Genomic DNA, 57,671 nt, shown 5'->3' with positions numbered 1-57,671 from the left:
AGGTTCCGCCCGTCATGTTCTCAATCAATCGCAATATTTTCATCCGTGTTTCCGCAGGCACACCTTCCACGCCTGCCAGATATTTCCGGACATGCTTTCCGGTTTCCGCGCTTCTCAGGTCCTGATCAAAAGGAAGCGTCGCCATGATCCCGCCCGCGATATCATGGGCCAGACGCGATATTTCATAGATGTTCCGGGTAATGTTGTGCTTGGTGCAATTGGCGAGCAGCGGATCGGGATAGAAGGAGCCGCTTGCTGTTTTGGAGCCCATGGCAGAGCAGGCGACGGAACCGGCATAAACCGTTTCGGTCAGATGCATCATCTCGATGAGCTTGTCCTTGATGTGGGAAGCGCCCGCCGTTCCCTGGTACTGGGCGGCCAGCGCCGTGGCGCCGATAATGATATCGGACACGCCGCCTTTGCATCCCCCGTAATTCTGGCGGTGCAGCGTGGCAAACCTCTCGACCAGCATCCCGCTGAAATCGATCTCGCCGCACATGAAAACCCTTTCCCAGGGAACAAACACATCCTCGAAGATAATGAGGGCCTCTCCGCCGACGACTCCGAATTCCGTGTTGCCGGCATCAATGCCGTCTTCGAGCTTTCTTTCTTCATTGGACTGACGCCCGAAGATCAGGGTAATGCCGGGTGAATTGAGAGGAATGGCCGCAGCGATGGCATAGGCTTCATCTCCCTTCGCCATGTTCTGAGTAGGCATGATGAGGATTTCATGGCTGTTGACTGATCCTGTCATGTGGGCCTTCGCTCCCCGAATCACGATGCCGTCGTCCCTTTTTTCTACGACATGCGTGAACAGATCCGGATCGGACTGTTCACCGGGACGTTTGGACCGGTCGCCCTTGGGGTCTGTCATCCCACCGACGACCATCCGGTTCTCCGATTGAATGTACTTTAAGAACTCAACAAATCGTTTGAAGTATGACGTCCCTTTGGCCTCATCGATCTCATAAGTGGTTGAGTACATGGCATTCATGGCATCAAATCCGACGCATCGCTGGTAACAGCTTCCCGTTTCATGAGAGATGAGCCGGAGCATTAAAACTTTTTTGATCAGATCATCCACGGATTGGTGAATGTGCGTAAAACGGTTGATTTTGTTTCCCGTGAGATGGCTGGTGGCCGTCATCAGATCTTCATTTTCCGGCCGGAGCGCCAGTTCATAAGTCTTTGCCGCCGCGTTGATATGGGGAATCAGCGCCGGATGGGTGGTGACATCCTCCACGCGTTTCCCCTTGTAATAGACATTCAAATTTTGCTTCTTTAGACTTTCAATATAATCCTGCTTTGTTTTGATCATGTTCTTCCCCCATTGTTTCATGATTGTGTATAAAGTGCTTCCGTCATCTGCAGCAAAGAGCGGTCATTCTTCCGGATGGCCAGAATCTTTCCGTAAACCGCGGGCAATAGCGAACTGATATAAAATTTTGCCGTCAGGGTTTTTGCCGTATAAAATGTTTCATCGCCGTTGCCGTTCCCGGCTTTTCGGGAGGCAATGGCAGCCTGCCAGATCAGCATCCACCCCATCACGACATCCCCCACAATTTCCAGATAAGGCGACGCCCAGGAATAGGCGAGAAATGAATCATCCGTTTCCGTTGCGGACAGGAGCTCCGTCGTCAGGTATTCCAGGGCCGTAATGCTTTTTTCAAGTTCGGCGGCATAATGAGACAAATCAGCAATCCCCTTCGCTTCTTCAATGGCCGTTTTCATGTTATCCAGCAGAGCGGCAAGAGCCGCGCCTTTTTTCATTCTGATTTTGCGGCCGAAAAGATCCAGGGCCTGAATGGCGTTTGTCCCTTCGTAAATGGACGTAATCTTGCTGTCCCTGGCGCACTGTTCAACCTTGTATTCATGACAATAACCATAACCGCCGTGGACCTGGATGGCTTTCACGCAGGTTTCAAAACCCTTGTCCGAACAGTAGGCCTTGCAGATGGGCGTCAGGATCTCGACCAGATTCTGCCATTTGAGTTTTTCCTCTTTGTTGAGCGTCACGGCCTCCCAGTCCATGCAATGCATGGTATATAAAATAAGAGCCCGCATGCCTTCCGTATAGGCTTTCATCCAAAACAGGCTTCTCCTCACATCGGGATGGGCGATGATGGCGGTCTGTTCGGAGCCTGCCGCGCCGAAAGCCGTTCCCTGTTTTCTCTCCGTTGCAAAATGAAGGGCGTGAAGATAGGCCGTTCCGGCCTGCGCCATGCCCTGCATGCCGACGAGAATCCGCTGCTCGTTCATCATGTGAAACATGACCTGGATGCCTTTTCGTTCGGGGCCCAGAAGTTCGGCCAGGCAGTTGCCGTTGTCGCCAAAGTTCAACACCGCCGTGGCGGAACCTTTCATGCCCATCTTGTGCTCGATTCCCGAACAGGTAATATCGTTGAATTCTCCCGGCGCGCCGTCCTGGGCCACCCTGATCTTCGGCAAGACGAAGCAGGAAAGGCCTTTGGTGCCTTCGGGGTCCCCCTCAATCCGGGCCAGCAGAATATGAATGATGTTTTGAGTCAGGTTCTGCTCGCCCCCGGTGATGAAGATTTTGCTGCCCGTAATAGAATAAGTGCCGTCCGTGTTCCTGACGGCTCTGGTTCTCACGGCGCCCACGTCTGACCCGGCCTGCGCCTCCGTCAGGTCCATGACACCGGCATACCGGCCTTCATAAAGAGGGATCATGTATTTTCTTTTCTGTTCATCCGTACCGTAGAGTTCAATGACCTTGGCTGCGCTGTGGGTCAGCCCCGTGTATCCGGTCAGGGAATGATTGGCGGCAAAGAACATTGTGCTGCACGCATAGTGGATAGAAAGAGGAACATGCTGCCCGCCGACATTGTAATTCTCCGGCAGGCTCATCCATCCGCCTTCACAAAATTTCTGAAAGGGCGCCCGATAAGCTTCGGGAACCGTGACCCGGTTGTCCTGCCACTGGCAGCCGATCTTGTCGCCGATGCTGTTGGCGGGCGCAAAATCATTTACGGCCAGCTTCTCCGCAGCCGATATGATCATTTCAAACGTTTCTCTGGAATGATCCTGAAACCGTTTTGCCTCGCATAAGTCCTCGACGTTTAATTGTTCATACAGAACAAAGCGGGTATCCCGCAGGTCCATTAATTTATTTCCCATTTTTAAAATCCTTTTCCCTTGTGGCCGGTATGTCCCGGCCTTGATCTTTTTGATTGGATATTGCTAATCTAGTCAACTCGGATAACCGCTGCATCACCCTGGGCCAGGCCTCCGCAGATACCGCAGGCGCCGATGCCGCCGCCGCGCCTTTTCAGTTCATACATCATGGTCAGCAATATCCGCGCGCCGCTGGCGCCAACGGGATGTCCCATGGCAATGGCGCCGCCGTTGGGGTTCGTCTTGTCCATGATTTTCGTCCACTGATTTTTATTGCCGTTGGCCATGATTTTCGCCGACACCAGCGGCATGGCGGCAAATGCCTCATTGATTTCGAAAACATCGACGCCTTCCATGGCGAGACCGGCCCGCGCTAAGGCCTGTTGAATCGCATAACCCGGCACTTCCGCCATCCGCCTGGGTTCGCGGGCCATACTGGCCATGGACAAAATGGTGGCCAGCGGCTTTACGCCCATTTCGTCGGCGCGGGATCTTTTCATGATGATCACCGCTGATGCCCCCGCATCAAGCCCCGGTGCGTTGCCGGCCGTGACGGTCGGGCTTCCGTATACGGGTTTCAGTTTGGCGAGGCCCTCGATCGTGGAATCGGCCCGGGGAAAATCATCCTCGGCAAACATTTTGGCCGGCCCTTTTTTCTGCGGTATTTCGACAGGCACGACTTCATCGGCGAACTTGCCGGCTTTCTTTGCGGCCTGATATTTCTGCTGAGACCCCAATGCCCACTGATCCTGCATTTCCCGGGTAATGCCATGCTCCAGGGCCACTTCACCGGCATCCCGAGCGAGGATGCCAAATCCATTGTATTGAATCGGATTGAGATGGTCGACCATGGTTACAGGCGCCAAGCCCCGTCCCCAGCGGTGGCCGTTTAAGACAACCGGCGTGTTGCTCATGTTTTCAGCCCCGACTGCCATGCAGACTTCGGACTCACCGAGGCGGATCGACTTTTGGCCCAGCTGGACGCAAACCAGAGAGGAACAGCAGGCCCTGTCTACCGTAAGGGAGGGAAGGTCGTCCGGTAACCCGGCTTTCAGCAGGGCCTGCCGCCCGATCACATTATAATTCAAAGCCGCCTCCGACTGGATGCACATCCCGTAGTACAATTCGTCCAGATCGCCGCCCGTGAGTCCTGAGCGCTCCAGACACGCCTTGATGGCAATAATTCCGAGATCCATGCTGTGTATATCGCGAAGCATGGAACCAAACCTGGAAAACGGCGTTCTCACGCCACTGACAATTACGACTTCATCTTTTTTATCCATGGGTACAACAGACTCCTTATTTGTTTAATTGTTATGTTTCTCCGGGATCTTTGCTGTGATTGATTTACAATGTTCCCGGGGGCTGTCTTCTCGCAAACCCGGCATCACCAGATCGTATATCCGCCATCGATCACCAGAGTGGACCCGGTCATGTAGTCGGAGGCTTCCGAAGCCAGAAAAATTGCAGCCCCTACAATCTCCTCGGGCTTGCCCAGGCGTTTGAAGGGGATTTTAAAGTTCAGGAATTTCCGATGCGATTTATTCTGCTGCTGATATTGGGTCATTTCCGTTTCGAAAAAACCCGGGGCAATACAGTTGACATTAATGCCGGATGACGCCCATTCCAGCGCCAGCGCTCTTGTCATATGGGCGATGCCCGCTTTGGAAACGCAGTAGGGCATGGCAATACTGGCGGCCATGTTTCCCAGAATGGATCCGACGTTGATGATTTTGCCTTTTTTCTGCTTCAGCATGATTTTGCCGACGCCCCGGGAAAGTAAAAAAGCTGATTTCAGATTGGTGTCCATGACATGCTCCCAATCCTCAAGGGTCGTATCAACGGCTTTTTTCATGGGCGCGATCCCCGCATTATTGATGAGAACATCCACACGACCCTAGTAGTCCCGGGTAAGAGCGACCAGCCGCTCGATGCTTTGGGGATTGCTGACATCCACCGGCATGGCAATCGCCTGGCCGCCTTTTTTGATGATTTCATTGGCGGTGAGTTCGATCAGATCAAGCGATCTGCTCGCCACAACAACCCTGGCCCCGGCCTGGGCCAGCCCCAAAGCCATTGCCCGGCCCAGCCCTTTGCTGCCACCCGTTATAATGGCCACTTTGCCCTCAATCCTGAATTTTTCCATGCAGTCCATAAAATTTGAGATCATTTCCTTTCCCTGTTGCGGGCAAATGCCGCGCCGATTTACTGATGAATTTGCATGCCTTGTGCCATAGATGCTTCACCGTTAAAACATTTGTATATCATTGTTATTGTTATTAATTAAAAATTTACTTGCTTGTTGCCTGATTCTATGGTTAAAAATCCATCCCATTATGAGACAACTAGTTGTCTCATAATGGGATATGCAATGCTAATTTGTGTCAATATGGAATAGTGATCTTCAGGCCGGGGGAAAACATGGAAAAACCAAAAAATTCGCCAAAGAAGCGTAATTTACCTGTCGCGGATCAGAGAATCGTCAATTATGATGAAGAGCATCAGCGCACGCGGAAAGAATGGGAAAAATTCATCAGTGGCGGCACTGAACTGGACGAAGCCGTTATCCCGAATGAAATTCTGGAGTCGTGGATCCGCTGTAAAAATTATGGTGTCAATCCGAAAAAAGCGGTCATCAACAACGTCCTGACCGGAAACCGTTTGCAGGACCTGCAAAACAGAAACAAAGACTTAATCAAGATCAGCTGGCCGTTTATGCGGCATCTTTATAAGTTTGTGGAAGGCTCGGGGATCATCGTTGTCCTGTTCAACCATGAAGGTTATCTGCTGGAAATTATCGGCGACGAGCACGTTATCACGCATGCCAGAACCGGTAATTTCGTGCCGGGGGCCTACTGGGGTGAAGAGTCGGCCGGGACAAACGGCGTCGGGACCCTGTTAAAAGTACAAAGGCCCATTCAGATCTTCGGCTGTCAGCATTATTGCCGGAATTTTCACCGGGAGACGGGTTCCAGTGCGCCGATTTTCAATCCGGAAGGCGAATTCATCGGAGGGCTTGTCATGACGGGCCTCTACTATAAAGTCAACCCTCACACGCTGGGGATGACGGTTGCGGCGGCCATGGCCATCGAGAACGAACTCCGTATCAATAAAGCTCTGATCGAGGCTCATGTCGCCAACAGCTATCAGAAGACCGTTATCTCATCCATTCCGGAAGCGCTGATCGCGATAGATAATGACGGCCTCATCTCACTCATGAATGACAATGCCAAGAACATGTTTTTTTCGCAGAACAAATGGGTGGAGCATAAAAATATCCACGAGGTTTTCGGTGATAAAAACGGCGAATTCTTTCGGATGATCGAAAAGAATCAATCCCTGATCGATGTTGAAGTGCGGATTTTCTCCGATGATGTGGCAAAAGACTATACGCTGACCAGCAATCCCATTTTATCCAACAACGGGGAGCTGATGGGAAAGATCATCATCCTCAATGAAATCAAACGCGCGAAGATGCTGGTGACCAAAATGATCGGCGCCAAGGCCAATTTGCGATTCGAAGATATCTGCGGGATGAATCAGGGCTTTCTGGAAACCATCCGGCAGGCCCGCATGGTCTCGCAAAGCAATTCCAACGTTCTGCTGCTGGGTGAAAGCGGTACGGGCAAAGATATTTTCGCACAGGCGATTCATAATGCCAGCAAACGCAGAAACGGTCCTTACGTGGCCATCAACTGCGGCGCCATACCGAGGGATCTGATTTCCAGTGAACTGTTCGGCTACACGGAGGGTTCGTTTACCGGGTCAAAGCGCGGCGGCAACCAGGGAAAGTTTGAACTGGCGGACGGAGGAACGATATTTCTGGATGAAATCGCGGAAACCCCCCTGGAATTGCAGGCTGCTCTCTTAAGGGTCATTGAGGACAAATCCATTGTGCGAATTGGCGGATCCAGTGTGCGGCCGGTGGATGTGCGCATCATTGTGGCGACCAACAGGCATCTCAAAGAAGAGGTACGGAAGGGAAATTTCCGCGAGGATTTGTATTATCGCGCCAACGTCTTTTCCATCAATATGGTTCCCCTGCGGGAACGTCTGGACGATATCCCCCTGCTGATCGATTATTTCATCAATAAACACAGCAAAATAATGGAAAAAGGCATTGACCGGGTTGACGAAAAAGTCACGAATATTTTCATGAACTATCCATGGCCGGGTAATGTCCGGGAGCTTCAAAATGTCATTGAACGCATGATGAACTATTCTCAAACCAATGAACTGACCGCCGATCTCATCCCGGAAGAAATCTTTCATTTTCAGAAACAAACGCCGCTGATCAGTGAAGAGTTTGAGGCGACAAAGGACATTGAACGCCAGATGATTGTCAAGATGCTGCAGTTGAACATGTCCAAAAGCGAAATCATCAAGAAGTTAAAAATATCCCGCAGCACCCTTTACCGCAAGCTGGAACGCTATAATCTTGAATAAGCCTTTACACGAGGCGTCGTCGTCGATTTCTTGGCCATAACAGTCAACGGCATCTGAGGGTTAAAAGCATTTTTTAAGCAATGACTCCGGCGGAAGGAAAACCGGTGATGCCGGATCCTGCCATCAATATAAGCGTCCGTAAGCCATTCATGATTTATTTTTTTGCCGTTCTTTGATTATTTTCAGCGATAGTATCCGCTGCCGACAACCCAGCCGAACGGTTCAAACGCCAGTACGTAGGATCGCTTGGGCTGCGCTATGGTTTGTCCCTTTCTGGTAAACTGGTATTCGACATATCCGCCGCCGGCTTTCGCGCTGGCCAGAAATTCTTTCACATAATAAACGCCTTTGGCGTCCTTATCCCCGATCCGGTTTCTTCCCTCCACATCCTGGCGGCCATATAATACAACATTGACGCCTTCCTTTGTATCGGCCCAGAAATATCCATCTGTTCCGTACCGCAGTTCCCTGAGCAGGCTGGATCCCAGTTGTTTGGCTTTCGCCAGGGTCATTTCTCCCTTTTGATGCCGGGCATAAATAGCCGCGAGCATGCTGACCGCAGTTTCCACCTCGCTTTTAATCAGCAGATCCTGCGCCGCAATATCAACATGCGCTTTTCCCTGTGCCTGCGCCGCGGCAGGCAAACAAAATATACTCATACATACCAAACCAACCAGCATGGTCATCCATATCTTTTTCATACATCCCTCCGTTATCGTAAACCTTTTTTTCTGGACACCCCTGTGGCGTCCGCGGCCAGCATCGCGTTGAAAACTTTTTCAGGCGTGATCTCGCCTGCTTCATGATGGATGCCTTCCTCGGGTGCGCAGGCTTTCCGCGCCACTTTCATCAGGTCTTCCCGACCGGCGTTGGCAAGACCGATGTCGGCAAGCGTGGTCGGCAGGCCGATTTCCTCACAAAAGGAAAACACGGCTGCCGATTCCTGAGGTGAAGCATCGGTAAGCTGCAATCCCGTCAAAACGCCGAAGGCGACTTTTTCACCGTGGTAAAACGAATGGGTTTCCGGAAGCGCAGTCAATCCGTTGTGAATGGAATGGGCTGCCGCAAGTCCCGCACTTTCAAACCCGATGCCGGAGAGCAGGATATTGGTCTCGACGATATGGCTCAATGCTTTTGTCACAATATGTTTCTCGACGGCAATTTTAGCGGCGGCGCCGTATGTGAGCAGCGTATCATAACAGAGCCTGGCCAGATGCAGTCCCGCGAGTGTGCTGTATCCGCCGCAGGCGTTCGGCGACTGCGTGCGGTCGCAGGACCTGGCTTCAAACCAGGTGGCCAGCGCGTCGCCCATTCCGGAAACCAGAAAGCGCGCCGGAGCATCGGCGATGACGGTTGTGTCCACCAGCACCACCTGCGGGTTGGTTTTCTGGTAATAAACGGAATCGAATGCGCCTGCTTCCGTATAAAGGACGGCGCAGCCGCTGCAGGGTGCATCCGTCGAGGCAATAGTGGGAACGATGATGACCGGGATTTGAGCCCGGTCGGCGGCGATTTTTGCCGTGTCGATGGCTTTGCCGCCGCCCATGCCGATGAGGACGTCCGCCTGCCCGCGATCAATAACCCCGGCCAGCCGGTTCAATTCTTTTTCACAGCACTCCCCATGAAACGAGTCGATAATAATCGCGTCAGCCTTTAACGCATCAGCACAGGGGCCAAGTATTTTTTCTTTTGCCGAGCGCGACGCCAGGATCAATCCTTTTTTGCCGAACCACTGCACCCAATGGGGCAACTGGTTTAAGACTCCTTCGCCCTGGATGTATTTTCCGGGGAAAACCGATTTCAAAAACATCGTTGACCTCCTTCATTGGTCTGATGGTTTGTTACACCAGTCTTTCTTGAAAATCAAATCATCATCCTGCCCGAGTCTGCCACGTTCCGCGGACATCATGGCATTAATATATTTTTTGCAACAGTATCCCGTTGATTTCTCAGGGATGATGCTGTAAATGATTGAAGCTGTCAACAGGCTGTCTCTAATACGGTCAAATGGGGAAGAAGATGAAACTATTCATTACCGGCGGCGCCGGCTACATCGGAAGTCATGTTCTGCAAACATTGGGGAAGGCAGGGCATGAAATATTGACGTACGACAATCTTTCCACGGGAAATGAGTGGGCCGTTCTTTACGGACGTCTGGTCAAAGGTGATCTTGCCGATACACAACTGCTCAGTGAAACTCTTGATGGTTTCAGACCTGACGCCGTCATCCATTTTGCGGCTTCAATCCAGGTGGAAGAATCCGTTCGGGAGCCGCTCAAATACTACCGGAACAATGTCATCAACACATTGAATCTTCTGGCCGTCATGCAGAAATTCAACATCAATAATTTTCTTTATTCCTCCACGGCCGCCGTCTACGGCATTTCTGAGAAAACCCCCGTCGATGAAAATGAACCCCTGCGGCCGATTAATCCTTACGGCGCCTCCAAGGTTATGGTCGAACAGGTCCTGCAAGACCTGACGCAGGCAACCGATTTCCGGTACATCGCCCTGCGGTATTTCAATGTTGCCGGGGCTGATCCGGGATGTCTTATCGGCCAGGCCTATAAGGAACCAACCCACCTGATGACCCGGGCGCTGAAGACGGCCCGCGGCGAATTCCCCGAACTATTAATATTTGGCACTGATTATCCCACTCCTGACGGCACCTGCATCCGGGACTACATTCATGTTAATGATCTGGCTGAAGCTCATGCGCTGTCCCTGAATTATCTGCTGGAAACAGGAAAGGCGGAAGTTATGAATTGTGGATACGGCCACGGATTTTCGGTTCGGGATGTTGTGACAACGGCCAGGAAGGTTACCGGCATCGATTTTGCGGTAGTGGAAACATCAAGACGGGCCGGCGACCCGGCACAGTTGGTTGCCGATAGCACAAAGCTGCGCCGGATGACCGGCTGGAAGCCCCGTTACGACAATCTGGAGTTCATCATCGATACGGCCTGGAAATGGGAATTAAAACTCGCCGATAAACTCAAACAAATACGTTGATCCAAAAACGGTACAAAATGGCCGGTGTCAAAGATTAGCAGTCGCTCCGGCAGCAATGAAGGACAACCCCTTTGTATTCCCTGTTTAATTGGTCAAAACAGCCCGAACTTCGCTTGATCTCTTGCCACCATTAGACGGTCATCCTGTCAGACTCGCCTTATTCATGGCTGGCGTTGGTCTAAAAATTACATAATCATCATTGAATGCCGGGGCGAATTGTGTTTATGAATAGACATGCCATACGGGAAAATATCATGATTCAAAAATCCAAACCGGTCGAGATTGATTTTAACTCCGGATTCCAGCGGGCGATTGCGCTGATGGAGGAGACGCAAAGAAATATCCTGATTACCGGGCGGGCGGGTACGGGAAAGTCGACGCTGCTTGCATATTTCCGCGATCACACCGGAAAGAAAGCGGTTATTCTGGCGCCGACGGGTGTGGCGGCGGTTAATGTTGAAGGTCAAACGATCCATTCCTTTTTTCATTTCAAGCCGAATGTAACGGCGGCGTCGATCAAAAGAAAAAAGAAATCGGAAAAAGACAAATCGACCATCTACAAAAAGTTGGTCACCATTGTGATCGATGAGGTGTCGATGGTGCGCGCGGACCTGCTGGACTGCATCGACAAATTCCTGCGTCTCAACGGTCCGGATGAAAAAGAGCCTTTCGGCGGCGTTCAGATGATTTTTATCGGTGATCTGTATCAACTGCCGCCGGTGGTCACGTCTGCGGAGCGGGACATCTTTAAGAGCCATTACCCGACGCCCTATTTTTTCAGCGCGAAATGTTTTGACCAGTTGGACATTGAATATGTCGAACTGGAAAAGGTCTATCGCCAGAAAGATGATGAATTTGTCCGGCTGCTCAACACCATCCGCAACCGCTCCGTGACGGATGAAGATCTGGCGCAATTTAACAAACGCTGCGATCCGCAGTTTGAAGCGCCACCCGGTTCCTTCTATCTGTCGCTTACCAGCACCAATGCTCTGGCTGATACGATCAACGAAAAACGTCTGGCTGAATTGACGGGGAAGATCTGGAAAGCCGCAGGCCGGATAGAGGGGGATTTCGGCAGGGAATATCTGCCGACGGCCGTGGATTTGAAACTGAAAAAAGGGGCGCAAATCATGCTGCTCAATAATGACTCCTTCGGACAGTGGATCAACGGCACCATCGGCAAGATCAAAAAGTTCGAACCCGATGACGACGGCGAAGATGTGATTGTAGCCGAGCTGGACAACGGCGACACGGTTCGCATTTCCCCCTATACCTGGAAAATCTACCGGTTCTTTCTGAAAAACGAAGAGCTGCGTTCGGAGGAAGTCGGGTCGTTTACGCAGTATCCGGTTCGTCTGGCCTTTGCGGTCACCATTCACAAAAGCCAGGGGAAAACTTTTGAAAACGTGGTGATTGATGTGGGGCGGGGCACGTTTGCCCACGGACAGATGTATGTGGCTCTTTCGCGCTGCACGACGCTTGGTGGCATTGTTCTTAAACAGCCGCTCACGAAAAATCACATTATGATGGACTGGCAGGTGGTGAAATTTCTGACGGGTCTTCAATACGCGCAGGCCGCCAGAACCTTCAGCCGCGAAGATAAGCTGCAAATGATCGAAACAGCGATCATCGAAAAGAAGAACATCGAAATCCTCTACCTCAAGGGACAGGATGAAAAAACGCGCAGGATCGTCCGTCCCTTGTTGATGGGTGAAATGGAATACAAAGGACACCCTTATCTGGGACTCACCGCTTTCTGCCTGGCCCGCAGGGAAAAGCGCATTTTCAACGTGGATAAAATTCTGGAAATTACCGAGCCGGGACAAGAATCGTTATTGCAGGATTAACCGGTGCAGGGTCTGCGAAAATAGCCTGCCGCGGACGTTGGACGCTTTATTTGATCAGACCGCTTCCGTCGTTATGGGCTAATTGACTTTCCCTTCGCTGAGCATCTGTCTTTCAATGGCGAGAATGGCCCTGCCCAGCGCCGTATCCAGTTGCCGGTTGTCATGTTCAAAGTCAATACCGATAAACTGGAGGTTGGTTCTATCCTGAGGGGGCGATGCATTACACACTCTGGCCTCTATGTTAAATTCCGTGGAATCAATGATTAATTTAAATTTTACGATATTCCCGTAAAGGAACAAATTTGATTTGGGATAGGAAAATTTAGCTCCGCCGATGGAGATATCAATTAAATTAATTTTTTCTTCTTTGAAAAAAAGGCTGATATTGCTCTGCGAAGGCGGTTTAACGCGGAAATGCATGCGGAAATCCAGCAGATCCGGTTTTCCGTATGGCTTCAGAACAAGCGCTTCCACATTATTGTTTGCGGAAATCTGATAATTGGCAATCAAATCAATGAACCGCGCCGAAAGGCCGAAGCGCAGAGTGCGTGTTTCGACATTGCCTAAAAAAGTAACCAACATTCTGCGATTAAGGAAGTGACGGGTTAATGCAGGAGATGTTTGCGAAATAATGATATTGCTGTTTTCGTAATCATAAACCAGGGCCTTCATATAATGGGCGCCGCTTGTATTGATTTCATTTTCGAAAACGACATCAATTCGCGTTCCGATTTTCAGTTCCGGTATCTTTAACATTAATGACTCATAAATCGTATTTTAAATGCTGCCTGGTCAGGCATTATATTGCCTTATGATGCAGCATAATAAAATGATCGAATTTAATCAAATAATTTCTGGTCTTAATCGGGTAAAATCGTCTTCGACAATGACGGCGCGATTAATTTTGCAGGTAAAGTGTTTCAGGCCGTCATCAGACCCTTCAGATATTTCGACCGTTCGTCTTCCGGGAACTTTTCTATGGCATAGCGCAGCATCGTGCGGGGCATTTGATGATAATGCGCATTGAGAAAATTTCTTTCCACCATGCAATCCCGCTTGCCCACTTCACGCAGCATCCAGCCTGTGGCTTTGTGCATCAGGTCTTCCCGGTCAGTCAGCAGTAATCCGGCAATTTCCAGGGTGTCGTCAAATTGCCTGTTCTTGATGAAGTGAAAAGTGGCAATGATCGCTATACGCCTTTCCCAGAGGCTTTTAGAGCGTGCGAGGGTATAAAGCGGTTGTCTGTCTTTATCCATAAGCCACGGGCCGACAATCCGATACGCGGACAGATCAACCAGGTCCCAGTTGTTGATGTATCGGGTATTTTTCAAATACAATTCATAGACGGCTTTTTGACTGGCGGGGTTGCCTTGAGAAAATTTTTGCACCAGCAATAACAATGCGCACAGGCGTTCTTCATGGCAGACGGACTTGAGGAGGCTCTGAACCTCGCCCAGCGGCGCATTCTTGAATTTTTTCGCCTGTTCCCGCAGCACCGGCACCCGGATGCCGAGAAAACGATCTCCCTCTCCGTATTGGCCGATGCCCGTCTTAAAAAACCGTTGCGAGTGTCCGGCTATCTGCGGATCGGCGAGTCTTCGTAGAATTTTGCTGATTTCCTGTGCTGTCATAGCTGGTTTGGATGGCGAAGGATTCTATAGCAATAATTCCATTTCTAAATCAATGATGATATCGCGACAACCCCCATGTTTGGGGGCACGCAAGCCAACACAGATAGCGCTTGATTCAGACATGGAAAAGCTTCGATACGAAAATGGAGATGAAGTACAAGGCCGACAAAGACAGAACAACTGCGCCGGCCCTGGAAATCTGTTTGTCGATCTTTACGATCAGCAGGTCCCAGTCTGTTGCTTCCGCTTTGCGCATCATTGCCGTGAGCGATTCCCGATGTGACATTGCGGTTTGATTTTCATTCAACACCATCTGCATGGTAGAAATACCGGTTGAGGTCTGCATGACTTTTACTCCCTGTCTCTTGATCCGGGTTACATCAGATATTTTCTGACGGAGGCGGTGATCACGCCGCCTATTTTCAGTTCTTCTTTGGGATATATTGTTGGATAAGCCGGGTTGGCTGCTTCCAGAACAATTTCCCTGCCCTGCCTTTGGAAATATTTCATGGTCCACTGGCCATCGACTTCGGCCAGAACAATATCGCCTTTTTTAGGGGTTCGGTTCCGCTCGACAATAACCAGATCGCCTTCCATGATGCCGGCGCCGATCATTGAGTCGCCGGTAACGCGCAACAGAAAGGAGGAATCCGGTTTATCCACGAGGTATTCATCCATGGATACGACATCGTGTGCGCTTTCTTCGGCTGAGACGGGAAGGCCTGCGGCAACATTGCCGACCAGGGGAATGCCGAAGGAAATTCCCGATAGTTTGAGAAAGCCCTGCGCGTCTTTCTCCAGAATGCCTTTTTCGATCAGCTTCTCGATCCAGTAGGATACAACGCTTTTCGAACGCACCTCGAAAAGATCCATCATCTCGGTGTAAGTGGGCATGCGTTTCTGGTTGCGGTAAAAAGCAACCAGGCTTTGTTCAATGGATTTTATGTCACGGGTTTTTTTCATGGCCCTTTATATATAGAACGTGCGTTCTATTGTCAAGCACTTTTTTGCGCGGTATAACCTTATCGATCATGCGGGGAGGAAATATAACGAATACAAGGGCATGCCATGCGTATGGGACCTCATGGGATCTTTGGTTATCAGGTTGTCAGATTATCAGGGAGAGATGACGGATGCGTGTATTTGCGGATAGAGCTTATCTGGTCATGGTGTACTTCTGCTCATCTTTGGGGACATACCACTTGATGATGTTGTGGCCGATGCCGATAGGGGCGGGCTCTATACCGCGGATGCTTTTCGATATAATGATTAATTCATCGGGAACATAGAGGAATGTATAAGGTTGATCTTCCGCCAGGATTTCCTGAAAACGATCATAATATTTTTTACGTTCGTCCTGATTGAAGGTGCTACGGCCCTTCACCAGCATATCGTCGGCTTCCGGATTATTATAGGAAACAAAGTTAAGCTCTTCCCGTGCGGTCTTACTGGAATGCCATACATCATAGGCATCAGGGTCAAGCGGAATCGTCCAGCCCAGGATGACCGCGTCAAAGCGCCGTTTATTGATAAAATCCGTCACAAATGCCGACCATTCCAGAATGCGGATTGTTGCAGTGATGCCGACTTCTTTCAGTTGACGCTGAATAATTTCCGCGCATTTCTGCCGGGTTTCATTGCCCTGATTGGTCAGGATTTCAAATACAAAGGGCTTGCCGTCTTTCTCCAGAACGCCATCACCGTTTTGATCCGCAAAGCCCGCCTGTTTGAGCAGGTCGCGTGCTTTGGCCGGATCGTAATTGTAAATTTTTACCTTGTCATTATGCGCCCAAGTCCCCGGTTTGTATGGCCCCGTTGCGGGTTTGCCCAATCCCAGAAGCACGCCGCTGACGATTTCGTCTTTATTAATGGCGTATGATATGGCCTGCCTGACCCGTTTATCCGTAAAGAGCGGATTTTTGAGATTATAACCCACATACGTATAGGCAAAGGCGAGATAGCGATACTTGTTAAAATTCTCTTTGAATAAATTATTGTCCGTCTGCCTTGTATATTGCAGTGGCGTGAGCCCCATCATGCCGATATTCCGGGCGCGCAGTTCCAGAAACATGGTGGCGGTATCGGGAATAATGCGTGTAATCCGTCCGTCAAGGTAAGGACGCCCTTCAAAATAATTCTCATTGGAAACCAGCACAATCTTTTGCCCCGCCACCCATTCCTTAAATTTGTATGGCCCGGTGCCAATGGGATGGCGCGAAAGCGGACTTTTGGTGATGTCTTTTCCTGCCAGCAGGTGTTTGGGCAGAATAGCGGATGACCAGCTGATTAAAGCGGGTGCGAAAGGCTTGTCGTAAGTTACGCGAAACGTGTAATCATCCAGTGCTTCGGCTTTTTTTATCTTTTGAAAATCTCCCGCGTAAGCGGTCGGTGTTTTGGGATCTACCGTTACCTGATAGGTGTAAAGCACGTCGGCTGTGGTAAATGGCTTGCCGTCATGCCATTTGACGCCCTTACGCAAATGGAACGTGATCACCAGACCATTGTTTGTGATTTCCCAGGATTCAGCAAGATCTCCGGTAATATTCATGTTCTTGTCATATTTGACCAGTCCGTTAAAGACCATGCCGCCTACGGCGTGAGACGCCGAATCGGATGCCAGAAGCGGAATCAGGTTGCTGGCATCCCCGATGGTGCCCTGTACCAGAATATCCCCATAGGCGGGAGGCTTGTTGGCCTGTTTGTGGACATTGTTTTGTGAAGGCGTCTTATCACACCCGGCCAGGACAAACACAACCAACAAGATGATGAAGAAATATTTTTTTAGCATACTGGTTTTCATAGCCCAGGAAACCTGTCTTTGCAATATGATTTTATATCTCTCCCGTTGCCATTCCATCCAGGAAGCGGTAGAAACCATTAATAATTTCTATGTAATTGCTGCCATTTGAACATACAACCCCATCAATAAAACTTCTATATTTAATCCTCGCTTTTAAAATGGATTTGTGAATACATTCTAAAGCGGAGATTGAAAATATGTTTATTTTCCGAAGGAGATCGTTATGAAGGTCAAGACACAGGAGCGTTTTAATTTTTATTCACACCTTGCCGGGATGGTCGCCGCCGTTATCGGCACAATCTATCTGGCAATAGCAGCCAGTAAGTCTGCCTCCGGTCTTGTTACCGCGCTTATTTATGGAATTTCCGTTGTTTTCCTTTTTTCGGCAAGCACGCTGTATCATGCCTTTAAAAAAGAAGAGAATGAACTGTCCTTCTGGCGAAAAATGGATCGGCTGGCCATTTTTTTCATGATCGCGGGAACATTCACGCCGATTTGCTATTTTTGTCTGGAGGATCCGTACAAATGGTGGATGATTGCCTTCCAGTGGAGTCTGGTGGGTGTTGGCGTGATTTCCCAGATTTTTTTCCCGCGAGCGCCCAGAAAACTGTATGCGATTATCTATCTATCCATGGGCTGGTCCGCGCTCTTGACCATCAAACAAATGCTGGCCAATATGTCATCATCCCAGGCAGTTCTCCTTGTTTCAGGCGGCCTTGCTTTCACCGCAGGGGCCATTATTTACGCCATAAAAAAGCCCAGGATAATTCCGGGTGTTTTCAGTTTCCATGAAGTCTTTCACATTATGGTGCTGATCGGCGGAGTCCTGCATTATGCGATGATTTACGGAGTTTATTCCCATCTTGGCGCCTGATTAATGGATACGGCACTTCCCCTCACCAAACCAGGCCTCGCAACGGAGAAACTTCTGTCCCGCGAGTCGGCGTTGTTTGTTCAAGAGTATGAAAAGAACTACACGGCGGGAGAAAGCAAACCTCCGGATATCGGGATGCCCTTTTTTCTGCATGCGCCTGATTCGGATACGGGCGTGCTGCTCATTCACGGGCTTATGGCTGCGCCTGCGGAAGTAAGAGAATGGGCGGATTTTCTGCATGCCAAAGGTCTGACCGTTTATGCGCCGAGGCTTTCGGGTCACGGAACATCCTCTGAAGATCTCTCGGTTCGCAACTGCCACGACTGGCTGAATTCAGTTGATCGCGGCCATGCCATTCTGAAAACATGCTGTAAAAAAATTCTGATCGCCGGTTTTTCAACCGGTGCGGGTCTTGCTCTGCAATCGGTTATTCTGAAACCCCGTGACTTTGAGGCCGTCATTGCCATCAGTGCGCCGCTGCAGTTTAAAAGCTTTTCATCCCGATTTGCCGAACTTCTGAACGGGTTCAATCATTTTTGCATTCTTCTGGGACTGCGACATCTGGCCATCGAGTTTATGAAAAACGATGCGGACAATCCTCACATCAATTATCTGCGATGTCCGGTCAGCGCTTTTGTTCAGGTAAAAACCCTCATGAGACAAGTCCGCCGGTTGCTTCCCGGCATTGGCATTCCGGCGCTGGTCATTCAGGCAAAGAATGATCCTAAAGTCGCACCCCAAAGCGGGCCGGCAATATTCCAACGTCTGGGCACGGACCAAAAGCATTTTGTCTGGATTGATTTTAACCGACACGGAATTGTGCGAGGCGGGATCGCCCTCGAAGTTTTCAAACATGTAGAATCATTTCTTGCGATGTATGGTCTGACTAAATCCTCAAAATAAATGCGGGACAGTTTCAAGGCGTCCCCGTCAGCGCCCTGGGGCGGCCGCTCCATCATCACAGGCTGCACGTGTTAAATTCCGGCGGCTCCATGATGGTGATTCTTTTTCGTTTTAAATATTCCCGGAAACCATAAAGACGCTTGCCTCGATACTCCATCACTACCGCATCGGCAGGGCAATTATTCAGACAGCCGAAGCAGGCGAGGCACTTGTCCCGATCAACCGTTTGTCTGGCGGGATTGATGGCATTGACCGGGCATTTTTTAACGCAGGTTTGACAACCGATGCATTTGGCCGCATCAACCGTGTGCTTGTTGATGGCTTTTTTGTTCAGCCAAACCAGAGGCAGTACCTGAAAAGCTTCCCTTAAAGCCAATTCATAACGAATGGAAACTGTTTCACCCCGGGCAATCCGTTCCAGAGTTCCTGCCGTAAAGCGGCGCACCTGCTCAAAAGTTGCCGCGTCGGGTAGATGCTGTCCGGCTGTTTGAAGAGGGGTATTCCAATCAGGTGTTGGATATGAAGCAATATTCCGGAAGGCATCCCTGCCTGTGGGAACGCCGCCTTTCTCCGCCAGGAGTTTGAGGATGTGGCAGGATGCGTTATATTGATTGCCTTCCGGGCCGCCGAAAGAAACGAAGGCGGCAACCGGTGTCCCCGAAATGGCAGGAATGGTTTCCAGCCACCCGATGACATTGGCGGGGGTGTCATAATAAAATACCGGCGTGCCGACAATAATCAGATCGTAACCGGTAAGCGCGCTTTTGTTGAACTCCTGCATATCGCGCACATCTGCTGCAAGTCCTTTTCCTTTGAGGATGCAGCCGATCAGTCTGGCATAGCGGCTGGTTTGACCCGTCTGACTGTGCCACAACACCAATGCCTTTTTCGGGCTGCGCGTTTTTAATTCAGGATAGGCGGCGCGGCCTTCACGCGTCAGAGAAAGGGGAAGACACAGCGCAGCACCCACAACAGCACTTTTCTTGATGAAGTCACGTCTTGTATCCATAGGGCCTCCCTAATTTTCTTTTATCAAATCAAGTTTAGACGGGTTTATTTCCGGTTCATTGCTTTTGGCCATTCCACGTGGTTTCCACCACTCGGAGTTAAATGCCAGATTAGGGACACTCAATGGTTGCCCCGGCCTGGGAAGCATCAAAGCAATGTGCTTACTATTGGCCTCCGCAATAAGTTCCTCTACGGGTGCGGCCCATTCATGAAGCGCTAAAGTAAAAGTTCCCCAGTGCACAGGTAATAATATTTTTCCTTGAAGGTCTATATGCGCCTTTACAGCATTTACCGGGCCCAGATGAATGGCCCCCCAGTTGGGATGGTAAGCGCCTATTTCCAGAATGGTTAAATCAAATGGTCCGTATTTTTCTCCGATATCTTTATAGCCGGGGAAGTAGCCGGAATCGCCGCCGAAATATACTTTATGCTTTGCGCCGGCAATGACCCATGAAGCCCAGAGTGTTTTATCTCTGCCGAATAAACTTCTTCCTGAGAAATGACATGCCGGAGTTGCGGTCAGTTTATGGTTTTCGCCGACCATGATGGAATCCGACCAGTCCAGTTCATGAATCTGTCCGGCAGGTATTCCCCATTCTTCCAGATATTCTCCAACGCCAAGCGGCATGTAAAAATTGATGCCCTGTTTCCCTAGTTTGATGATGGTTGCTTCATCAAGATGATCGTAATGATCGTGCGATATAATAACACCGTCGATTTTGGGAAGTTTATCAAGCGCAAGCGGAGGATCGAAGAAACGACTTGGGCCCGCGAAGGAAAAAGGCGAAGCTCTTTTGCTCCACATCGGATCGGTCAGGAAGCGCTTTCCGTCAATTTCTATCAACACCGTGGAATGGCTGATCCATGTGACACGCAAACCGGAAGCGGGCAAAGAATTTAACTGATCGGCATCTGTTTTAAATGGCTCTATCTTAAATCGGGGCTGCCGGTCTTCATCCCCGCTGATCCATTTCCATAGTGTGCTGGAAAGGGTGCCGGGTTTACTGATGGTTGTAGGGATCGGATTGACAAACTTATCGCCCTGAAAATTTTTTGATTTCATGATGGACTCTTTTCGGGTTTCATTGTCGTTCTCTCCATAAGACGATTCACAATTCATATAGTAAATTACCAGTGCCGCAATTAAGACGCATAAAATAATGGTTATTCTTCTCATAGTTCCAATTTGCCAAGCTTAAAAAAATATCTACTCCGTCTTAATGCCCAACGCCTGCTTGACCTGCTGCATGGTTTCCTGATTAATTCTGGCGATCACGAATTTGCCTCTGCGCTCGGTAACAATGAGATCAGCATTGGTAAGTTCCTTCAGATGATGCGATATGGTCGGCGCGCCGATATTCAGGCAGCTCATAATATCAGAAACGTAGCATTCATCGTTTTCCGCCTGATAACTCGTTTCCTGCTTTTTGGCGATTTCCAGATAGAGCTCCAGCCGGTTAGGGTGGGAAAGCGCTTTCATGACTTTGGCCAGTTGTTTAGTATCCATGGGCACCCTTTTTCTGAATTATTCATTTCGATAACTGTCGAATTGACTATACCGGGCATTTTGCCAGGTGTCAATATATTTATTGAACCCGCCTGTCCTTCAGTGGTATCAAAAGCAAAAGTTGCTCCATAGAGCAGCGGATGAGGAATGCATGAAAATTTATTTTGCCGGATCGATCCGGGCAGGGCGCCGTGACGCCGCGATCTATGACGCCATGATTAAGCGGCTGCAATCTTTCGGGGAAGTATTAACCGAGCATGTGGGTAATGCCTCTCTCTCGGTGGCGGGTGATGATGGCCCAAATGACGGGCATATCCACAACCGGGATATGGCATGGCTTGAAACCTGCGATCTGGTTGTGGCCGAAGTGACGGTGCCATCCCTGGGTGTGGGGTATGAACTGGGATGGGCGACGGCGCAAAAAAAGCCTGTCTTGTGCCTTCATCGGATCATGCCGGGGCGGCCCTTGTCCGCCATGATTGCCGGCAGCCCCGGAATACAGACGACCGTATATTCTTCCATGGACGAAGCTGAAAAAATCATGGAAGAGTTCATCAGAGCGACTGCCGAAGGAATCAGCGGGGATTTGCGTAAAACTTGAATTAGCTCCCTTTTCTAACCGCCTGATCACCTGATCACCTGAAGGTGACGCGAGGTGGCGCGAGGGGGATTTAGGGGGATTTTTGCTTTATTTGTACAATCCACCCCAACCCTCCTTTCTGAAAGGAGGGAGTGTCTCGCTGAAGCAAGAATCTCCCCTGGCCCCTCTTTGGGATAGAAGAGATCACTCAGTGAAGTTTCTCAGGAGCAGGTAAATGCCCATACCACTGGAACTGCTGTCACCGGCAGGCAACGCCGATATCGGGATTGCCGCCATCGATCACGGCGCGGATGCCGTGTACATCGGCGCTCCTAAATTTTCCGCCAGGGCCGAAGCGGGGGTGGGCGTCGCCGATATCGCCCGGCTGATCCGGCATGCGCACCTCTATCATGCCAGGGTCTATGTGGCGCTTAATACGATTCTCACGGATGAGGAAATCGCCGAGTCGCTTGATATCATCCGGGAGGTCTATCAGTTGGGCGCTGACGGCCTGATTATTCAGGATGTGGGCTTACTGGAACTGGATCTGCCTCCGATTCCGCTTATTGCCAGTACCCAGATGCACAACAGCACGGTTGAGAAGGTGCGGTTTTTGGAGGACGTGGGGTTCCAGCGGGTGATCCTGGCCAGGGAGCTCTCCTGTGACGAAATTGCCGGCATTCATCGAAAAACAAAAATAGAATTGGAAGTCTTTGTGCACGGGGCCTTGTGCGTATCCTACAGCGGGCAATGTTACATGAGTCAGGCCGTCGCGGGCCGGAGCGGTAATCGCGGCGTCTGCGCCCAGCCCTGCCGGTCCCACTACACGTTGACGGACGGCGCCGGCAACATGATCCTGCAAAACAAATTTCTTCTGTCCCTCAAAGATATGAACCGGATGAATGCCATACCGGATCTGATTGCAGCCGGGGTTACCTCCTTTAAAATCGAAGGAAGATACAAGGGAATCGAGTATGTAAAGAATGTCACGGCCGCCTACCGGCAGGCTATCGATCGGTTCATCAGCGGCAATCCCGGTTACCGGAAGAGCAGTTCCGGCGTAAGCACGTTCACCTTTTCGCCGGACCCGGACAGGACCTTCAACCGCGGCTATACCCGATACTTTATTGTCGGCGGGAGAGAAAAGGTCGCCTCCCTGGACACGCAGAAAGCCATCGGACAGCATCTGGGGAAAGTTACTGCGTTGGGGAAAGATTTTTTTCGACTGGACCGCCATGATCTTCAAAACGGAGACGGGCTTTGCTTTTTCACCAGGAAGGGCGATCTGGCGGGATTTCGCGTCGACCGCGTGGAAAAAGAAAAAATTTATCCCAGCAACATGAAGGGGCTTTCGATCGGAACCATCCTCTATCGCAACCATGATATGGCCTTTACCAGAATCCTTCAGAAATCCTCGGGCGTTCGCCGCATAGCCGTGGACATGGATTTCCGGCAGGAGGATCAGTTGATTCATCTTGCGGTGAGAGATGAAGATGGTAATGAAGCCGAGACAGTAAAGGAGGTTATATTTGAGCCTCCCCGTGATCCGGATCGCGCCTTAAAGCAGATTGAGACACACCTTTGCAGCACAGGCAATACACCCTATCGGCTGGCAGGGTTGACGATTCAGCCGCGAGAGCCTAGCTTTCTTCCGGCAAGCCTGCTGAACGGCATCCGGCGCGATGTATTGGATGCGCTCACAAAAGTCAGATGTGAAACATTCCCGCGTCCCGACATTCCGCTTACACCCAATGCCGTTCCATACCCGGAAAAGATGCTCGACTTCCGCGCCAATGTGGCAAACGCTCTTGCCCGGCGTTTCTATGAACGCCACGGTGCGGTCGTTACGGAGCCTGCCTTTGAGAATCTTTCCGACACAAACGGAAAAACGGTCATGACCACCCGCCACTGCATCCGGTATCAATTGGACATGTGCCCCCGGGAGCAGAGTCCTTGCTGCCCCGTCCAAGAACCGCTCAGGATCAGGGATGCCCATCATACCTATCGTCTTGAATTTGACTGCCGGCAGTGCAGGATGTTTTTGATTCTGGAAAATTAATAGTGCGTCTTGCCCTGGCCCTCGTTTGGGAAAGCCATGCGCGCTTTTTTAATCGGCGTCCATCGCTTGATGCTTACAGCCTTTCACGCCATCACTTGTCGTCAAAACGGTTCCCCTGTTTCGGGCGCCTCACTTTGACTTAGCCGCGAAGGTCGTGAACAGCTTTGCGTTTTCTTTTACGATGAATGTACCCAGTTCCGTCAGGTTCCGGTGTTCGGCAAAACCATAGTCCAGTTTGGCTGTGCTGAACTGCGGATCGAAAGCGAACTCGCCGCGTCCAAACATGTTTCGTAAAAATCCGGGCTGATTATAGCGCGCTTTGGCGGCAGCTTTATCGAACGCCGCGACCGACTTGAGTTTTACATACAGGATGTCCGGCACTTTATTGTTGCCCGAAACAAGATGCACCGGTTCATTTACCCGGTCGAGTTGTTCAACGACAAAATCGGGTTGCGGGATGTGATTGCGCTGCATGAGCGTGCGCAGGCCTTCAAATTTCTGACGCGCGCCTTTTGTGCCGCCGTGTTCCGGGTCGTGTTCGGCATCAACGGCGATGATGTAGCCGCAACCGCGATTCACCAGCGATTCGATGCCGAGGTTGTTATAGTGGCCGCCGTCGGCGACATCCAGGCGATGCGCCTGCGGCGGATTGGGCATCGGTGTCGGCCGTCCGTCGGCAAAGTTGATGATCTCGCGGCTCAATCCATGCCCGGAAACTTCATCGCCCAGGCCGGGAACGTGAAAGGCGACGGCGGCGCCGGAGATGGCGATGGCATCCCGGATGCGAATGGTCTGATCGTCCGCGAGCATCTCTTTAGTGTCCAGATAACCGAGGGAGCGGGAACCGCAGTACAGCCTTGTCATCTCGAAGCATTCCTGGGTAATGTCGAAGGTATCGGGCCTGCGGAAATTCAGGGTGCCGTTGACGATCAGGAAAGGGCGGTCGTTATCGCGAATCAGCTTTGGATCGTTCAGCGGATTGTAACGTCCGTAGTCTCCGTGTTCGCGAAGAAAAGTCCGCGCCAGAAGCCTGCCGTAGAGATCGCTTACATAATTATTGTCCGGGCGGGTCAGCGCCGCTTCTTCTATCAGCCGCTGGGGATTGACGAGCAGTGACTCAAAGCCTTCCTCAATGAAGTTTGCGCGGTCTTCCGGGATATTGAAAAAGTAGTCAAGATTTTCCGCCATGGCAAACGGGGTGGCGATCCAGGAACCGCCGGATACGGCGGAAATGTAATCCACCTTGGTAAGCAAGCCCAGTTCATAAAGGCCGCGAAGGATGCCGTAGCAGAAGATAGCCGACCGGTAGCCGCCGCCGGAGAGGGCAAGGCCCAGCGTGTCTTTGGACTTCTTGTTGCGGGTTAAGGTCCGGCTCTCCGGCCAAAGCGCGCCGACATCCGCGCCTAATGCGCCGAAGTTGGGATTGAAGCGGGAGGTGTAGCTGCCGCTGGTTTGTAAGTCCGCCTTAGGTGTCATAACTTATTCCTCCTTTTCTTTCCGTAATTTGGTGAAGGGGCTGACAGGTGATGATTTGAGTGGGTAGCTTTGTTTTATACACCGCTAAAAAGCTCAGTTGGAGCGCAATGACGGTGTGTTTGCTTGTTAAACGGTCATATTCGGATATTCACTTTCAATATCCCAAAGGAGAGCAATAGGGTCCCCTAACTTTAAATATCCGGTCCCATCAGCTTGGACAAACAATGGTTCTCCGTGCATTAAAGCAGTCAGTTTTATGCCTCGCCACTCAGCTTCAGTTTTAGGTTCATTTTTGTTAAAATGCCATTTTGTATTGTGGAATATTGCATTGCGACAATGCCGAAGAAATTCCCATTTCTTTTCGTTGCTTCGACAAATATTATGTTTTGTTATTTCATGAGCCATCGCAAGGCATGCAGATGCTGCACGGACTTGGAAGGGCAAAAGATAACCATGATTAAGAGTTATTTTTTGAGCTACATATTCAATGCTCACATCCAACGTTTCTGTGTCTCCGGTAACAGAGAGACTCAATGGAGATAGCAAACTTCTAATACCTGTTTCTATATCATTTCCGGTATCACTACACTGTGGAGGAACAGTAAAGTTTCGCTTACCATTGGCCGCAGCAATCACTCCTATTGCGCAAATCTCCTTTATCCCATGCAATTGGGCTAAGTACGACATGACCAAGGGATAGAAAGGTTTTGATATATCGAAATTGTATTTCATTTCTCTCTAATTCTTTGTTTAACACTTAATCTACGTCACATGTAAAATCTGGCTTTTTGTGCGAAATCTGTTTTGAGGATGATTCCTTCCTACATAAAAACTCATTGAAAATCAATTTATTATTCATTTCTGCCGTGCAAAAGATTCCTCTTACAGAAAATGCGTGGCACGTTTTTTTTACGGGTTTTTGGCAAAAAAGAATAATTTAATCTGATCGTCTTCATAACCTGCAAGGATATGTTTGTCCTGCGGGGTAAGAATTCTTTCTTTAATAATCATTTTGACCTGAACAAAATTACGATGTAAGATGCCGCACTTTTAAAATAATTGCATCGGGTAAACTACCCTCATGGCTGAAGAGAAAACAACCAGAACGGCTCGGCGCAAGATGCGCGAAGAAACTTTGCGGATGAAGGCCGCGGGCTTCTGGGATGTGCTGTCCGACGCCATAAAAAACTTCAGCCATAACAGTGACGCCAATCAGGCGGCGGCCATCGCCCTCTATGCCATTTTGTCCGCTATTCCGCTTTTGATTTTAACCATCATCGCCGCCGGATCTTTCTTTACTTCCAATCCGAATATTCAGGCGGACATCATGGGCGCCGTTCAAAGTATCCATCCCTATTTCTCCGAGAAAATTTTTAACCAGCTGGGGCAGATCGAAGGCAAGAGTGAAGTCCTGGGCTGGATTGGAGTGCTGGGCCTTGTCTGGCTGTCGGCTGCGATTTTTAATGTCGTTGAATCGGCGCTCAACATTATCTTCCGGTCCCGGCGGAAACGCAATTATTTCGTTTCCAAGCTGATGGCCGTCTGCATGATACCGGCAGCCTGGATTATCGGCGGGTTAAGTATTTTGATCGGCTATGCGGCGATGCTGCTGGCAAAAGGTGTTCTGCTCCTGCCCGGAAACGGGGGGAATTTGTTGACTGCTCCGGTGCAAATTGTTCTGCGTTACATTGTTCCGTATTTGATGGTGGTGATTCTGGTTACCGCCATTTACCGGATCATTCCCACGCTGAAAATCCGTTTTTCCGTTGCTCTGGCCGGCAGCATGATTTTTGCCGTTCTTCTCGAAATCGCCAAACAGTTTTTCACCTGGTACATGACCAACTACACCCGCTACAATGTTATTTTCGGATCGCTGGAAACGATTGTGATTCTGGTCCTCTGGGTTTTCTACGTGGCTCTGATATTTTTGTTCTGCGCCGAAATGATGTCCTCTTATGAGCGGCGTGACGTCCTGCTTCTGGAGAGGGCTCTGCTCAAGCCTCATCATTCCAGATTGAAAGTGGATGAACGCCTCTTTAAAAAATTCGGTCAGACCTACACCCGGGACAGCATTATTTTCAACGAGGGTGATCAGGGATTCGAGATGTTTTATATTCTTTCCGGCCGCGTCTGTCTGGAACGCGTCGATTGTCAGGTCAAAAAGACGCTTGCGGAAATGGGGCCGGGGCAATATTTCGGTGAAATGGCGGCGCTCATTGACGTCCGGCGCACGGCGACGGCCCGTGCTCTGGAAGACAGCCATCTGGCGGTGATTGATGCCGCGACGTTCCAGAATCTGATGCGCGAAAGCCGCGAAGTGGCGCTTTCCATGCTGCGGGAATTTTCCACGCGTCTGAAAAATTCCAATGCCGCGCTGGAAGAGTTTACCAATTTCTGGACGCGCCTGGTGATCATCATGCATTTTCTGGATCAGCCCCGGGCGTCTCTGGAGGAGCATATTCCCGGGCTTTCTCAGCTGACCCGAAAGCAACCGGCTGAAATCAGCAAATTAATTGAAGAGCTTTCCGATCAGGGAATCCTGATCATTAAAGATAATCTGAGTCTGGAAGTCTCCCGTGATAAAATGTGGTCCATGCTTGATTCCGGCACGCTGAAAAAATGTTTTCTGGAAGAGGGGAAGCAGGACATTGCCGGGACCGGAGAGGAGCGCCTATGACGACGCGTTCGAAGGCCGGCAGATGGATGTGGCTGATCATCATTTGTCTCATCTTCCTGGGATCGGCATCGACCCGGGTGGCAGCGGGTGCAACTGCCGTGGCGGTAAGCCGTGCCAATTCCGCCGTTGAGATAGCCGCTCATGCCGAATACCTGCTGGATGACTCGGGTACGCTCCGTTATGAAGATATTGTCCGGGGACAACTGCCGTTCCAACGTCACACGAAGAATTCCTTTCAGTTCAGTTTCAAAAATGCCACGCTCTGGATCAAATGCCGCGTTGCCGCCGTTGCTGACGAAAACATTGCCGTCATGAACCACCGACATTCTCTGCTGGCTTTCGACAACGCAGCTCTGGGATCGGTAACGCTTTGGGTGCCGGTTGCCAAAAACGGCAGACCCGATGTCATTGAGCTCAGGGGAGGATGGCAGCAAAACAATCAGAGACAGGAGTTCCCCTTTCTCAATCTGACGTTCGTATTACCCGACAATATTGACGATTCCCGTCCGGTCATTGTCCGCGTCGCCACCCCCTTCCTGCTTCAGTTTCGCGCGACTCTTTATACCATCGAAGCATTCCAGGCAAACAGCTTCATCCTCTTTCTGATCGTCGGAGTCTGCGCGGGTATTTTGATTGCCATGCTGCTGTATAATTTTGGCCTCTATCTGTTCACTCGCGACAAACACTACATCTACTATATCCTCTATATCTTTTTCTTACTGCTCTGGCAGTGTACGCTCTCCGGGCTTTTCCAATATGTCCATCCTGTCGTTGGCACATTTATGATCACCTATATCAATGTGTTCGCCTTATGCATGATGCTTTTTGCCACCATCTTCGCTATTATGTTCCTGGACACGGTCCAAACGGCCCCTCGTCACGATGCCCTGTTGAAAGGCCTGGCCGTCTGCATGGTCATCCTTATCCTGATGTGCTTTCTTACGCATCTCTGGATCATTACCCCGCTGGCCTATCTGATGGGACAACTGATCACGGTGGCGGTTTTCACGGCGGCCATTTCATCGCTGCGGTCCGGATTCAGACCGGCCAAGTACTACCTTATCGCCGTCAGCGTTCTTCTCTGTGCCGCCATTATTTTTCTTCTCAAGTTTTATGGTTTGATCTCCAACAATAAAGTGACCATGCATATTGTTTTTTTTGGCAGCGCGGTTGAGTCTATCCTTCTTTCCTTCGCTCTGGGCTACCGCATCCGCATCATGCGGGAACGGGAAAAGAGCCTGCAGGCGATCAGCGTCACGGATGAACTGACAGGACTTTTCAACCGGCGGTTTCTTAACAGGTCGCTCGCCAAAAAAATGGCCGAGGTGCGTCGCAGCAACACAACGCTGTCCCTGCTGATGGTAGACGTGGACTATTTCAAAAATTTTAACGACACCTATGGCCATTTGGAAGGGGATCAGGTGCTGGTGTTTCTGGGCAAGATGCTCACTCAAACGTTGCGGGAAGAGGATATCGCCTGCCGTTACGGCGGCGAAGAATTTGTGACGATTCTCCATAATGCGGATAAAAACGCCGCGCTGGAAGCGGCCGAACGCATCCGGTCCCGCTTTGAACAAATGGCTTTTACTCCCGGTGCGGGAAAAACAATCCACCTGACGGTGAGCATCGGTGTGGCCCAGTGGCTTCGCGACGAAAGCCCGGAACAGTTTATCTTTCGGGCCGATCAGGCCATGTATCAGGCCAAACAGACTGGACGAAACCGGATTTGCAGCGCGTGATAACAGATAGCAGCGTAGTGTCTCATTCCAATCTTGTCATGTCGCTCAAGCGGGAGATATCCTTGTCCCGAAAGCAGTAAGGGATAGGCAAGACTTCTCCCTGTGGTTTACGTGACAAAAACACCAATGTCGTTCCAATGATATCTTTTATGGCAGACAGGCATTAGACCTTGCGGCGGACCAGCCTTTTGCGCACAACTTTTTTAACACCGCCTGCCGCAGGCGCTGCGGAGGCGGTCAATGCCTGACGATGTTGACAGGTGGCCCGCGGGCATTTCAGGATCATGTTTCCTTCACTGTCCGCAACTTCCACCATAAACGGATTCTTGCAGCGCGGACAGGGGATCTGATGCGGCCTGCCCCAGCTGATGAAGTTGCATTTATCCGACGTGCAGGAATAAAAAAGTTTCCCGCCGGCGGTTTTTTCTTCTTTCAGCGCATTGGTCTTGCAGATCGGGCACGTCAGCGCCAGTTCCTTTTCAAAAGCGGCGATTTTTGCGGCAATCGCGTCATCATCCACCACTTCCGGTTCCTGGGTTTCCTGCTCCGGCGCTTGTTCCTCTGCGGGTGCGGCGGTTGGCGCTGCAATCGGAGCTTTTTCAACTTCCGCTTCGCGATCGGTCGCAATCGCGCCGGCTTCCATGTTCACTTCCGGTTCCCGGGTTTCCGGTTCCGGCGCCCGGGATTCAGACGAAACCTCAACGGGCGGTTCAAACAACAAGTCGTCCGGCATCGGCGGCTTTTCCACCTTTGCCTTGATGGTCGTGCTGGTCACAACGTAGTCCCGGAAAATTTTTGAACTGCTGTGCTTGAGTTCTTCGACCTTCTGGGGCGCGACGGCGGGTTTGGGCGGCGGTGTAATGACGGGTATTTTTGCCTTGGGCAGTGGAACGCCCTGTTTTTGCAGGGTCTGCTCAAAGCGCGACAGCGCGGTTTCCAGATCAACACGTCCGCTTTCCACTTCCTGAATCGTCTGGCCGATATAAGCCAGCATGCTCATTCCCTGCATTTTGGGATAAATCCGGTTGAACATCCGCGCGGTATCACGGGTGGCCTGATAGGAGTAAAAATGGCCGTCCGCCTGAAGATGGAGAAATTTCTTTACAACCATTTCGGAAACGGTTTTCTGCAGATGCTCGTCCATCTCCAGGCCGGCTTCTCTGGTGTCCGCTATGAATGTTTCCATGGAGTAGCGTTCGCTGACATCGCCATAAATATCCTCAATGGCCAGTTCCCTGCCGCCTAAGAGAATAAAACAAACAATATTGTCCAGCGTGAAGGTTAAACCGCCGACAGACTGTTTAGAAGTGGTTAAACGTTCATAATGCTTCACAAATACCTGCTCAAACCGGAGCTTTAAGGCTTCTTCCATCATTTTCCCCGAATCTTTTTGTGTTTGATAATTGGCGTACTTTAATGTTCAACTTCCGTATAGGCATCTCTGCCGAAAAAATCACTGTTTTTTTAATCTATTTTTGATTATTCTGCAAGGGTGTTTGCGGTTGGTAGATATTCTCGATATATTATTAATACCAATTCGCTTTCTTCGGCTAACTTTGTTGGCTTCGTCGTCGGCGTCCTCAACATATTACCAATATGCCTGCGGCGCCTCCTCCTTGCCGCCTCGTTATCCTTTGACCGGGGGCGCAACCCAGAGAAGGGAGCGCAAAGAGAATAGCTTATCACCCTATCGGGAAGTGACGCCGTGTCGGCGGCAGCTTCAAATCGAAATTGTATAACATTTTTGGTGTCCGGAGACTGCGCTGTGCCCATTGTAATCAAGCTTCAGGATATTGACGAAGCCATAGAAAACCTTCGCTACAAAAACGAGACAACCCTCAAATCCAGACTTTTGCGGGCGGTGCGGCAGTATTATTCAGATGACGACTCCGCCGAATCCCTTCAGACGATTGACGCGGAAGAGCTGGTGAAGACCGTCTGGGAAACCGGTGACGACCGCGACCTTCTCAAAACCAAACGCAAAAATTTCAGCAGCCTTAAATCCAGTGTCAACAGCGATTTGAAAAAACTTTACGTTGATGGAAAGAATCCGCAGGGCATCGTGATCGGCCCCGAAAATATCTTTGCCATTTCCAATGAGGCCAAAGACAAAGCGCTTGCCGGCATTATGGATGTCTTTAAGGAAAAGGGCATCGACACCCAGAGCAAAGTCAGCGAAATCCTGTCTGCTCTGAGCGACATTTTGTCCACCACCGCACCCGGCCCTGACGCGGAAAACACCAAAGAGGAAATCGACCGTCTGAAAAACATTCTGGGCGACATATCCGGCAAATTGGGACTTTCTTTGCAGGATATCATCCGCCGCACGGCGGCGGCAGACAGCGGCGAACTTTCCATAATCGACAAGGGTTTGCAGGGGCTGGCTCTGGAAGCGGCCAATGCCGCAGCAGGGATTCAGAGCGCCCGCGTAAAAGAATCCGTGAGCGAGGCTTTCAGCAATATTGTTCAAGTGCTCAAGGATGCGAAAACGGACGCGGCGGGCAAAGCTAAAAAGATTATGGCCGCCGTTGAAGGCATGCTTTCTGAGGCGATTGATGCTTCGGGCGAGGAATTGTCCGGCGATCAGGCGGGTAAAATCAAAGAGATCTTCCATGACATTATCGAAGGCAGGGAAGAAGCGGTCCCGGCAGCGGATAAGGCGGAAACGTCCGCGGCGCGGGTCCACACGCAGTTGTTATCCGATGTTAATGCCATTCTGGCCGACGCGGAAATGAGCGCAAGCGACAAGATCAGCAAAATCATGTCCGCCGTGAATGAAATGATCGGTGAGGCATTGGCTTCAGCAGGCTCCGGACTGGGCGATGAAGATAAAGCGCGTATCCGGGAGATGATGGGCAATATTACCGGCAATCTTGATGCGTTGGGCCGGGAGACACTTGACGGAATGGCGGCAGTCGGCGACAAAATACTGGCCCCTGTTAAAAAATCCATCCATGCGGCTCTTGACGATATTGTTCAGATTCTGAAAGACACTGAAGCAGACGCGGCAGGCAAAGCTAAAAAGATTATGGCCGATGTTGAAGAAATTCTGACCGGCGCCATTGCCGATTCAGGCAGGGAGTTGCCTGATGATCAGGCCGGCCGGCTTAAGGAAATTTTCCATCAGATGGCACAGGGTGCCGGTGAAACGCCGCCCGCTGAAGCAACGTCCGCCCAGATCGCGGGAGGAGAGCTGCTGGCAACGGTTTCTTCCATCCTCGGGGAAGGTGGATTGAGCGCAGGCGACAAGATCAGCAAAATCATGTCTGCCGTGAATGAACTGATCGGTGAGACGCTGACCGGGGAGAGCACGGGATTAAGCGACGAAGACAAAACGCATATCCGGGAGATGATGGCGAACATCACCGGCAACCTTGATACATTGGGGCAGGAGGCTCTCGCCGGATTCGAGGTTGTTGAAGAAGAAATTGAAGCGGGCGGGGAGGAGGCCGTTGAAATCGTCGAAGAAATCGTTGACGAGGCTGTCGTAACGGAAGACGCGGGCGTCCCGCCAACAGATGAAGCAGTGGAAATCGCTGTGCTGCCTGACGAGGGGGACTTGCCGCCCGAAGTGGTGGTCGAAGAAATTACCGTGCCACCCGCAGAGGTGGTCGATGAAGGTTTTGAATCCGCCGATGGGACGGAAGAATTTGCAGAAGAACTGGAACTGGCCGCCGCGGCCAGTGCCGAACTCCTTGAAGAAATTACTGAGGCGGGTCTTGATGAATTTGTCGGAGAGCTGGAAGAAATCGTTGAGACGGATAAGGGGCCTTCAGAAAAAATCGGAGACGGAGAATCGGCGGAAGAGATTGCCGTGCCACCTGACGAGGTGGTCGAAATCGTTGAAGATGTTGCCGTGTCACCCGATGAGGTGACGGAGGAGGACCTGAAAACAGGCACGGAAGAAACGATAGGCGCGAGAGACGTCGGCCTGTCACCCGAAGAAATGGCTGACCTGGAATCTCTTGCTGCTCCCGTTGAGGCTGCCTTGTCACCTGACGAGGTGATTGAAGTCGTCGATGAAGCCGCCATCGCTTCAGATGTCGTGATCGAAGAGACGGAGGCGGCAGCAGGAGATGAAGGGGTTGAATTTGTCGATGCCGGAATTGACGACACCACGGTGGAAGTCGTTGAAGAAATAGTGGATGAAGCCGCAGCCGGGGAATCCGTGGCGGCGGATGCCGCGGATCTCGGAGCGATCGAGCAATCTGCAAGTCAGGATTTTGTCGAAGAAGTTCCCTTGTCACTCGACGTGGCAGACTTGCCACCTGACGAGGTGGTCGAAGAAATTAGCCTGTCATCCGAAGTGGTGGTCGAAGAAACAGACAACGACGCATCGGACATTCAGGTTATTACTGACGGCAAAAAAGTTGATGACGACCTTCGGGAGAAAACGGAGTTATTAACGCGTCTGGCCCAAGCTGCAGGGGCGCTTACGGCCATGGGGCCTGATTTAAGCGGCAATATCTACACGGAAGAGGAAATCCGGGAGAAAGCCAAATTTCTGTCCGAAGAATTCGACCGCTACCTGAGCATCCGCAACAGATTTTACAACGCGCACATCTTAATTAAAGGCGGCGACTATCTGGTGGGCGGCGCGCATCTGGCCAAAAGCGAACTTGCCGAACAAATCGTCACCTTACCGGATTTCTATATCAGCAAGTTCCCCGTCACCAACTCGCTTTTTGAAATATTTGTGGAACAGACAGGCTATATCACAACCGCGGAGAAATATGGCTTCAGCCTGGTTTATTTTCCGCGTATGCAGCGCAGCCGTGATCCGGTTACCGGTGTGGAAAGATTCTCCCTGCACAATCAGGCCTATAGTAAAAAAGTGCCGGGCGCCTGCTGGCACCAGCCGTTCGGGCCGGGCAGTTCTTTGCATCTTAAAAGAACGCATCCCGTTGTGCAGGTCAGTGTGGATGATGCCCGTGCCTTTGCCGCCTGGACCGGCAAGAGACTTCCGACGGAAATCGAATGGGAGGCGGCCGCACGGACGGCGAAAGGTTTGATTTATCCCTGGGGCAGCCAGTGGCAGGATGATGCCTGCAATATTGAAAAGAGTCTGCACGGGGATACGGCGCCGGTGGACAAATATGTAAAATTTGCCAATTCCGCCGAAGTAGCCGATACGCTGGGCAACGTTCTGGAATGGACCAGCGACGTTATCGGTGACCGGGAAGCAGCGGACACATATATTGTCAAAGGCGCCAGCTGGATTTCGCACGGAGAGATCAGCCTGACCGACCGGCACTACATCGAGAGGAACGTATCATCCAATATTCTGGGATTCCGCTGCGTTGCGATTTAAAATGATCCTGTCTTGACAGTCGGCGCAATCTTTGAAATACATTTTATAACTTTTTATCAAGGAGGAAAACCATGAAAGCTGCCGTATTGCATGGCGCAAAAGATATTCGAACCGAAACCGTCCCCGATCCCGTTTGCGAACCGCACGGGGTCATCATTAAAGTTAAAGCCTGCGGTGTATGCGGTTCCGATCTGCACTGGTATAAAGAGGACGGCCATGAAGGAACCATTTTCGGGCACGAATTCAGCGGTGACATTGTGGAAGTGGGTTCCGATGTGAAGGGTATCGAGAAGGGCACGCGCTGCACGGCTGTTGGTTTTTCTCCCTGCGGCAAGTGTTTCTGGTGCAAACAGGGCAAGACGCACCGCTGCCAGGCTATGGCGCTTCTGGGTTATCAGTTCCCCGGCGCAATGGCCGAGTATGTTCATGTTCCCTTCGCGGCGCCCGGCCGCAGTATCTTTCCGCTGCCGGAGGAGCTGACCTATGAAGATGCGGCGTCGGTGGAACCGCTCTCCATTTCCTATTTTTCCGTCAACCGGGGGCAGCCCAAAGAAGGTGAAATTATTGCCGTCATCGGCCTGGGCGTGATTGGTCTTTATGCAATCCAGGTGCTCAAGGCGATGGGCGCGGGAAAAATTCTGGCCGCGGGCCGGAGGCCGGCACGTCTGGCCGCGGCAAAGCTTTGCGGCGCACAACAGGTGATTGACGCGGCCAAAGAAGATACATTGCAGGCTGTTATGGAAGCAACGGGAGAGCTGGGCGTCAATACCGTTGTCGAATGCGCAGGCACGCAGACAACATTTGATCAATCCATCGCCATGGCGCGCGGCGGAGGCAAGATTCTGCTGGTCGGTATTTACGAAGAAGCAATTTCCTGGCAGCCCCTGCCCGCCATCAGTAAAAACCTCACACTGGTCGGCTGTCTGGGCGGTAATTTCCCCGCCGCCATTGAATTACTCAAAAGCGGCAAGGTCAAAACAAAAGACATGATTTCGCACCGGTTTTCGCTGGATCAGGCAGCCGACGCTTTCCGCGCGCAGCTTCAAGACCCGGCTGCCATCAAGGTAATGATTAAACCTTAAAGGGCAGCCATGCACGAAGACTATTTAAAACCAACAGAGTTTATGGACAGCGATTCGCCGGAGATTCAGGCTTTCGCGCAACAAGCAGTCGAAGGCGCGGCCACGCCGCGGGAAAAAGCCGTCAAACTTTATTATGCCGTCCGGGACGGTATCTATTACGATCCCTACCGGATTGAACCCTCGCGCAGCGCTTTTAAAGCCAGCACGATTCTTCGCCAGGGCTATGGCTATTGCGTGGCTAAAGCCGTTGTGCTGGCCGCCGTTTTGCGGGCGCAGGTGATACCCTGCAAACTGCATTTTGCCGATGTCCGCAATCACCTGACCACCAAACGGCTTAAAGCATTGATGCAGACCGATACTTTTTTCTACCACGGCTATAATGATGTTTTTCTTGATGGCGCCTGGATTAAAGTAACGCCGACATTTAATTTGTCGCTGTGTGAAAAATTCAAAGTCAAGCCTCTGGACTGGGACGGCGTGTCCGACGCCGTCTTTCATCCCTTCGATCTCGAAGGCCGGCGGCATATGGAGTATATCACCGATCACGGCTCATTTGCCGATCTGCCTTATGACGCTATTATAAATACATTCCTTACCTGCTACGGAGACATGGCAAAGAATCAGTTGTATCAGACGATACAGGCCGGAGACTTTGAACGCGAAGCGCAGGAAGAGTCTCTCGGTAAGTAAGAATGGTGGTATAAAAAACGCCCCCGCAGAATAATATTTCTGCGGGGGCGTTTTTTTAATTTCCTATAAGGATTCAGTTATTCATCCTTGTGGGCTTTCATCTGGCGGCGGGTGGCGGAGAGTTCCATTTTGCGCAGACGCACGCTTTGCGGCGTGACTTCCACCAGTTCATCTTCGGCGATAAACTCGATGGCCTGATCCAGCGAAAACAGACGCGGCGGCCGCAAGATAATGGTGGCATCGGACGTGGACGCCCGCATGTTGGTCAGTTTCTTTTCCTTGACGATGTTGACGTTGATGTCCTGCGTACGGTTGCGTTCGCCCACGATCATGCCTTCGTAAACATTCGTGCCGACTTCCACGATCATTTCCCCGCGATCATCCATCGCGAAGCTGGCGTAAGAGGTCACGCGTCCGGAGCGGTCGGCCACCAGCACGCCTGAGTTGCGCTGGGGAATCGAACCAAACCACGGCGCATAATCTTCCAGGAGTGAATTCATGACACCGCCGCCTTTGGTGTCGGTTAAGAACTGGCTGCGGAAGCCGATCAGGCCGCGTGAGGGAATCAGAAACTCCATGCTGACCCGGCCGCTGCCTTTATTCACCAGACTTTCCAGCCGGCCTTTGCGAATGGAAAGCTTTTCCGTGATTTTTCCCACATATTCTTCGGGGATGTCTAAAAACAATCTTTCCACCGGCTCGACGGTTACACCATCCTGCTTTTTGGTAATGACCTGGGGCTTGGAGACCATCAGCTCGTAGCCTTCACGGCGCATGGTTTCAATCAGCACCGCCATCTGCAATTCGCCCCGTCCGCAGACTTCAAAGGCATCGGTCCTATCCAGCTTTTTGATCTTGACTGCCACATTACGCAGCGATTCTTTTTCCAGCCGTTCCAGTAAATGACGCGATGTCAGATATTTGCCTTCCGTGCCGGCAAAGGGACCGTTATTGACATAAAACACCATGGATACGGTCGGTTCATCCACGATCAGACGCGGCAGGGGCTGTGGGTTCTCCAGCGAGGAAATCGTATCGCCGATGGTGACATTTTCCACGCCGGCGAGCGACAGAATATCTCCCGACTCCGCAACGGTGACCGGTCTCTTAGCCAGTCCATGAAATTCATAAAGGGCGGACAGCTTCACGCCGCCCACAATTTTTTCCTTCGCGCAAAGGCTGTAGAGCTTGTTCATTTCCAGCTTTCCGGCCTGCAGACGGCCGACGGCAATCTGGCCGACATAAGCATCATAATCCAGGTTGGTGACCAGGAATTGCGTATTGGCCTCATCATCGCCCACAGGGGCAGGGATGGCATCAATAATAGCGTGCATCAGCGGCTGAAGGTCGGTGCTGTCGTCGCCCAGTTTCTTGTGGCTGACGCCGATCTTGGAATTGGTGTATAAAATCGGAAATTCGATCTGATGTTCTTCGGCGCCCAGATCAATAAAGAGATCATACGTCTCGTTGATCACTTCCTCAATGCGGGCGTCCGGGCGGTCAATTTTATTGATGACCAGAATGATCGGCAGATGCAACGCCAATGCTTTTTTCAATACAAAGCGGGTTTGCGGCAGCGGGCCTTCGCTGGCATCGACCAGCAGCATCGCGCCGTCTACCATGTTGAGGCTGCGTTCGACTTCACCGCCGAAATCGGCATGGCCGGGTGTGTCGACAATGTTGATTTTTACACCGTTGTAGTCCACTGCCGTGTTCTTGGCCGCAATCGTTATGCCGCGCTCTTTTTCCAGGGCCATCGAATCCATCACGCGGTCTTCCACCGCCTGGTTGGCGCGGAAGATGCCGGTCTGCTTGAGCATGGCGTTGAGCAGGGTGGTTTTCCCATGGTCAACATGGGCAATAATAGCAACATTTCTCAAATGATCTTTTTTCATTTTTCTCTTTCTTATGGGTCATCGGGATGAAGTAGTATCGGATAGAACAAAACTATTCTTTACTGAAGGGATGTCCATTGCGTAAATTTATTTCATAAAGCGGGCTCTCCATACCAAAATATTATTCATTTAACCAGCTATTTTTTTTGAATAATTGCGTCACTGTGTTCTTTTCGGGTAAATGAGGCGATTTCTTCATGATGTCCTGATGTTGAAGGCAGCCTTTACAAATCGTCATCGAATCGTTATAATTTTGCCAGTATAAAAAACTAATCCAAGAGGCGGCGGAAATGACTTACGTAAAAATTAATTTCGGCAGTAATTTTGAAGATGAATTTCAAAAAGCAGTGGATGAGGTCTTTCATCTGGTGCGTCCGGCCTTTAAGAATTACCAGTGCATCTGGCGTCCCAACATTGATGTGTATGAATCGGCGGAAGAGGTCATTGTGCTTGCGGACATGGCGGGACTGAATAAGGATGAACTCCACATCGAGGTTAACCGACATAAAATTAAAATCGCCGGAATTCGCAAGGCGATTCAGCTTTTGCAAAATGTGCGTTACTGCCAGGCGGAAATTCCGCACGGCTATTTTGAACGAAACGTTGCCCTGCCGGCGCCTGTGGATGCGCAATCCTCCGTGGCAACTTATGCTGACGGCATCCTGATGGTAAGAATTCGCAAACTGCCGGTCCACAAAGCGCATCGCGTGTCGGTCATTCTGACGAAGTAGCGGATCTCTTTCTCGACAACAACATTTGGAGGTTACTATGACTCAACAAAACGGGTCTGAAAATAAAAATAATTACAATATTCCGGAAGTGATTCCGATTCTTCCGTTGCATAATGTGCTGGTGTTTCCCAAAACCATGATTCCGCTGGAAGTGACGGGCACTGCGTCAGTGCTGGTGGATGAAGCCATGACCAAAGACCGGCTGGTGGGGCTCATCATGTTGAAAAAAGAGCCGGACGCCCTTAACCAGTATGCGAAAGAAGATCTGCATGCGGTGGGCACGTGCGCGGTGATTATCAAGATGGCCAAGACCTCGGAAAATCGCACGCAGTTGCTTTTACAGGGTGTCAGCCGTTTTTCGATTGCGGAACTTGTGGAGGGCAAGCCGTATCAACAGGCGCGCATCAACCTGCTGGAGGAAAACGACGTCAAAGACATAGAAACAGAAGCCTTGATGGCCAATCTGCTGTCATTGTTCGACCGTATTCTGAAGCTGTCACCGTTTCTGCCGCCGGAGTTCGGGCCCATGGCCAAATCCATTACCGACGCCGGGACGCTCGCGGATCTGATCGCGTCGATCGTTAATGCGCCGGTGGAGGAAAAACAGAAAGTGCTGGATACGGCCGATGTGAAAGAGCGCCTCAAAGAGCTGACCCGCCTGGTTAATCACCAGATGGAAGTTCTCGAGCTGGGCAATAAGATCCAGACCAAAGTCAAGGATGACATCGATAAAAACCAGCGGGAATATTATCTGCGGCAGCAGATGAAGGCCATCAAACAGGAGCTGGGCGAAACGGATGAAAATGCCGTCGAGACGGATGAGTATCGCAAGAAAATCGAGGACGCCCATCTGCCTGAGGAAGCTCAGAAAGAGGCCACGCGGGAGCTGGAACGATTATCGCGCATGCACCCGTCCTCGGCGGAATACACGGTTTCGTCGACCTATCTGGACTGGGTGACGGCGCTGCCCTGGCATGTGGCCACCACGGACAATCTGGATATCACCAAGGCGCGTCAGATTCTGGATGAAGACCATTACGGGCTTAATAAACCGAAGAAGCGCATCATTGAATATCTGGCCGTGCGCAAACTGAAACCGGATTCCAAGGGGCCGATCCTTTGTTTTGTCGGGCCTCCCGGCACGGGCAAAACATCGCTCGGTCATTCCATCGCGCGGTCACTCGGGCGCAAGTTTGTGCGCATTGCGCTGGGCGGCGTGCGCGACGAGGCGGAAATCCGCGGGCATCGGCGCACCTATATCGGCGCTCTGCCGGGCCGCATTATTCAGGCGCTGAGACGCGCGGAATCCAATAACCCCGTGTTCATGCTGGATGAAATCGATAAGCTCGGCAGCGATTTTCGCGGCGATCCTTCCTCCGCGCTCTTGGAGGTTCTGGACCCGCAGCAGAACAACAGCTTTACCGACCATTACCTGGATGTGCCTTTCGATTTGTCCAAGGTCTTGTTCATCGCGACGGCTAATATGCTCGATACGATTCCGCCGCCTCTGCTCGACCGGCTGGAAGTCATTGAGCTCACCGGCTACACACAGGAAGAGAAAGCGAAGATTGCCGAGAAATATCTGATACCGCGGCAACTGAATGAGAACGGACTGACCGCTTCGCAGTTCAGGCTTACGACCAGGGCGCTTTCCACGATTATCACCGGATACACGCGGGAGGCGGGGGTCCGCAACCTGGAGCGTGAAATCGCGAATGCCTGCCGGGGCGTCGCGGCGCAGATTGCCGAAGGCCACCTGAAGACGAAGACGGTGACCGATCAGGACATCCACAAATATCTGGGACCGGTGCGTGTTCCGACGGATCTCGATTGGCGGATTACCCGGCCCGGTATTGCCATTGGGCTTGCCTGGACGCCGGTGGGCGGCGATATGCTCTTTATTGAAGCCACAGCCATGAAAGGCAGAAAAGGTTTGACGCTGACCGGTCAGCTGGGGGACGTCATGAAGGAATCGGTTTCAGCGGCCCTGAGCTTCATCCGTACCAATGCCAAGGAACTGGGCGTGGATCCGGAATTCTTTGAAAATGTGGATATCCACATCCACGTTCCGGCGGGCGCGACGCCCAAGGACGGACCGTCAGCCGGTGTTACGATGCTGACGGCGCTGATGTCCCTGATCACCAATCGCAAGGTCAAAAAACATCTGGCGATGACCGGTGAAATCACCCTGCGCGGTGCGGTGCTGCCGGTAGGCGGCATCAAAGAAAAAGTGCTGGCGGCCTATCGGGCGGGCATCAAAACCATTTTATTGCCCGCATGGAACGAAAAGGATATCGAAGATATTCCGGCGAATGTACGCAAAAATATTTCATTTCATTTTATGAACGATATGATGGACGTTGTTAAGATGGCCCTGGAACCGGAAAAGGAGAAAAAAACGGTTGCGGCGCCGCCTCCGAAGTTAAAGGCTGAAGGGAAAGCGAAAAATCCGCAACCCGTGGCAAAAGGAAAAAAACGAAAAGTGATTTCCAGAGCCAAAGGTTCCAACCCGGCGAAAAAACCGGAAAAGAAAAATCAGACTGGTCTTCGTAAAACAGTTTCCAAAAAGAAATAATGACAGGGAACGGTCAGGCAAGCTGACTGTTCCCTGTTTTTTTTATAACCACGCATCCGATCAGGCAGGGGATTAATATTCCTTGCCTTACGCGAGGGTTTTTTTGGAAAAGATCAATTCAAAACCCAAAGCCGTCATTATCGGCGCAGGCTTCGGCGGTCTCTGGGCCGCCCGTTCTCTGGCCGGCCAGCCCGTCGATGTGGTGGTGATGGATCATAACAACTATCACACCTTTCTGGCGCTGCTTTATCAGGTAGCCGCGGCGGAACTTACCGCCGAAGATATTGCCTATCCGGTGCGCAGCGTCTTTGCGAAAACAACCAACATTGAATTTATCCTGGCGCATGCGCGGCACATCGATCTGAAAAAGCGCCGGATCGAAACCGACGGAGACGCCATTGATTATGATTATCTGATTCTGGCGAATGGCAGCACCACGGCCACCTTCGGCGTGCCCGGCGTCGACGAAAACGCTTTTTATCTCAAAACACTCGAAGAAGCCGTCGCCCTGAAAAATCATATCATCTGCTGTTTTGAAGCGGCATCCCGGGAAACGGATGCGGAAAAAAGAAAGGCTCTTCTGACGTTTATCATTGTCGGCGGAGGCGCAACCGGCGTTGAATACTCAGGCGCTCTGACGGAACTGATCCACGGTCCGCTGAGCAAGGATTATCCCGGCATTGATTTTTCCGACGTGCGGATCATCCTGCTGGAAGCCGCCGGACAACTGGTTCCGGCCATGCCTTCGGATATCCGGAACTATACGGTCCGGCAGCTGCGGACAATGGGGGTGGACGTCTGGCTGAATGCAGCGGTAGCCTGCGTTTCATCCGACCAGGTGGTTTTGAAAGGCATTGAAAATATTAAGACGAAAACCGTTGTCTGGACGGCGGGCGTTCGGGGAGAGGCGCTGGCCGCCGATTCGGGCATTCGTGTTTCCCGTGACGGCCGGGTGGCGGTGGAAGAGACGCTGCAGATACCGGATCATCCCGAAATCTATGTCATCGGGGATCTGGCCGCCATTTCGGAAGGACAACGCACCCTGCCCATGGTCGCACAGGTGGCGATTCAATCCGGCATTGCCGCAGCCGGTAATATCTTAAGGCAGATAGCGGGCAGGACGCCTGAAGCTTTCCATTACGCCGACCGTGGCTCGATGATCACCATCGGCCGCAAAGCAGCCGGAGTTGCCATTGGTTCCCGGACCTTTACCGGGTTTATCGCCTGGATGATGTGGCTTGTCATTCATCTTTTTAATCTGATTGGTTTTCGCAACCGGGTGATGGTGTTGATTAACTGGGCGTGGGATTACCTGCTCTATGAACGCGCGGTGCGTTATGTTTTCCCGTCAGGAATATCCGCCGGTTCTCCGCAAAGCTCCTGTGCGCGCTTATCGCCAACAGAGAAACAACTGCCGCCAAAAAAATAATGCGTATTTTCCGGTCCTCTTTTATGTGGCTGTTTGATTTCGTTTTGTAGAACTGCATCATTAAAAGTTTGCTGTTCTTGAAGGAAAGAACAGCCGGACAAAAAATCGGGCTGCCCATAATCTCCGTGTTTTAAATTCAAACCGGATAGATTCTGGACAGCCCCGTCATTCACACCCTCGAGATATTATTTTTTGCTCTTAGCTATTTCCTCATCGCGCAGGATCTTGCGCAAAATTTTCCCCACGGCCGACTTCGGTATTTCATTTCTGAATTCTACAAACTTGGGAACTTTGTAGGGGGCCAGCTTCTCCTTGCAGAATTCGATAATTTCTTTGTCCGTCGCGGTTTGTCCGGGTTTCATAACCACAAAAACCTTTACCGTCTCACCCCGGTAGGTATCCGGTATGCCGACCGTCACGGCTTCAGCCACTTTAGGATGCTGATAAAGTACTTCATCCACTTCGCGCGGATAAATATTGAAACCGCCGGCAATGATCATGTCTTTCTTGCGGTCGACGATATAGATGTAACCTTCTTCATCCATCTGACCGATATCGCCCGTACGGAGCCAGCCGTCGGTAAGCTGATTGGCCGTTTCTTCCGGGTTATTCCAGTAACCTCGCATGACCTGCGGCCCTTTGATAAGAATTTCACCCGGTTCGCCTTGTTTCACTTCATCAACGCCGTTTTCCACGCTGACCAGGCGGATATCAACACCCAGGCCGGGAACACCGATCGATCCAACCTTGTTTTTCAGGCCGGGATTGCTGATTCCGTTGCCGGATGTTTCGCTCATTCCCCACCCCTCGGCAAAGAATATTCCCATGTCCTTGACCTTCTGGATCAGTTCTACGGGCATCGGCGCGCCGCCGGAGCAGAAATAGCCGATTTTTTCGGCCAGTTTCATTTCGCCCGCTTTGGGGTGATTGATTAAAGCGGTGATCATCGTCGGCACCGTCGGGAAGAAAGTAAACCGTTCAATTCTGGCGATGGTGGACATCATCTCATCCATGTCGAATCTGGGCAGCAGAATCTGGGTGGCCATGCTGAAAAATCCCCAGTTAACGCAGCAGATGTTCGCGTAAATGTGGAAATAGGGAATAATACCCATGACGGTCCGCTTCTCATAGGGGGTGTAAATGATGGTTGAATTGCCCCAGAAATAAACATTGAACGTTGCGGCAACGACGTTGGCGTGCGTGAGAACGGCGCCTTTGGGCAATCCGGTGGTTCCACCCGTAAACTGGATAAGCGCATCATCAGCGGGAGAAAAATCGACCAGCGGAATGCGCGTATCGGTGGATTGATCGAGCAACTCGGAAAAATGGGGCCAATTTTCATCCAGGCCCAGATCTTTGGCGGTGCTGACGCCGAAGCCGTTAATGTAGTCGGTCACTTTTGTTACGATTAATTTTAAGCCGGTGTCGCGGGCCAGCTTGCCCATGTTCGGCAGAACCATGTCAAAAGTAAAAAGCATTTTCATGCCGGTGTTTTCCGTCATGAACTTGAGCTCATCATAGGTATAAAGAGGATTCATGTTCACGACAATGGCGCCTGCCGATAATATGGCATAATAGGCAATAACGTATTGAGGACAATTGGGCAGGGCGATGCCGACACGATCACCTTTTTTAATGCCCAGGCTGACCAGAGCATTGGCCATACGGAGCATCTGATTGCGAACCTGGCCGTTGGATAGCTCACTGCCGTAGAAATCCAAAGCCGCTTTGTAGGGATACTGAGCCGCCGCCAGATGGACGAAATTCTGGATAGGAACTTTTGGATAACGAACTGAAAAAGGAACATTGTAATCATAACTGTCGTGCCAAATTTTGTTTTCCATGCGCCATTACCTCTTTCTTTGATTATTTTTTATACCACTATTGAAGACACTCAATCCGAGTGCTACTTCCCGCTCGCTGCTGCTATATCTTTTTAATTCCCGTTGTCTTTAAATGAATGAAAAAAATTTGGGAGCAACCCAGCCGTTATGGACAACGTGTTCGTAAAACAGCCTGTGAAAATGGAATCTGAAAAAATGGGTGACGCGGCTGATTTTTCAGGACTTGAATTCTCCGCGTCATGATTCTGAGGGCAGTCGAAAACCCGGTCAAGGTATGGCCCGTCCTTATGTTTGACAGATGCAGCGCAATTCTTAAGCATGGAATTTCCCCTTTCCATAACTGAATAGAAACGTCCATCAACCCCTGGGCGATACCGGTAGATAATGGGGATAAAACGCAAACGGCCGGTATGACGGCAAAACAACAAATATTATTGTGTGTAGGTTACATACTGAAATCGATTTTGGATGTCAATCTCTTAATGATTAATGGTTTATTTTGCGGATGTCGCATATTTTTTCATGATGAAGTACTTCACCCGGTTTACAGGATTCAGCAGGGGCGGCAGGGCGCTGGAGGCCGCCTCGGGAACATGAAGCTGGTGACGTGTATGACCGGAAGCTCTGATCATCGGATTGTTCGACTGTCTCAGAAAGTAATATGAAGCATTCACAAAGAGGTCCCTCGGGAAGATGCCTCGAATATTATGAAATCCTGTTTTTTTGAATCCGTTTCTGATGATCGTAGCGCAGTTGTTGGTCAATATATTAAAGTCCCTGTAATGTCCGGGCTTCGCGGAATCAGGCGGCGTGTTGTGAATAATCTCAAGTTCGCTGTGAAAGAAATGTGAAAGCCTTTTCGTGTCCAGGCCGGTGATTCTCAGCACATGAATGGTCCGCATGAAAAGCCTGCCGAACTTGTCGTAATAAGGCTTTTCCGGATCATCCGTGTTGTTCCGACAGGTTTTCGGATGCGGCGCGAACTCGCCCAGCGCCGGTCTGTAAAAATATTCTTCGGGTTTCATGACCTCGTTTTCATTAATCAGATGTGAATAATTGAATATTTCGCCGTGGACATTGACGGCCAGGTGTCCCAGAAACGATACCGGGTATTTGACAAGCCGTTCATTGAAGTAAAGGTCGACAAAGGGTTCTTCCGGCAGAGGTTCATCCGGCCACAGAATGATGATGTTTCTGCCTGTTTCGTAATCCTTCTGCGGAAGCGCGCGGGCGGAGACTTTAAGCCCGTTCCAGTGCAGCAGGTATCCGCTCCAGATTTTTTCATCTTTCAAATATCCGGTTCCGTCATCTCCTGAAAGGAAGGGGATTTGCCCGGGGATGGTTGTTAATACACCTTTGCAGACGATATCATTCATGAAAGATGTGTATACATAATGCCGATTTAAAATTAAAGCATTTTCATGACATATCAGATAAACAGGGCAACTTCCCGTTATGAAAACCACCATATTCCGTCGGAAACAGTCGTAATTGAGATTGATGGAAGCATTCTTGTCCGGCAACAGGTCAATTTTTCATATTTCGCCTTGACAATACTTTTCCGGCTATGTTACGCATCACCCAATCACACAGAGGGTTGATTGAAGTAAATGCCGACAAATATTTTCAACAAAAAATGGTGGTGGCAGACAAAAAGTGTCTGCCCATAAGCTCCTTCTAATATCGAGCATGGGCAGGGAAGTTTCTTCCCATGACTCGCAAGCGTATCGAAATGCCATGGGAAGAAAAAGAACCATGGCATTTTTTTTAGCCTGCCGGGCACAACCCCGCTGAAAAAAATGGGAACACAGCATAAATATCTTTAAAAGGAGAGCGTATATGGAACAGGTCAAAACAATATTGGAAGATCACGAGATACCCACGCAATGGTACAACATTATGGCGGATTTGCCTACGCCGATGAAACCCCCGCTGCATCCCGGCACGGGCCAACCGGTCACGGCCGATGATTTATCCGCCATTTTTCCCATGAACATCATCGAGCAGGAAGTTTCCACCGAGCGCTGGATTGACATCCCCGATGAGATTTTACAAAAGTATCTGCTGTGGCGCCCCTCTCCTCTTTACCGCGCGCGTAATTTCGAAAAACTGCTGGGCTGTCCGGTGCAGATTTATTATAAAAACGAAGGTGTCAGCCCTGCCGGATCGCATAAACCCAACGCCGCCATTCCGATGGCCTATTACAATAAAATGGCCGGCACCAAGCGGATCACCACGGAAACAGGCGCCGGTCAATGGGGCAGCGCTCTCTCCATGGCCTGCAAGATGTTTGATCTGGTATGCCGCGTTTACATGGTCAAGGTCAGCTACGAACAGAAACCCTATCGTCGTATGATGATGAACACCTGGGGCGCTGAATGTATTCCCAGCCCGAGCAATCTGACCCAGGCCGGCCGCAATGTTCTGGCCGAGCACCCCGATTCCCCCGGTTCCCTGGGCATTGCGATCAGCGAGGCCATTGAAGACTGCGTGACCAGCAAAGATACGAAATATGCATTAGGCAGCGTGCTGAATCATGTGCTGCTCTATCAGTCGATTATCGGACTGGAGGCGCAAAAGCAGATGCAGAAGCTTGGCCTCTATCCTGATGTGGTTATGGGCTGCTGCGGCGGCGGCAGTAACTTTGCCGGTATCACGTCACCGTTTGTCTGCGATAAAATCCACGGCAAACAGGTGAATGTGGTCGGTGCGGAACCTTCATCCTGCCCCACCATGACCAAAGGGCCGTTTGCTTATGACTTCGGCGATCTGGCCAAAACAACGCCACTGCTCCCGATGTATACACTGGGTCACGATTATGTTCCCGCTCCCATTCACGCAGGCGGCTTGCGCTACCACGGCATGGCCCCTATCGTCAGCCATCTGGTTCGGGAAAAATTAGTTGAACCGCGCGCTTACGACCAGTTGAAAACCTTTGACGCCGGCGTTAAATGGGCGCGTTCGGAAGGCTTTATCCCCGCGCCGGAAACCAACCATGTTCTGGCGGCAGTCGTCGATGAAGCCCTGCGCGCCAAAGAAGAAGGCAAAGAAAAAGTGATCCTCTTTAACTGGAGTGGTCACGGCTTGGTGGATCTAGCTTCTTACGATGCCTTCCTTGCCGGCAAACTCGAGGCTTACGAACTGCCGGATCATGAAATTGATCGCGCATTGAACGCCATTAAAGATTTCCCCAAGCCTTAAATGAGTTCATTTCAATAATTTTCAGAGCCACCGGGAAAACCACGGGCATGAACCCAAAGCAAGCTGTCGGGTTCATGCCCTCGGCTATCATAACAAACTTCTTGACGGCTTTTCTTTTTTTCGTCAAGCTGACGCCCGAATGAAAACAGAACACGACCATAAATTAACCCGCTGCCCGAAACTGGGCGATGAAATGACCTTTGCCTACTGCATGAAAGAAGCCGGTGATTTGCCTTGTGCACGGATTATGCACTGCTGGTTTAAGTCTTTTGATGTAGAGACGCTGCTCAAAGAGCGCCTGACGTCCGGCGAATGGAATCGTTTTACAGGCGCTGAACCTAAGGATAAACTGGCCAGTATTATTGAAATGATTGAAAAAGCGAAGAGGCAAACATGAAGAATCTGGATTTGTTCAGCCTGGGGACAGAAGGCGACGCTCTGGAAACGGCGCCGCTGGCTGAAAGAATGAGGCCGCAGAAGCTTGCCGACTACATCGGCCAGCCGCACCTCATAGGCGAAGGAACCCTGCTTCGGCGCGCCATTGCGGAAGATAAACTTTTCTCAATGATTTTCTGGGGGCCGCCGGGTGCAGGCAAAACAACCCTGGCGCGAATCCTGGCCAATGAAACCAAGGCAAATTTTGTCAGTTTTTCAGCGGTCCTCTCCGGTGTGAAGGAAATCCGCTCCGTCATTGACGATGCGCGGGAGCTCTGGGAAGCCAAAAAGCAAAAAACCATTCTGTTTGTCGATGAAATCCATCGCTTCAACAAAGCCCAGCAGGACGCCTTTCTCCCCCACGTGGAAAGCGGGCTTATCACCCTGATTGGCGCAACCACGGAAAATCCTTCCTTTGAAGTTATCGCGCCCCTGTTGTCCCGGACGCGCGTGATGCTGCTCAAGCAGTTTACGGAAGAAGATCTGATTGCCATCCTGAAGCGGGCCTTGACCGATCAGCAAAGAGGCCTGGGCAGATTCACCATCTCGGCTGATGATGAGGCGATCCGTTTTATTGTCCGCCTTTCCGACGGCGATGCCCGCAGTACGCTCAACAATCTGGAGGCGGTGGCCTCCATGATTCAGTCGCTGCCTGCAGAGGAACGGGTGATCACGGCGAAATCCGCGGAGGAAGCCCTCCTGAAAAAGGCCCTTTTGTATGATAAGGACGGCGAAGAGCATTATAACCTGATCTCGGCCTTTCACAAAAGCATGCGCGGCTCAGACCCGGACGCAACACTTTACTGGCTGGGGCGCATGCTTACTGCCGGGGAAGACCCGCAGTATATTCTGCGCCGTATGGTGCGCTTTGCTTCCGAAGATATCGGCAATGCCGATCCTCATGCTCTTCTACTGACAATAGCCGCCCAACAGGCTTTTCATTTCATCGGCCTGCCGGAAGGCGAACTGGCCTTGGCGCAGGCGGCCGTCTATCTGGCGACAGCGCCCAAAAGCAATGCTCTGTATGTCGGCTATGGTCGGGCCAAAGAGCTGATCAACAAGACCGGTTACCTTCCTGTGCCGCTGCATATCCGCAATGCGCCGACCAGGTTGATGAAAGAGCTGGATTACGGCAAGGATTACAAATACGCCCACGATTATCAGGATGCTTTTGTTGCGCAGGAGTACCTGCCGGAAAAACTTCAAGGAAAGATACTTTATCAGCCGACGGATGCCGGTTTTGAAAAGACCATTAAGGAAAGAGTCAATGCCTGGCGGCGCCTGAAAAATGACTCGAAAGATAAAGGAGTGAAAAAATGACAAAAAAAAGGGAGGCCTGGTTAGGAGCCTCCCGAGGAGAGAAGAGTGAAGGCTGATGCCTTCCTTGGTTTATTTTGCTGTCGGCTAATCATGCCCGTAATTTTTAGTCGACACTTAATATCTTCTATTTCTGTCTTATGTCTAAGCAGATATTGTGCCACAATAGCCGTTAAAATATAAGTAATTGATATTAAACAAATTTTCTAAATTAATGCTTTTTGCCTCTTGCTTTGCAGAAGTAAATGTTTGGCAAGAAATGTCGGACGAACTTTCAGCTAACAAAAAATAAATAAATAATAACAAACAGATACAAAATTGCCAATATTTGTCCACTTTTCGACAAAAATGTCGGGCTGTCTGGTGTTTATCGTTGACTTTTCTCATGAAAAGCTTAAAATGACCAGCAAAACAAAAAATATAAAAGCGCGCATCATGTTGTGTAAAATAAGGATATCATGATCTTTTTCAGAAAAAAAGAAACCATTGTAAGACGTGGAGTCCGTAAATACAACGGAAGCTTTATTCAACCTCTGGCCGTTGGCATTGTTTCAGCTGTTCTGGTCGGCCTGATTCTCATTATGGGTTTTCTGGATATCCGCCGCAGTGAAACCAATCTGGTCGGATTCATGGAAGATCAGGCCTTGAGCACCATCAGCGTTTTGCAACGCCTGACGGAAGATAATCTCAAAAGCATTGTCGCCATGCCGGGGAAAAGCCCGACTCAGGCAAAAACAGCCAGGCAGGAAGAAGCGGATTATTCTAAAAAACTGGTTATCGAAGCGATCACTGCGCTGGGACAGAAAATTGATGAGCAATGGAAAAATAAATTAATCAGCAACGCCACTCTTCATAAGTTTGCGGCTGATAACAATTTCTGGTACGTGGCCGTTCTCAATCGGGACGGCAACGCAATTTATCAAAGCAACCCGCTGACAACCAGTATGCTGACCGAAAGCGATCTGTCCAACGGCGGACGCAAAGCAACCACCATTGAGTTGCTGGAGAAAATTCGCATCAAGCAGGGAATCGGTTACGTCGGCTTGCGGCGCAAGGACGGAAGCGGAGCCGTTGTCATCAACCTGGATAAAGAAGGACTAAAATACTGGAGCATCAAAGTTGCCGTGGATAGAGCCATCAGTAAAATGGGCGAAGGACACGGCATCACCTACATGCAAATCTTTAACAGCCAGCAGAAGCTTTTAAGCACTGCGGGCAAACCCGCTCCCGGATTGAGCAGTAAAGATTTTAATTACAAAGAAATTCTGCAGGGAAAAATAAAAATTATCAGCAGAAAAGTCGACGCGCAGGACAGTAAGATACTGGATATGGCCGCTCCCTTTACGTTGGATAAAAAAGTGGTAGGCCTCGTCCGCATCGGCCTGGAACGGGGTTCCATGGACAAAATTATCGCTGAAAACCGGCAGAACATTTTTGTTTTCATGCTGCTTGTGGTAGTCATTGCCCTCTTATCCATGTGGCTGCTCTATCACGATCAGAACCGTCACCTGGCCGGCATTATTGACATGGAACGCCGTCTGGAAAAAGCCGAACGCCTTTCTTCTCTGGGCCAGCTGGCCGCGGGCGTGGCCCACGAAATCCGCAATCCGCTGAATGCCATCAGTATGGCGACCCAGCGGCTAAAAAGAGATTACATTCCCGCGGACGACCTGAAGGCCCGTGAATTTCAAAATCTTTCCGGCGTGATCCGCGATGAAATCCGGCGGCTCAACGGGATTATCGAAGAGTTTCTTTCCTTTTCCAAAAGCAGAAGGTTGGAGTTGAGTGATTTTTCCGTAACGGAAGTTCTTCAAAAAATTGTCAGTTTGATTTCGGAAGAGGCCAGGGCTCGGGGCATCACGCTGGAGACAAGATGGCGGCTCTCCCCTGCCGTTATTCCCATGGATATTAACAAACTTCAGCAGGCATTTCTGAACTTTATCAAGAATGCCATGGAGTCCATCACGGATCAAGGCACCATCACCATCACGGTAGATAAAGAAAGCAAGAATTATATTTTGGTGAGCATCTCTGATACCGGCTGCGGCATGACAGCGGAAGAAATTGAAAAAATTTTCAGCCCGGAATACACCACCAAGGAAAAAGGCCTGGGACTGGGCATCCCGCTGGCAACGGAGATTATCCGCGGCCACGGCGGAGATATCCGCGTCATCAGCCGTCATGGCGAAGGGACAACTTTTGAAATCATTTTGCCGAGCGAAAAAATAAGCGAAAAAGCCTGACAGCAAGGATGTTACGAATGCAGAAATTAGATATTCTGATAGTGGAAGACGGCCGTTCGCAGCGGGAGATGCTGCGCGATTTTCTGATTTCCGAAGGTCACAGGGTCCTGGAAGCGGAAAATGGTGAAACCGCGATCAAAACGGTTTCCAATAAGCATTTTGATTTGATTCTCCTGGATTACAAAATGCCCGGTATGGACGGCATGGAAGTGCTCAAGGAAATGAAGAGGATCAACCAGGAAATCGATGTCGCCATCATTACCGCTTACGGCACCATTGAAACGGCTGTGGAAGCCATCAAAGTCGGCGCCATTGACTACATCACGAAACCCATCGAACTGGAAGAACTGCTGATCCTGGTGGATCGGGTGGCGGAACGCCGCGGTCTCATCCGGGAAAATGAACTCTTGAAACAGCAGCTGGAAAAACAAGGCATAACTGCGGAAAAGATCATTTATAAAAGCGCTCAGATGGTAGAGTTGATCAACATGGCCAGCCGGGTCGCGCCCAGCAGGGCATCCGTGCTGATTCAGGGTGAAAGCGGTACGGGAAAGGAACTCCTGGCGCGTCTGATTCATCAATTGAGCCCGCGGGTGCACAGACCCATTGTGGTGGTGAACTGCGGCGCTCTGCAGGAAAATTTGCTGGAGAGTGAATTATTCGGCCATGAGAAAGGAGCCTATACCGGCGCAAGCTCCCGCCGCATCGGGCGTTTTGAAGACGCGGACGGCGGCACACTTTTTCTTGATGAAATCGGCGAACTGAGCCCCGGCATTCAGGTTAAATTATTGCGCTTTCTGCAGGAGCGGGAAATTACTCGTCTCGGCAGTAACGCCAGCATTTCTGTCGATGTCCGCATCATCAGCGCCACCAATCGCGATTTAGAGGGCCGGGTTAAAGAAGGGGCGTTCAGAGAGGACCTTTTTTACCGGCTGAAAGTCGTGACGATGTCGCTTCCGCCGCTGAGGGAGAGAAAAGAAGATCTGCCCGCGCTGGTCGAGCATTTTATGGAAAAATTTGCCAGAGAAAACGCAAAAAATATCCGGGGTATGACTGCTGAAGCAAGGGATTTGCTCCTGAAATACGACTATCCGGGCAATGTGCGGGAACTGGTTAATATTATGGAACGGGCTGTTGTCATTGCCCGGGACGACTATATCACCGTGAACGACCTTCCTTTTAAAAATGATTCTTTCACGGATGTTTCGGACAAAAAAGGGTCAGGATCCCTTCGGAACTCGCTTGAAGATCTTGAAAAGCATCTGATCGGCGAGGCCATGATCAAGGCGGCTGATAACCAGACCAAAGCCGCTGAAATTCTGGGTATGTCGGAAAGAATGCTGAGATATAAGCTGAAGAAGTACGACCTGAAGAACTAGAGGCAGGGCTGTTGACCCGGATGCGTTTCCGTAAGGAGGGCGCAAAAGAGAAACACTTCATTACTGATCTCGACAAAAGGGTGCCGGATGAACGATCCTTCCAAGACAAATCAAGATCTGATCGAAGAAAATACCTTATTAAAAAAAAGAATCCGGAAGCTGGAAGCAGCTGAGGCAGAGCACAGGCGGATGGCGGAAAACCTTCGGACTTCCGAACTCATCTATCAGACTATTTTTGAAACAACAGGGACCACCATGCTGATCATTGAGGAAGATATGACGATATCCCTGGTAAATGATCAATGGGGATGTCTGACCGGGTATACACGGGAGGAAGTAGAAGGGAAAAGAAAGTGGACGGAATTTATTGAAAAAGATGATCTGGAAGAGATGATCTCCCGCCACAAGTTGCGGAGAGCGGATCCGGGGCTTGCGAAGAAAAGCTATGAGTTTAAGATTGTGCACAAAGACGGCAGTCTGAAAAACATCCTCTTAAACATTGATCTGATACCGGGTACAAAAAAAAGCATCGCTTCTCTGATGAACATTACGGACCTTAAGCAGGCGGAGTTCAATCTTTTACAGGCTGAAGAAAATTATCGGAGCATCTTTGAGAACGCCCAGGAAGGGATTTACCGGACAACACCCGACGGGAAATTCATCATGGTCAACAAGGCTATGGCGCGAATACTCGGATACGATTCCCCCGGGGAACTGATGGACAGCGTAACCGATGTTACCCGTCAACTCTATGTCGATTCTAAAGAACGTGCAAAGATCGTAGAGTGTATCGAACGGCAGGGCTTTGCCAGGAATGACGGGCTTCAATTCTACCGAAGGGATGGACGCACGATCTGGGTATATCTGACCATGCGTGCCGTTCATGATGAGCGGGGGAAGCTTCTCTATCTGGAAGGACTTATCGAAGATATCACTAACCGGAAAGAGAGTGTCGATCACCTCAGAAAAGCTCTGGGAGGAGCCGTTCAGGCAATTGCCTCGCTGGTCGAAACGAAAGACCCCTACACAGCGGGCCATCAACGCCGCGTGGCGGATCTTGCCCGTTCCATTGCCAGAGAGATGGGCCTTTCCGACGAACAGATCAACGGCATCCGGATGGCCGGTATCATCCATGACATTGGAAAAATCTCTGTTCCTTCCGAAATTCTCAGCATGCCGAGAAAATTAACAGACCTGGAGTTCGACCTCATCAAGACCCACGCTCAGTCCGGATATGACATTCTGAAGGACATTGAATTTCCCTGGCCCATTGCCCGCATGGTCCTTGAACATCATGAGCGGATGAACGAGTCCGGATATCCGAACGCCCTGGCCGATGACAACATTCTCCTGGAGTCACGGATCCTGGCGGTAGCCGATGTGGTGGAGGCCATTGCCACGCATCGGCCTTACCGGTCGGCATTAGGACTTGATGCCGCTTTGGAAGAGATAACCGGGAACAAGGGTGTTCTGTATGATGCCGATGTGGTGGATGCCTGCCTGCGCCTCTTCCAAGAGAAGGGTTATAAAATTAAAGAATAAGCATAATATATCCGGGATCATTCTGATTATGTTCAGAAACCGGGCGGAACACAAGAGGCATTTTCCAGGGGAAATTTTCTACTCGTTTTCTCTGGCCTCTCTTCCGCTTCCAACGTCGCTGCTTGGGCGATCAGGAGGAGCAATTTATTTTTGGCGCTTTCTCCCTTTTCAGCTTGTTTAGGGCACTTGGACTTCTTTTCTGCTGAAAACGAAAATAGTAAAACAAAAAATCAATAATATTTCCGAAAGCTTTTCTCTGCCAGCGCAATTGGTTTATATATTTGACAGTACGATTATGCTTATTACCCGTATCATGACGGAAGCTGAAGACCGTTGGCGTATTTGCAATAAGCAATAAACGATATCAAAAGCAATGCAGCCGTCAAGCCGCGCTCCGGCTGATTTCATGGTCAGCCCGTTTGCCATATCGGCGCCGAAGTACTATCTTTCGTAGTAGAACTGTTCAACAAGTCATACAATGAAAGGAGCAAATATCATGGATGGGGAAAAAACAGGCCAAACTCACGAATACACGGAAGGCGGCGGCACAACGAACCGGGACTGGTGGCCCAACCAGCTGAAGCTCGATATCCTGCACCAGCATTCCTCGAGGTCCAACCCGATGGGCGGGGATTTCAACTATGCTGAAGAATTCAAGAGTCTCGACTTAAATGCCGTGAAGAAGGACCTCCGTGACCTGATGACGACGTCGCAGGACTGGTGGCCGGCGGACTTCGGCCACTACGGACCTTTGTTTATCCGGATGGCGTGGCACAGCACCGGCACCTACCGTGTAGGCGACGGCCGCGGCGGCGGCGGCAGGGGCCAGCAGCGCTTTGCGCCCCTCAACAGCTGGCCCGACAATGTCAGCTTGGACAAGGCGCGCCGTCTGCTCTGGCCGATCAAACAGAAGTATGGCCGGAAGATTTCCTGGGCCGACCTGATGGTTCTCACGGGCAACGTCGCCCTGGAATCGATGGGTTTCAAGACTTTCGGATTCGGTGGCGGCCGCGAGGATGTCTGGGAGCCCGATCATGACGTCTACTGGGGCAAAGAAAAAACATGGCTGGGCGGCGACAAACGCTATTCCGGCGAGCGGGATCTTGAGAATCCGCTCGCTGCGGTGCAGATGGGGCTGATCTACGTGAACCCGGAAGGCCCGAACGGCAATCCGGACCCGATCGCCGCAGCCAGGGACATCCGCGAGGTCTTCGCCCGCATGGCGATGAACGACGAAGAGACTGTGGCCCTTATCGCGGGAGGCCACGCGTTCGGCAAGACCCACGGCGCGGGACCTGCAACACATGTGGGGCCTGATCCCGAAGCGGCCGGCATCGAGGAACAGGGGCTGGGCTGGAAGAACAGCTTTGGCACGGGCAAAGGCGCCGACACGATCACCAGCGGCCTGGAAGTCATCTGGACCAACACACCCACGAAATGGAGCAACAACTTCTTCCGGATCCTGTTCAGCTTCGAATGGGAATTGACGAAAAGCCCGGCCGGTGCTTACCAGTGGAAGCCGAAGGGCGACGCCGGCGCCAATACCGTGCCGGACCCGCACGACCCGTCCAAACGCCGGACGCCGGGTATGTTGACAACTGACCTTGCTTTGCGGTTCGACCCTGTCTACGAAAAGATCTCCAGGCGCTTCTATGAGAACCCGGACCAGCTTGCCGACGCCTTTGCCCGGGCCTGGTTCAAGCTGACCCATCGCGACATGGGCCCCCGCGCCCGTTACCTCGGCCCGGAGGTTCCAAAAGAAGAGCTCATCTGGCAAGACCCCATCCCTGCCGTCAATCACCGGCTGATTGATGCAGAGGATATCGCCTCCCTCAAAGGCAAAATTATCGCTTCCGGCCTGTCTGTGCCGGAGCTGGTTTCGACCGCCTGGGCGTCGGCGTCCACTTTTCGCGGCTCCGACAAGCGCGGGGGCGCCAATGGCGCCCGCATCCGTCTGGCGCCGCAGAAGGATTGGGAAGTCAACCAGCCGGCCCGGCTGGCGAAGGTGCTCAAGACTCTGGAGGGTATCCAGAGCGCGTTCAACGACGCCCGGTCCGGCGGCAAGAAGGTATCCCTGGCTGACCTGATTGTGCTGGCAGGCTGTGCGGGCGTCGAGCAGGCAGCGAAGAATGCCGGCTACAAGGTAACGGTTCCCTTCGCACCGGGGCGTATGGATGCTTTGCAGGAGCAGACAGATGTGCAGTCCTTCGCGGTACTCGAACCGGTTGCGGACGGATTCCGTAACTATCAAAAAAATAAATATGCCGTAAAGCCGGAGGAAATGCTGGTGGATCGTGCGCAAT

General features: G+C 51.0%; 44 protein-coding genes (2 of these 44 running past the window's edge). 22 read left to right on the top strand and 22 right to left on the bottom strand.

What is annotated here, in order from left to right; translation table 11 throughout:
• From CVU71_07820 to CVU71_07800, 5 genes are all read right to left on the bottom strand, one after another.
• On the bottom strand, window positions 1-1,318 hold the 5' portion of the coding sequence (locus CVU71_07820) for a 4-hydroxybutyryl-CoA dehydratase (protein ID PKN19534.1). Its footprint begins 122 nt before the window's first position; only the first 1,318 of its 1,440 coding nucleotides appear in the window; the start codon lies at window positions 1,316-1,318; the stop codon falls past the left edge of the window.
• Between the two features lie 17 nt (window positions 1,319-1,335).
• Window positions 1,336-3,138, bottom strand: a complete 1,803-nt coding sequence (locus tag CVU71_07815) for an acyl-CoA dehydrogenase (GenBank protein PKN19404.1) — start codon at window positions 3,136-3,138, stop codon at window positions 1,336-1,338.
• 68 nt (window positions 3,139-3,206) lie between these two features.
• Window positions 3,207-4,418, bottom strand: coding sequence for an acetyl-CoA C-acyltransferase (locus tag CVU71_07810; protein ID PKN19403.1), 1,212 nt, complete (start codon window positions 4,416-4,418; stop codon window positions 3,207-3,209).
• A gap of 104 nt (window positions 4,419-4,522) precedes the next feature.
• Window positions 4,523-5,026, bottom strand: a complete 504-nt coding sequence (locus CVU71_07805; protein ID PKN19402.1) for a hypothetical protein — start codon at window positions 5,024-5,026, stop codon at window positions 4,523-4,525.
• Window positions 5,027-5,032: 6 nt separating this feature from the next.
• Complete coding sequence (locus CVU71_07800) at window positions 5,033-5,305, bottom strand: hypothetical protein (GenBank protein PKN19401.1); 273 nt, start codon at window positions 5,303-5,305, stop codon at window positions 5,033-5,035.
• Window positions 5,306-5,556: 251 nt separating this feature from the next.
• Here CVU71_07800 and CVU71_07795 point away from each other — a divergent pair, with 251 nt between their 5' ends.
• Window positions 5,557-7,581 carry a sigma-54-dependent Fis family transcriptional regulator gene (locus CVU71_07795; GenBank protein ID PKN19400.1) on the top strand — a complete coding sequence of 675 codons (2,025 nt, stop codon included), beginning with the start codon at window positions 5,557-5,559 and terminating at the stop codon, window positions 7,579-7,581.
• 182 nt (window positions 7,582-7,763) lie between these two features.
• Here CVU71_07795 and CVU71_07790 read toward each other — a convergent pair whose 3' ends face one another.
• Both CVU71_07790 and gldA read right to left on the bottom strand, forming a co-directional pair.
• The gene (locus CVU71_07790) at window positions 7,764-8,282 is read right to left on the bottom strand and encodes a hypothetical protein (protein PKN19399.1); all 519 of its coding nucleotides are present in this window, start codon (window positions 8,280-8,282) and stop codon (window positions 7,764-7,766) included.
• Window positions 8,283-8,293: 11 nt separating this feature from the next.
• Entirely contained in the window at window positions 8,294-9,391 is a 1,098-nt protein-coding gene (gene gldA, locus CVU71_07785) for a glycerol dehydrogenase (GenBank protein ID PKN19398.1), read from the bottom strand.
• Window positions 9,392-9,600: 209 nt separating this feature from the next.
• On the opposite strand from gldA, the gene galE reads away from it, so the two are divergent.
• Complete coding sequence (gene galE / locus CVU71_07780; protein ID PKN19397.1) at window positions 9,601-10,593, top strand: UDP-glucose 4-epimerase GalE; 993 nt, start codon at window positions 9,601-9,603, stop codon at window positions 10,591-10,593.
• Window positions 10,594-10,847: 254 nt separating this feature from the next.
• Window positions 10,848-12,440 (top strand): AAA family ATPase, encoded by a 1,593-nt coding sequence (locus CVU71_07775; GenBank protein ID PKN19396.1) that lies wholly within the window; start codon window positions 10,848-10,850, stop codon window positions 12,438-12,440.
• 78 nt (window positions 12,441-12,518) lie between these two features.
• On the opposite strand, the gene CVU71_07770 is transcribed toward CVU71_07775, so the two are convergent.
• The 5 genes from CVU71_07770 to CVU71_07750 all read right to left on the bottom strand — a co-directional run bounded on the left by CVU71_07770 (window position 12,519) and on the right by CVU71_07750 (window position 16,859).
• Entirely contained in the window at window positions 12,519-13,196 is a 678-nt protein-coding gene (locus CVU71_07770; GenBank protein ID PKN19395.1) for a hypothetical protein, read from the bottom strand.
• A gap of 164 nt (window positions 13,197-13,360) precedes the next feature.
• On the bottom strand, window positions 13,361-14,071 hold the full coding sequence (locus CVU71_07765) for a DNA alkylation repair protein (GenBank protein ID PKN19394.1): 711 nt from the start codon (window positions 14,069-14,071) through the stop codon (window positions 13,361-13,363).
• 115 nt (window positions 14,072-14,186) lie between these two features.
• On the bottom strand, window positions 14,187-14,417 hold the full coding sequence (locus CVU71_07760) for a hypothetical protein (GenBank protein PKN19393.1): 231 nt from the start codon (window positions 14,415-14,417) through the stop codon (window positions 14,187-14,189).
• Between the two features lie 29 nt (window positions 14,418-14,446).
• Entirely contained in the window at window positions 14,447-15,034 is a 588-nt protein-coding gene (lexA, locus tag CVU71_07755) for a repressor LexA (GenBank protein PKN19392.1), read from the bottom strand.
• Window positions 15,035-15,227: 193 nt separating this feature from the next.
• Window positions 15,228-16,859: a peptide-binding protein gene (locus CVU71_07750; GenBank protein PKN19533.1), complete on the bottom strand. Its 1,632-nt coding sequence runs from the start codon at window positions 16,857-16,859 to the stop codon at window positions 15,228-15,230.
• Between the two features lie 235 nt (window positions 16,860-17,094).
• Here CVU71_07750 and CVU71_07745 point away from each other — a divergent pair, with 235 nt between their 5' ends.
• Window positions 17,095-17,745: a hemolysin gene (locus tag CVU71_07745; protein PKN19391.1), complete on the top strand. Its 651-nt coding sequence runs from the start codon at window positions 17,095-17,097 to the stop codon at window positions 17,743-17,745.
• 3 nt (window positions 17,746-17,748) lie between these two features.
• Window positions 17,749-18,648 carry a hypothetical protein gene (locus tag CVU71_07740; GenBank protein PKN19390.1) on the top strand — a complete coding sequence of 300 codons (900 nt, stop codon included), beginning with the start codon at window positions 17,749-17,751 and terminating at the stop codon, window positions 18,646-18,648.
• Window positions 18,649-18,703: 55 nt separating this feature from the next.
• Here CVU71_07740 and CVU71_07735 read toward each other — a convergent pair whose 3' ends face one another.
• From CVU71_07735 to CVU71_07725, 3 genes are all read right to left on the bottom strand, one after another.
• Window positions 18,704-19,657, bottom strand: coding sequence for a hypothetical protein (locus CVU71_07735; GenBank protein ID PKN19389.1), 954 nt, complete (start codon window positions 19,655-19,657; stop codon window positions 18,704-18,706).
• Window positions 19,658-19,666: 9 nt separating this feature from the next.
• Window positions 19,667-20,719, bottom strand: a complete 1,053-nt coding sequence (locus tag CVU71_07730; protein ID PKN19532.1) for an MBL fold metallo-hydrolase — start codon at window positions 20,717-20,719, stop codon at window positions 19,667-19,669.
• Between the two features lie 144 nt (window positions 20,720-20,863).
• A complete protein-coding gene (locus CVU71_07725) occupies window positions 20,864-21,163 on the bottom strand; it encodes a transcriptional regulator (GenBank protein ID PKN19388.1) in 300 nt (99 codons plus the stop codon).
• A gap of 151 nt (window positions 21,164-21,314) precedes the next feature.
• Here CVU71_07725 and CVU71_07720 point away from each other — a divergent pair, with 151 nt between their 5' ends.
• Both CVU71_07720 and CVU71_07715 read left to right on the top strand, forming a co-directional pair.
• A complete protein-coding gene (locus CVU71_07720) occupies window positions 21,315-21,764 on the top strand; it encodes a nucleoside 2-deoxyribosyltransferase (protein ID PKN19387.1) in 450 nt (149 codons plus the stop codon).
• A gap of 214 nt (window positions 21,765-21,978) precedes the next feature.
• Window positions 21,979-23,802 (top strand): collagenase-like protease, encoded by a 1,824-nt coding sequence (locus tag CVU71_07715; protein ID PKN19386.1) that lies wholly within the window; start codon window positions 21,979-21,981, stop codon window positions 23,800-23,802.
• A gap of 129 nt (window positions 23,803-23,931) precedes the next feature.
• On the opposite strand, the gene CVU71_07710 is transcribed toward CVU71_07715, so the two are convergent.
• Complete coding sequence (locus CVU71_07710) at window positions 23,932-25,278, bottom strand: hypothetical protein (protein PKN19385.1); 1,347 nt, start codon at window positions 25,276-25,278, stop codon at window positions 23,932-23,934.
• 126 nt (window positions 25,279-25,404) lie between these two features.
• Window positions 25,405-26,010, bottom strand: coding sequence for a hypothetical protein (locus CVU71_07705; GenBank protein PKN19384.1), 606 nt, complete (start codon window positions 26,008-26,010; stop codon window positions 25,405-25,407).
• A gap of 349 nt (window positions 26,011-26,359) precedes the next feature.
• Between CVU71_07705 and CVU71_07700 the strand changes: the two genes are divergently transcribed.
• Together CVU71_07700 and CVU71_07695 are read left to right on the top strand one after the other, a co-directional pair.
• Window positions 26,360-27,955, top strand: coding sequence for a hypothetical protein (locus CVU71_07700; protein PKN19383.1), 1,596 nt, complete (start codon window positions 26,360-26,362; stop codon window positions 27,953-27,955).
• Entirely contained in the window at window positions 27,898-29,694 is a 1,797-nt protein-coding gene (locus tag CVU71_07695; protein ID PKN19382.1) for a hypothetical protein, read from the top strand. Before CVU71_07700 ends, CVU71_07695 begins: the two co-directional genes overlap by 58 nt.
• A 163-nt stretch (window positions 29,695-29,857) precedes the next feature.
• On the opposite strand, the gene CVU71_07690 is transcribed toward CVU71_07695, so the two are convergent.
• Window positions 29,858-31,069, bottom strand: coding sequence for a hypothetical protein (locus tag CVU71_07690; GenBank protein ID PKN19381.1), 1,212 nt, complete (start codon window positions 31,067-31,069; stop codon window positions 29,858-29,860).
• Between the two features lie 390 nt (window positions 31,070-31,459).
• Here CVU71_07690 and CVU71_07685 point away from each other — a divergent pair, with 390 nt between their 5' ends.
• The 3 genes from CVU71_07685 (at window position 31,460) to CVU71_07675 (ending at window position 36,777) form a co-directional block, all read left to right on the top strand.
• Window positions 31,460-35,005 carry a hypothetical protein gene (locus CVU71_07685; GenBank protein ID PKN19380.1) on the top strand — a complete coding sequence of 1,182 codons (3,546 nt, stop codon included), beginning with the start codon at window positions 31,460-31,462 and terminating at the stop codon, window positions 35,003-35,005.
• Window positions 35,006-35,076: 71 nt separating this feature from the next.
• The gene (locus tag CVU71_07680) at window positions 35,077-36,087 is read left to right on the top strand and encodes an alcohol dehydrogenase (protein ID PKN19379.1); all 1,011 of its coding nucleotides are present in this window, start codon (window positions 35,077-35,079) and stop codon (window positions 36,085-36,087) included.
• Between the two features lie 9 nt (window positions 36,088-36,096).
• The gene (locus tag CVU71_07675) at window positions 36,097-36,777 is read left to right on the top strand and encodes a transglutaminase (protein ID PKN19378.1); all 681 of its coding nucleotides are present in this window, start codon (window positions 36,097-36,099) and stop codon (window positions 36,775-36,777) included.
• A 77-nt stretch (window positions 36,778-36,854) separates the two neighbouring features.
• Here CVU71_07675 and typA read toward each other — a convergent pair whose 3' ends face one another.
• Window positions 36,855-38,672 (bottom strand): translational GTPase TypA, encoded by a 1,818-nt coding sequence (typA, locus tag CVU71_07670; GenBank protein PKN19377.1) that lies wholly within the window; start codon window positions 38,670-38,672, stop codon window positions 36,855-36,857.
• Window positions 38,673-38,962: 290 nt separating this feature from the next.
• On the opposite strand from typA, the gene CVU71_07665 reads away from it, so the two are divergent.
• From CVU71_07665 to CVU71_07655, 3 genes are all read left to right on the top strand, one after another.
• Window positions 38,963-39,403, top strand: coding sequence for a hypothetical protein (locus tag CVU71_07665; protein PKN19376.1), 441 nt, complete (start codon window positions 38,963-38,965; stop codon window positions 39,401-39,403).
• A 37-nt stretch (window positions 39,404-39,440) separates the two neighbouring features.
• Window positions 39,441-41,978 (top strand): endopeptidase La, encoded by a 2,538-nt coding sequence (gene lon / locus CVU71_07660; GenBank protein PKN19375.1) that lies wholly within the window; start codon window positions 39,441-39,443, stop codon window positions 41,976-41,978.
• Window positions 41,979-42,090: 112 nt separating this feature from the next.
• Entirely contained in the window at window positions 42,091-43,407 is a 1,317-nt protein-coding gene (locus CVU71_07655) for an FAD-dependent oxidoreductase (protein PKN19531.1), read from the top strand.
• 185 nt (window positions 43,408-43,592) lie between these two features.
• Here CVU71_07655 and CVU71_07650 read toward each other — a convergent pair whose 3' ends face one another.
• The 3 genes from CVU71_07650 to CVU71_07640 form a co-directional block, all read right to left on the bottom strand.
• Complete coding sequence (locus tag CVU71_07650; GenBank protein ID PKN19374.1) at window positions 43,593-45,251, bottom strand: long-chain fatty acid--CoA ligase; 1,659 nt, start codon at window positions 45,249-45,251, stop codon at window positions 43,593-43,595.
• A gap of 92 nt (window positions 45,252-45,343) precedes the next feature.
• On the bottom strand, window positions 45,344-45,571 hold the full coding sequence (locus tag CVU71_07645; protein PKN19373.1) for a hypothetical protein: 228 nt from the start codon (window positions 45,569-45,571) through the stop codon (window positions 45,344-45,346).
• 174 nt (window positions 45,572-45,745) lie between these two features.
• Window positions 45,746-46,774 carry a hypothetical protein gene (locus CVU71_07640; protein ID PKN19372.1) on the bottom strand — a complete coding sequence of 343 codons (1,029 nt, stop codon included), beginning with the start codon at window positions 46,772-46,774 and terminating at the stop codon, window positions 45,746-45,748.
• 316 nt (window positions 46,775-47,090) lie between these two features.
• Between CVU71_07640 and CVU71_07635 the strand changes: the two genes are divergently transcribed.
• From CVU71_07635 to katG, 7 genes are all read left to right on the top strand, one after another.
• Entirely contained in the window at window positions 47,091-48,452 is a 1,362-nt protein-coding gene (locus CVU71_07635; GenBank protein PKN19371.1) for a TrpB-like pyridoxal phosphate-dependent enzyme, read from the top strand.
• Window positions 48,453-48,591: 139 nt separating this feature from the next.
• Window positions 48,592-48,849 (top strand): hypothetical protein, encoded by a 258-nt coding sequence (locus CVU71_07630; protein PKN19370.1) that lies wholly within the window; start codon window positions 48,592-48,594, stop codon window positions 48,847-48,849.
• A complete protein-coding gene (locus tag CVU71_07625; GenBank protein PKN19369.1) occupies window positions 48,846-50,207 on the top strand; it encodes an AAA family ATPase in 1,362 nt (453 codons plus the stop codon). Before CVU71_07630 ends, CVU71_07625 begins: the two co-directional genes overlap by 4 nt.
• A 455-nt stretch (window positions 50,208-50,662) precedes the next feature.
• Window positions 50,663-52,447, top strand: a complete 1,785-nt coding sequence (locus tag CVU71_07620; GenBank protein PKN19368.1) for a hypothetical protein — start codon at window positions 50,663-50,665, stop codon at window positions 52,445-52,447.
• A 17-nt stretch (window positions 52,448-52,464) separates the two neighbouring features.
• Window positions 52,465-53,826 (top strand): two-component system response regulator, encoded by a 1,362-nt coding sequence (locus CVU71_07615; GenBank protein ID PKN19367.1) that lies wholly within the window; start codon window positions 52,465-52,467, stop codon window positions 53,824-53,826.
• Between the two features lie 87 nt (window positions 53,827-53,913).
• Window positions 53,914-55,368 (top strand): hypothetical protein, encoded by a 1,455-nt coding sequence (locus CVU71_07610; protein ID PKN19366.1) that lies wholly within the window; start codon window positions 53,914-53,916, stop codon window positions 55,366-55,368.
• A 496-nt stretch (window positions 55,369-55,864) separates the two neighbouring features.
• Window positions 55,865-57,671: the 5' portion of a catalase/peroxidase HPI gene (katG, locus tag CVU71_07605; GenBank protein ID PKN19365.1), read on the top strand. The gene runs 380 nt beyond the window's last position; the window shows 1,807 of its 2,187 coding nt (coding positions 1-1,807); its start codon is at window positions 55,865-55,867; its stop codon lies off the right edge, out of view.

The organism is Deltaproteobacteria bacterium HGW-Deltaproteobacteria-6, from assembly GCA_002840435.1.
Taxonomy (GTDB): domain Bacteria; phylum Desulfobacterota; class Syntrophia; order Syntrophales; family Smithellaceae; genus UBA8904.
The sequence above is the reverse complement of the archived record's forward strand: the minus strand, read 5'-3'. Positions and strand labels throughout refer to the sequence as shown.

Coding starts and splice junctions, on each gene's coding strand:
- lon (PKN19375.1), top strand. CDS start 39,441: ATGACTCAACAAAACGGGTCTGAAAATAAAAATAATTACAATATTCCG.
- CVU71_07775 (PKN19396.1), top strand. CDS start 10,848: ATGATTCAAAAATCCAAACCGGTCGAGATTGATTTTAACTCCGGATTC.
- CVU71_07750 (PKN19533.1), bottom strand. CDS start 16,859: ATGCTAAAAAAATATTTCTTCATCATCTTGTTGGTTGTGTTTGTCCTG.
- CVU71_07695 (PKN19382.1), top strand. CDS start 27,898: ATGTTTTCTGGAAGAGGGGAAGCAGGACATTGCCGGGACCGGAGAGGA.
- galE (PKN19397.1), top strand. CDS start 9,601: ATGAAACTATTCATTACCGGCGGCGCCGGCTACATCGGAAGTCATGTT.
- CVU71_07790 (PKN19399.1), bottom strand. CDS start 8,282: ATGAAAAAGATATGGATGACCATGCTGGTTGGTTTGGTATGTATGAGT.
- CVU71_07745 (PKN19391.1), top strand. CDS start 17,095: ATGAAGGTCAAGACACAGGAGCGTTTTAATTTTTATTCACACCTTGCC.
- CVU71_07715 (PKN19386.1), top strand. CDS start 21,979: ATGCCCATACCACTGGAACTGCTGTCACCGGCAGGCAACGCCGATATC.
- CVU71_07680 (PKN19379.1), top strand. CDS start 35,077: ATGAAAGCTGCCGTATTGCATGGCGCAAAAGATATTCGAACCGAAACC.
- CVU71_07800 (PKN19401.1), bottom strand. CDS start 5,305: ATGATCTCAAATTTTATGGACTGCATGGAAAAATTCAGGATTGAGGGC.
- CVU71_07625 (PKN19369.1), top strand. CDS start 48,846: ATGAAGAATCTGGATTTGTTCAGCCTGGGGACAGAAGGCGACGCTCTG.
- typA (PKN19377.1), bottom strand. CDS start 38,672: ATGAAAAAAGATCATTTGAGAAATGTTGCTATTATTGCCCATGTTGAC.
- CVU71_07760 (PKN19393.1), bottom strand. CDS start 14,417: ATGCAGACCTCAACCGGTATTTCTACCATGCAGATGGTGTTGAATGAA.
- CVU71_07810 (PKN19403.1), bottom strand. CDS start 4,418: ATGGATAAAAAAGATGAAGTCGTAATTGTCAGTGGCGTGAGAACGCCG.
- CVU71_07665 (PKN19376.1), top strand. CDS start 38,963: ATGACTTACGTAAAAATTAATTTCGGCAGTAATTTTGAAGATGAATTT.
- CVU71_07645 (PKN19373.1), bottom strand. CDS start 45,571: ATGCTTAAGAATTGCGCTGCATCTGTCAAACATAAGGACGGGCCATAC.
- CVU71_07650 (PKN19374.1), bottom strand. CDS start 45,251: ATGGAAAACAAAATTTGGCACGACAGTTATGATTACAATGTTCCTTTT.
- lexA (PKN19392.1), bottom strand. CDS start 15,034: ATGAAAAAAACCCGTGACATAAAATCCATTGAACAAAGCCTGGTTGCT.
- CVU71_07630 (PKN19370.1), top strand. CDS start 48,592: ATGAAAACAGAACACGACCATAAATTAACCCGCTGCCCGAAACTGGGC.
- CVU71_07795 (PKN19400.1), top strand. CDS start 5,557: ATGGAAAAACCAAAAAATTCGCCAAAGAAGCGTAATTTACCTGTCGCG.
- gldA (PKN19398.1), bottom strand. CDS start 9,391: ATGTTTTTGAAATCGGTTTTCCCCGGAAAATACATCCAGGGCGAAGGA.
- CVU71_07720 (PKN19387.1), top strand. CDS start 21,315: ATGAAAATTTATTTTGCCGGATCGATCCGGGCAGGGCGCCGTGACGCC.
- CVU71_07730 (PKN19532.1), bottom strand. CDS start 20,719: ATGAAATCAAAAAATTTTCAGGGCGATAAGTTTGTCAATCCGATCCCT.
- CVU71_07735 (PKN19389.1), bottom strand. CDS start 19,657: ATGGATACAAGACGTGACTTCATCAAGAAAAGTGCTGTTGTGGGTGCT.
- CVU71_07615 (PKN19367.1), top strand. CDS start 52,465: ATGCAGAAATTAGATATTCTGATAGTGGAAGACGGCCGTTCGCAGCGG.
- CVU71_07725 (PKN19388.1), bottom strand. CDS start 21,163: ATGGATACTAAACAACTGGCCAAAGTCATGAAAGCGCTTTCCCACCCT.
- CVU71_07740 (PKN19390.1), top strand. CDS start 17,749: ATGGATACGGCACTTCCCCTCACCAAACCAGGCCTCGCAACGGAGAAA.
- CVU71_07765 (PKN19394.1), bottom strand. CDS start 14,071: ATGACAGCACAGGAAATCAGCAAAATTCTACGAAGACTCGCCGATCCG.
- CVU71_07770 (PKN19395.1), bottom strand. CDS start 13,196: ATGTTAAAGATACCGGAACTGAAAATCGGAACGCGAATTGATGTCGTT.
- CVU71_07710 (PKN19385.1), bottom strand. CDS start 25,278: ATGACACCTAAGGCGGACTTACAAACCAGCGGCAGCTACACCTCCCGC.
- CVU71_07610 (PKN19366.1), top strand. CDS start 53,914: ATGAACGATCCTTCCAAGACAAATCAAGATCTGATCGAAGAAAATACC.
- CVU71_07675 (PKN19378.1), top strand. CDS start 36,097: ATGCACGAAGACTATTTAAAACCAACAGAGTTTATGGACAGCGATTCG.
- CVU71_07815 (PKN19404.1), bottom strand. CDS start 3,138: ATGGGAAATAAATTAATGGACCTGCGGGATACCCGCTTTGTTCTGTAT.
- CVU71_07705 (PKN19384.1), bottom strand. CDS start 26,010: ATGAAATACAATTTCGATATATCAAAACCTTTCTATCCCTTGGTCATG.
- CVU71_07700 (PKN19383.1), top strand. CDS start 26,360: ATGGCTGAAGAGAAAACAACCAGAACGGCTCGGCGCAAGATGCGCGAA.
- CVU71_07690 (PKN19381.1), bottom strand. CDS start 31,069: ATGATGGAAGAAGCCTTAAAGCTCCGGTTTGAGCAGGTATTTGTGAAG.
- CVU71_07620 (PKN19368.1), top strand. CDS start 50,663: ATGATCTTTTTCAGAAAAAAAGAAACCATTGTAAGACGTGGAGTCCGT.
- CVU71_07635 (PKN19371.1), top strand. CDS start 47,091: ATGGAACAGGTCAAAACAATATTGGAAGATCACGAGATACCCACGCAA.